The organism is Amycolatopsis rubida (assembly GCF_900115345.1).
GTDB classification, from domain to species: Bacteria; Actinomycetota; Actinomycetes; order Mycobacteriales; family Pseudonocardiaceae; genus Amycolatopsis; species Amycolatopsis rubida.
The window spans coordinates 57,672-113,127 of record NZ_FOWC01000005.1; the positions used below are offsets into that span (position 1 = coordinate 57,672).

Genomic DNA, 55,456 nt, shown 5'->3' on the forward strand with positions numbered 1-55,456 from the left:
GGTGTCCAGGAACGTCGCGCGGCCCGCGTCGGTGAGCACGTGGTCGTAAAGACCCATCACCACGCGGACTTCGATCTCCTTCGACAAAGCCGGGCGCAAGGATTCCGGCAGAAAACGCCCTGGCACACCAGCGCCGGCGCCCACCGCAATGACGTCTCCGGCGACGAGCGGCGCACCGCTGATCCCGCCGAGTTTACCCAGCCCGTAGGTGGATCGGCTGCCCAGCACCAACGGGACGTCGACGCCGCCGCTCACCGCGAGGTATGCGCGAGCCCCGCGTTTGCAGAACCCGAAGGTGAGGACATCGCCCGCTTGCACCGCGAACGCCTCCCACAGCGGCCGGTCCTCGCCGTTGAGTTTCGGCGGAAGCTCGGCACCGGCGATCGCCACGACGGTGTCCTCGGTGAAGCGCAGTTCCGGTCCCAGGTAGACACATTCGAGCGCGGCCGCACCGGGATCGTTGCCCACCAGTCGATTGGCGACCGAGTACGAGTACTGGTCGAGCGCGCCGGAGGGCGGGATGCCGACGTCGTAATAGCCGGTGCGGCCGGCGTCCTGGATCGTCGTGGCCAGTCCGGGCTGGCGGACCTCAATCGGCACGGAGCACCTCCATCAGTCCCGCGGTGAAGCCGTCCGGGTCGTCGAGGTACTCGCGCAGCCCGAATTCGACCGGGCGCGAACGGATCCGGAACGTCCCGGCCTCGACCTCCTTGACGTGGTCGTCGTAGGCATCCCGGTCGATCGGCTTGAACCGCACGATGTCGCCGGGCCGGAAGAACACCAGGAAATCCCCGAAGTCCGGGAGTTCCTGCGCCGGATCGTAAATCGGCGCCGGAGTGATGCCGAACATCTGGTACCCGCCCGCGCCGCGCACCGAGTAAACACAGCTGAAGCAGCCGCCGTAGCCGACTGTCTGCTTGGGAGTGTCCGTGCGCGGCCGCAGGTATTTCGGCACGACGATCTGCCGTTCCCGGGGCACCATCTGGTACATGAACGGCAGCCCCGCGACGAACCCCACCATCGAGACGAACCACGGGGAGCCGCTGTGCGCCGCGATGAATTCCCCGGCCCCGGCGTATCCGTTGATCCGGGCGGCGTACTCGATGTCGGTGGCGTCCGGGTCCTGATGCCGGTCGCGGAACCGCATCAGCGTTTCGGTGGTCCACGGATCCTGGTACAGCACCGGGATCTCGACCACCCGGGTCGAAAGGCTGAAGTCCGCGGCGTCGCCGACCTTGTCCTCGATGTCGCGCAGCCGCGCCATCAGGGTGCGCGGTTCGATGACGTCCGGGTCGTACCGGACCTGGTAGGAAGCGTTCGCCGGACAGATCTCCACGACGCCGTCCGGCCGGTTCTCGCGCAGCGAGGTGGTGATCGCCATCGCGCGGAAGTTGGCTTGCAGGCTCATTTCCTCGGCCAGTTCGACGAAAATGTGCTCGTCGCCGCCCCAGCTGTACCGCGCCGGAGTCGCGCCGCTCATGCGCCCGCCTCCGCTCGCCGCGCAAGCCACTCTTCGAGCGTCCCGGTGGTGAACACGCCGTCGGCGAACCATTGCCGCCCGAGAAGTTCGATGAGCAGCGTCGTGGTGGTGGGAACGCCTTCGACGACCAGTTCGGACAGTGCCCGCTTCGCCCGGCGCAACGCGGTCGGCCGGTCGTCACCCCACACGATCACCTTGGCCACCAAGGAATCGTAGAACGGCGGGACCTGGCTGCCCGGCGCGAGCCAGGTGTCGGTACGGACCCACGGACCGCCCGGCAACCGGACTTCGCCGATTTTTCCGGGACCGGGAAGGAAATCGCGCTCCGGGTCTTCCGCGCAGACCCGGAATTCGACGGCGTGCCCGCGCCTGGTCACCTCCGATTGCCGGAACCGCAACGGTTCCCCGGCCGCGATCCGCAGCTGCTCGGCGACCAGGTCGATCCCGGTGATCAGCTCGGTGACCGGATGCTCGACCTGGATCCGGGTGTTCATCTCGATGAAGAAGAACTCGCCGGTCTCGTCGTCCACGAGGAACTCGCAGGTGCCCGCGCTGCGGTAGCCGACCTCCTTGCACAGCCGCACGGCCGCCGCCGTCATCGCGGTCCGGATCCGTTCGTCGATTCCCGGCGACGGAGCCTCCTCGACCACCTTCTGCCGCCGCCGTTGCAGCGAACACTCGCGCTCGAAGACGTGCACCGTCTCGGAACCGTCGCCGAGCACCTGCACCTCGACGTGCCGCGCGGCCCGCACGAACCGCTCCAGGTACATCTGCCCGTCGCCGAAGGCACTCGCGGCCTCGCCGGAAGCCTGCGGAAACGCGACCTTCAGTTCGGCCTCGTTCCCGGCCACCCGGATCCCCCGGCCGCCTCCGCCCGCCGCGGCCTTGAGCATGATCGGATACCCGATCTCGCCCGCGGCGGCGACCGCTTCGGCCACATCGGACACTCCGCCGGGCGTCCCGGGCACCGTCGGCACCCCGGCCGCCTGCGCGACCTGCCGCGCCCGGACCTTGTCCCCCATCTGCTCGATGACCGAAGCCTCCGGACCGACGAACGTCAGCCCCGCGTTCGCCGCCGCGGCGGCGAACGACGCGCGCTCGGACAGGAATCCGTAGCCCGGGTGCACCGCGTCCGCGCCGGTTTCCTTCGCCGCGGCGAGGATCGCGTCCGCCACCAGATAGCTCTTCGCCGCCGGAGCCGGGCCGATCGGGACGACCTGGTCGGCGAGCAGCGCGTGCGCGGCGCTGCGATCGGCCTCGCTGACGACCGCGACCGTCTCGATCCCGAGGTCGTTCGCCGCGCGGATGATCCGGACCGCGATCTCGCCGCGATTGGCGATCAGCAACCGTTTCACGCGTCCACCTCCAGCACTACCAGCGGCTGGCCCGCATCGACGACCGCCTCCGCGCCGGCGGCGAACTCCACGACGGTCCCCGCCGCGCCGGCGGGCACCGGATAGAAGGACTTCATCACCTCGACCAGCCCGACCGTGTCGTCCGCGCCGACCTGCTGGCCGGGCTTCACGAAATCCGGGCTCTCCGGATCGGGCCTGCGGTAAAAGACCCCGGGAATGGGCGAAACCACTTCGAGACGGGACATCAGCGTCACCTCGCACTCGGTAGGGACAGGTACGGAGTTCAGGCCAGGTAGGGCGTCAGCGCATCATGCACGCTTTTCGCCAGGTCCACCGCGCCAGGAGTGTCGGAGTGCACGCAGACGCAGTCCGCGCGCATCGGGATGTCCTGACCGTCCACAGAGGTCGCGAGCCGCTCAGTCACCGCCCGCACGGACCGCTCGGCGGCGATCGCCGGGTCGTAGGCGACGTGCTCGCGGGTGATGATGAGCGAACCGTCGGCGCGGTAGTCCAGGTCGGTGTAGTACTCGGCGATGAAGCCTCGGCCGCGCTTCCCCCACACCTTTTCGTGCATGGTGTTCGCCATGCCCATCAGCGGCACGTCGAAGACGTCGGCCGCCTCCGCGATGGCCCGCGCGACCGTCTCGTCCTGCGACGCCAGACCGTACAGCGCGCCGTGCGGTTTGATGTGGTTGAGCGGCATGCCGTGCTCGGCCAGGAATCCGGTCAGCGCGCCGACCTGGTACACCACCGCTGCGGTGAGTTCCCCGGGCTCCATCTTCAGCTCCCGCCTGCCGAACCCGTCGCGGTCCGGGAACGACGGGTGGGCGCCCACCTTCACCGAATGCTCGTGGGCCAGCGCGACTGTCCGCCGCATGACGACCGGATCGGCGGCGTGGAAACCGCAGGCGACATTCGCGACCGTGATGTAGGGCATGATGCCCTCGTCGTCGCCGCAACGGTAGATGCTGTAGGCCTCGCCCATGTCGCAGTTGATGGCAACCATGAGTGCTGTTCCTTGTCTTTTTCCGGAATTCTTCTCAGGAATGCGCGATCTTCGGGGTGTCCCCGTCGGGGTCGACGAAGACGTCGTCGCCCTCCAGCCGCACCGGGTACCGGGCGAGCTGCGCGTGGCCGGGGTTGATGCCCTGGCACGTGGTGAGGTCGAACGTCCACAGGTGGCTTGTGCACATGAGGGTCTTCTTGTCCAGTTCGCCCTCGACCAGTTCGACCTGCTGGTGCGGGCAGATCGCCTGGGTCGCGACGACCTCGCCGCCGTCGAGGTGGGCGATCAGCACTTCCTTGTCCCCCACCTCGAACGACTCCATGTCGCCTTCCCAGACGTCGTCGAGGCTGCACACCCGCACGAAACCCATGCGGAAGCTCCTTTCTCAGCTGAACCGGTCGAAATGGAGCCGGTCGGCGGCGAGCCCGCCCTCCAGCACCAGCGCCCTGGCGAGCGCGTCGGTCATCGCGGGCGGCCCGGCGGCGTAGTAGGTGAAGTCCGTCAGCGCTTCGCCCAGTTTCGCGACCACAGCCTCGTGCACGAACCCTTGGTGCGATCCGGAATCCGCCGAGCCGGGTTCGGAAACCGCGGTGTGCACGTGGAGTGCGCGCAATCGGCGCCCCGCCATCGCCATCGCTTCCGGAATGTGCAAATCGCGCGGAGCACGGCCGCCGCAGAACAAATGGACCGTGCGCTCGGCGGCGTCGGCCTGCGCGGCCGCGCCGAGCACGACGCTCGCCATCGCGCCGAGCCCGGAACCGCCTGCGACGCAAACGATGTCGCGGTCGTCGCCGGCACGGTAGTACGCCTGGCCGTACGGGCCGTCCAGTTCGATCGTCTCGCCGAGGTCGAGCCCGTCGAACAGGATCGACGTCGCTTTCCCGCCCGGGGACCGCTTGACGACGAATTTCCATTCCCGCCGGCAGTTCCCGAGATTGCTCATCGAGTACGCGCGTTCGATGCCGCTGGGGAACCCGAGCATCGCGTACTGCCCGGCGCTGAACGCGGCGTGCTTTTCCGCGACGAACACGAATTCGGCCATGTCGTGGGTGAGCCGGTGCACCTCGCGCAGCCGGGCGCGCTGCCGGATCGGCCGGTGCGGCGCGGGTTCCGGCACCGAACTCAGGTCGACCACGCAGTCGCTGGCGGGTTCGCTCTGGCAGGCCAGCCTGCGGCCTTTGCGCCGGTCGCGGGCGCTGAGCCCGGGCGCGTCCGCCCAGCGTGTGCGGACGTCGCCTTCCAGCAGCTCGTACCGGCAGCTTCCGCAGGCTCCGCTGTTGCACTCGTAGCTGAGGCCGACCCCCGCGCGGAGGGCGGCACGCAGCAGCGTGTCGCCCTCCGCGCAAGGAAAGCGAACGCCGGTCCCCCGCAGGAGGACGTGGTGTTCGGTCGTCATCGCCGGTTCAGCCTCCGATGCCGAGCTGCCGCTGGAACGCCCGGAGCGCGCCGATCGCGTTCTGGCCCGCTTCGGCGTTTTCCGCCACTTCGGCGCCGTACGCCTCGATCGCGGCGACCGCGAGCGGCTGCCACTTCGCGACCCACTCGCGCAGCTGCGGCACGTTCGAGTCCACTTCGGACATCTGCTTGACCAGCGCCTCGGTCCAGCGCCGCGACCGCTCGCTGTCCCGCAACGCCGATTCGGCCAGCAGCGCGTGCAGCACGTCGCCGTGCCGCCGGGCGCTGACGCCGAGCTGGCGCAGCACGATCTCGTCGAGCGCCGGCTTGGCCACCACGTTCAGCGCGACGAACGCCTCCGCCCAGTCGAACGTGGTCAGCTGGCGTTCCATCAGCTCGCGGAATCCCTGCCAGGCGGGAAGTTCCTCCCACAGCTCGCGCTCGCGCTCGCCGAACCCGGCGGCCGGATGCGCCTGGCGCAGCTGTGCGGTGCGATAGGCCACATTGGACAGCCAGCGCAGCGAATCGGCCGCCTGGAACGCCGCGCAGTTGGCGATCGTGCTGGCCGGGGCCATGTGCACGAGGTACGCGCTGGCCATCTGCACGGTGTGCAGCAGGTACCGGCTCGGCGTGTACAGCTGGGCCAGCACCGCGACCCACTCCGGCGACAGACCGCGGTCGTGGCCCTCGGCGTCGTGCTGGTCGAGCAGGCCGTCCACATAGGACTCTTGGCCGTCCTGCAGGATGTTGTACGTGCGGTACACCAGCTCGTCCGGATCGCGGAAGGCGTTCCAGTCCGGGTGCGTGATCGGGCTCTGGTTGCGGTAGCGGCGGTAGAAATCCGCCATGAACCCGGTGTGCCCGACGTCCCACGGCTGCTCGGGATCGCGGGTGTGCCACAGCAGGTTGGTGGAGACGATCTCGTACTCGCTCGGCTTGCGCCGGCGGGCGGCGAGGTGCCCCCAGGTCTTGAGCGGCTTGAGCGGGGTGCTCACGAGCTGGCCTCCTTGCGGACGGAAGTGCCCAGGTAGAAGCGGAAGACGTCGCCGCCGGTCTCGATCCGGCCCACGAACGAGGGCATGATCAGCTCCAGCTCGGACATCTTGAACGGGCGGCCGAGCTCCTCGGCGATGGTCTCGCGGCGCAGAACGCATTCGCCGCCCTCGACCTCGACCCGCACGTACGAACCGCGGTCGCGGATGTCGACCCGGCAGCCGGGGTTGTCGGTCACCGCGGCGTCGGCGACGGCGCGCGCCACCTCGCCGACCTGGAGGACCGGGCCGACCGGGTCGGCGATGGGTTCAGCGGTGCTCATCCGGTCCTCCTCACTCGAAATAGACTTCGACGCATTCGGTCGGCCCGAGACCGGCCGCCGCGACGGTGCTGGCGCGCTCGAACGGCCGCGCGTCGCCCTGGCGGCGCACCCGCAGCGTCCGGCCGGGCTGGTCGGGCACGTGGACGCCGACCGAGTTCTGGGCCGCCGCGGCGGCGAGTTCGTCCATCGTGTGCTCGCTGTCCGCGGGGAGCAGCTTGAGCACGAAGTCGCCGTCGAAGTGCACGGCGAGCGGAATGGTGGCCATCAGCGTTCCTTTCAGCCTGCCTTGACGAGCTGCTTGCGGTAGGTGTCGACCCAGGAGAAGCCGTGCGCGTCGTCGCCGCCGGGGCCGACCGAGCCGAGGCCCATGTACTCCAGGACGCCGCCGAGGTCCGCGGGCTGGATCTCGCCGCCGAGGAACCGGTCGACCAGGTTCTTGTGGTGCCGGTAGCGCTCCGGGTCGTCCTCGAAGATCCACTTGTCCACTTCGGACGCGAAGTGGTAGCGCCGTCCTTCGTGGACCAGCGAAATGTCGCGCAGTGTCCGGGAAGGCGTGCCGACGATCGGCAGCTGCGAGACGTTGCAGATGATCGGCAGCGTGCCCGGCACCGTCTTTTCCGGACGGTCGTGGGCGAAGTTGTCGATCAGGACGTCCCACACCTTGCCGAAGGTGCCGTTCCAGCCCGGGTACTTCTCCTCCAGCCAGTCGCGCTCCTCCGGGCTGACGCCCGCCGCCGGGTCCCACCACAGCGTCGGCCGCCACGAGTAGGTGCCGAGGTGCTGGCCGTGGTGGTGCTCGGAGATGTCGCGCAGGAAGATGTCCCAGTACCACGGCTTGGACAGGCCGAGGTCCTCCAGCGAGCGCATGAACTGGGTGACGATCCATTCCTCCATGAATTCCTTGAAGGACGCCTCGCGCACGTCCAGCGGGACGTAGTAGTCCATCGGAATCCCGGAGAGGATGGTGAACAGCCGGTACGAGCGCCAGAACGCGATGTCGATCTTTTTCTGCGCCTCGCCGGACTGGCCGTTCTCGATCAGCATCTGCAGCAGCGGCGTGCCGAGCTGCGCGTGCCGGGCCTCGTCGGACTGGATGCTCTGGATGAGTTTGGAGAACGTGAAGTCGCCTGCCTTCGCGGCGTCGCCGGAAAGCCCGATGAACTGCAGGTTCGTGAAGCCGGTTTCGAAGGAGAAGTTCGCGAAAATCGAGGTGGAGACGGCGTCGCGGGTCATCATCACGTCGTCGAAGAAGTGCCGTGCGCCGAGCGTGACCCAGTTGTCGGTGAACATCGCCGCGTGCGACCACTCGAACTGGCGGTCCTTGTTCACGTACTCGTGCGGGAAGTACAGCTGGATCTGCCCGTGCCGGATCTCGTCCAGCATCCCGAAGGTCGCCATGTTGCGCATGCCAGGAGCCTTCGACCAGCGCACGAACCGGGATTCCTGGAACGACGCGCCGTACTCGACGAGCGCGACGGCCGCGTAGTGCTCCTTGAGAATGGAAATCCAGCCCGGGTCGGCTTTGTTGTACAAATCCGCACGCTCCAGCGCGGCCTTCACCGAATACGCCCCGGCGTCCTTCTGCCGCTGAATGTCGACGTATTCGCGATAGCTCACCTTGTACGGCTCGTCATAGGTCGCCCACACCTCGTCGGGCAACCCCTCGCCGCCGGACAATTCCGGCGGGAACAACTCCGCTTCGGTGACGTAGCGCGGAGTCCATTGCGTGTCGCGGGCGATGTCGTACCACTGTGCTCGGTCCAGCAGAGCCATGCGGGTCGCTCCTTGTGGTTTCTTTAGCTGCCGTGCTCGGAACCCAGCGGCCCCTCGCCGCCGGGGTAGACGAAGGACATGGACGGGGCGTAGAACCCGAACGTCACCTGCAAGGGGTGGGCAGGCCGCAACCGGTAGGCGGGATGCTCTTTGTCGAGGAATTCGAAGGCTTCCACCGCGAATTCCTCGGCAATGTCAGCGACATAGGCATACCGCCCGCTGACGAATTCACCGCCGCGGCTCGTGATGTACCGCAACTGCCCGGCAACCCGCCGCGGCGTGCCGATCGCGAGACGCGCGACAGTGCGAATAACCGGCCGCCGCTCGACCGACGTCGTGGCGACCAGCCGGTCCCCGTCGAGATCGAGCGTCGTCTCCCCCGCAGCCCCCGCCGGGACGCCGTGCTCCCGGGCGTAACGAATCATCGGCTCGGAACTGTTGTGGTAATCGGTCCACCACCGTCCCGGAACCCCCGCCTCGGTGTCCAAGCCGGACAGATTCACGCCGAGATAGGTCAGCGAATAAGCACCGAACGCGTCGTCCCCTTCGCTGGCCGACGTCTGAGCGTCCCCCTCGACCACGTACTGGTTGAGGTAGCACGACCGATCAGCGGCCGGCGTGAGTCCCGCCGGAACGAGCTGCGCGACGCCGTCGGGATCCTCAGGTACCCAAACCAGGTAGAGAGTCCGCGACCCGGTCACCAGCTGCGGCGGATGCAGCGACGTGCCCATAGGGGTTGCCTCCAGGTTCACCGTTGAACTTCCCGCCCCATCAGCTCGAAGCGGTGCCCCAAAGACTGCGCGACCCACCCGTGCCCGGGTAGTGCGCACGTTGGACAACAACCGGGCCAGGGATGCCAAACCGGAGCACCCGCCCGCATCAACGCAGGTCAGCCACCCGCACAATGATCACCACCAACGGAATCTGAATCCGTCAAGCCCCGCCAGTACATGAGGGCCACCCTCATTGACTCTGATTCCCTCACGACCCTCCACCGGCCCGCGAGGGGCCCCTTCACGGACGCGGGTCCCCTCAAGGAGCCCTTCACGGCCCCGCCCGCAAACCGCAGCCGCCGCACCCGGCGATCGAGGCACCCAGCCCCTCCCCGCAGCCGCTGCACCCACCATCGAGGCGCCCAGCCCCTCCCCCGCACCCCGATACGAAGCCTCCCTGCGGTCTGGGGTTGCTTGTCAAGGCATCTTTCCCGCCTTGACAAGCAACCCCAGACCGTCAGCACACTCGGGCTTCGGGGTGCCCCACGCCAGCGACCCCAAGCGATGTCGCCCCCCGGCGACGAGCCGCCTCACAACTGATCATCCAACTGCAACGCGATCCACAACTCCGCCCGGACCGCCGGATCGTCCACCTCCCTCCCCAGCGCCTCCGCCACCTTCCCCATCCGGTACCGCAACGTATGCCGGTGAATCCCCAACGCGTTGGCCGACGCGTCCGACTGCCCGTTGTGCGCCAGAAACGTCCGCAACGTATGCCGCAAATCGATCTTCGCCGCCCCGGTCTTGTCCGTGACCGGTTCCAGCAACGCCCGAGCCCACCCCCGCACCTCGTCGTTGTCGAGAAACCGCATCAGCCCGCTGGTAGCCACATCCCCGGCACAGGTCAGCACCCCAGCACCCCCGCGAGAACTGGTGAACACCGACCGGACCTGCTCCCAGGCAGCAGCCAGCTCCCCAGGCGGAGTCGGATCGCTGACCGCCCCCCGGGCCAGCGGAATCCTCCGCAACAAGGCTTCCAACGTCCGCGTATCCCCTTCGGCGGGCGGCATCAACACCACCACCCGCCCCCGCTCCCACTCGGCAACCAGCGCACGCAAACTCCGCAACCCGTGATCCCCCTCGGCATGTTCGAGCAATTCCCGCTCGTGCCCAGACGGAACCCCCAGTATCGCGACCCGAAGATCCCCCTCCGGGAAGTCCGTGTCCAGCGCCTCCCCAATCGCCGTAGCCAGCCCGACGTCCCCGGCCACCGCGGCCTTGAACACCGCCAGCCGATGCTGCCGCTCGCTGTCGAGGACCCCGCGCGCACTGTGCAGCTCAGCGCACAACAACGACACCGCGGTGGTGACAATCGCCTGCTCGGCGGCAGTAAGCGGGGTAGACCGCCCCACCACGAGAAACCCCTGCACCCGCCCCCGTACGGCGAGCGGGAGCACCACCACGGACTCCCCCGCGATCGTCATGCTCAGGCTCGCCGAGTTGGCCCTGTCCCGCAGCCGAGGCAACTCGATCCGCACCCGCGCCACGTGCATCCGCGCCGCAGGCATCCCCGCCCGGAACCCGCCGGCGGCGTCCAGCAGCAACGTCCACCCCCGCACCGCCTTCGCCAGCCGCTCCGCGATCGCCCGAGCCGAGTACGGCGACAACGAAGCCCGGGTCAAATCCCGCTGCGCCGAAACCGCGTAATTCAGCTCCCGCTGCCGCTCATCGGAAAGATGCCCGGCGACAAGCCGGCTCAACGCGGCGAACCGGGTCGTCGCAGGCACCGCCAGCAGCGGCAACCCAGCCTCGCCGGCAGCCTCGACCAGCGGCCGCGGCACATTCTGATAGAACGAACTGGCCCCGAACCCGAGCGCCACCGCACCACCGGCCACGAGCCGGTCGACGTACTCCCGGCTGGCCGCTTCGCCCAGCGCGAGCCGAGACCCAGTGGTAAGCACGAGTTCGCCGCCCTCCAGGTACGGCGACGGGTCGGGCAGTTCGCTGATCAACGCCCAAGTGACCGCCCGGTCCACCGCTCCGGGCGAGCCTTCGGCGGCGAGTTCGAGACCGTGTTCGCCGCGTTCGAGCAGCATCTGGACCGTAAGCGGCATGGTGTCTCCCGGGGACGGATCCGGCGGCCGGAAGTGTAACCGGCGCTCCGCCCGGCCGCCGGGCGATCGCCACCCGGACGAACCAACGTTCTGGACAAAACCCGGTTCTGGTGGGTAGAAACCGTCCCAATCGGACTTGCCCGCCCGCGGATGTCCGGCGGCACAACGGAAAGAGTTCTCGATGCCCGCAGCTGCCCCGTCCCGCCCGGACGTCACGTACCGGACCGCGGGCGATCGCGCGCTGCTCGTCGAGTACGGACCACCGCTGCCGGTCGACCTCGGGCTCAACTTCTTCGCCCACGCCTCGGCCCGGCGGCTGGAGGAAAACCCGGTGCGCGGCGTGCTGGAACTCGCGCCGGGACTGCGTTCGCTGCTCGTGCACTACGACCCGGAAACGATCCAGCACGACGCCGTGATCGCCGCGATGGACCGGCTGCACCGAGAAATCCCCGAGCCCGGCTCGCTCGTGCTGCCGAGCCGCCGGGTGAAACTCCCGATCGCGTTCGACGATTCGACGTCGCGGGAAGCCGTGGAGCGCTACCAGATCACCACGCGCCCGGACGCGCCGAACGTCGTCGAGGGCACCAACGTCGACTACCTGGTGCGCTCGAACGGCCTGCCGAACCGCGAGGCGCTGTACTCGCGGATCCTGGAATCCGAGTGGTGGAACGCGTTCACCGGCTTCTACCCGGGCCTGCCGTCGCTGCTCCCCCTCGACCCGCGCTCCGAACTCGTCGCCCCGAAATACAACCCGGCGCGCTCCTGGACCCCCGAAGGCGCCGTCGCCTTCGGCGGCCCGTGCCTGGTGATCCACCCGATCGAATCGCCGGGTTCGTACCAGCTTTTCGGCCGGACGCTGCCGATCTGCGACCTCGTCCGCCGCCCGCGCGCGCACCGCGCGGACCCGATCCTGATCCATCCCGGCGACCGGATCTCCTTCTACCGCGTCGAAGAGGCGGAGCTGATCGAATTGCGCAGGCAGGTTTTCGAGGGCCGCTACGACTACGACATCGAACCCGGCCGGTACGCGGTCGCCGACCACCTCGCCGTCCAAGCCGACCCGGCGGTCGCGGCGGAGGCGGCCAAACGGCGCGCGGACCGGGTCGCCGCACAGGAACTGGTGAGAATCCCGTGACTCAGACCGCGGCGCTCGAAGTACTGGAACCCGGCCTGCAGACGACCGTGCAGGACTATCCGGGCCGACGCGGCAGGCAGTCACTGGGCTTCTTCCCTTCCGGCCCGGTCGATTCGCTCGCCTTCCGCCTGGCGAACCTCCTGGCCGGCAACCGTCCCGGCGCGGCCGCCCTGGAAATCCCGCTGGGCCGGTTCCAGGCAGGCGTCCTGGCCCCCGGCCGGATCGCCGTCACCGGCCCGGAAACCACGGTCACCCTCAACGGATCCCGTGTCCCGCAATGGGAATCGGTACCCGTGGACACCGGCGACGTCCTGGCGTGCGAGGTTCTGCGCGGCCCTGGCCACCGCCTCTACCTGGCGCTGTCCGGCGGCATCGCGGTACCGGAGGTTTTCGGTTCCCGCTCGACGTTCCTGCTCGCCGGCATCGGCGGCCTCGACGGCCGGGCCCTGGAACGCGCGGACGTCCTGGACACCTTCCCCGCCGCTCCTTCCCGGCCGCGCCGTCTCCCGGCGTCCTTGCGCCCGACCTACCCGACCGCCTGGGAAATCGAGATCCTCCGGGGCCCGCACGCCGACCCGGATTTCCTGACCGCCGAGGATTTCGCCGGCTTCCTCGCCGCGTCCTGGCGCTGCGACCTGAGCTCGGACCGCGTCGGCATCCGGTTCAACCCGCACCGTTTCCGCTGGGCCCGCCCGTCCGGCGACGTGGCGGGCGGGCACCCGTCGAACCTCCTGGACTCCAGCTACCCGCCCGGCGGCATCCTGGCCTACGGCGACGTGCTCACCGTGCTGGGCCCGGACAGCAACACCTCCGGCGGGTTCGCGGTGATCGCCACCGTCGCCTCGGCCTCGCTGTGGAAAGTCGGCCAGCTCCGGCCCGGCCGGGATACCGTGACGTTCCGGGAGATCGACCTGGAGCAGGCGGCGGCGCTCACCGCACACGTCAATCAGCTGCTGGACGTGAAGGCGCTGTCCTGAGTTCCGCTTCGGCTTCCTCCTCAGCCTTTCCCGCCACCGAACCAAGATCGACCGACTTCGTCTCCTTCGCGATCAGCGAGGCCACCAAAGAAATCAAGCCCATCACCGCCAGATAGACCCCGATCGCATACCCGGTGCCGAACTTCGCGTACAACCCGATCGCGATGATCGGCGCGAGCGAACCAGCCAGCACCGAGGCCAGGTTGTACGCCAGCGAAACCCCGGAATACCGCACCTCGGTCGGGAACAGCTCCGCGAAAAACGCCCCGATCACCGAGCTGTACGCGGCGAAAATGAGCAATCCGCCGGCCACCGCGACCATGATCAATCCAGGACTGCGCGTGTCGACCAGTGCGAAGAACACGAAGGCCCACACGATCGTCGCCACCGAAGCGGCCACGTAGATCGGCCGCCGTCCGATCCGGTCGGCCAGCAGGGCGAACAGCGGAATCGTCACCACCGCACAAGCCTGCCCGGCCAGCACCGCCGTCAACCCGACCGAACTGTCCATTTTGAGCACAGTTGTGACATAAGTGATCACGAACAACGAGAACAGGTAAAACCCGGCATTCTCGCCGAAACGCGTTGCCGCGGCGAGCAACACGCTCCGCCAGTGCTTGCGAACCACCACGCCGGCAGGCAGTCCTTCGGGCTTCGGCGCGTCCTTGAACAACGGAGTTTCCGCGACATAAAGCCGCAGCCACAACCCGATCAAAACCAGCACCGCGGACAACCCGAACGCGAGCCGCCAGCCCCAAGACAGGAACTGCGCCGACGGCATCACCGCGCCGAGCACCGCCAGCACACCAGCGGCGAGCAGATTGCCCAGCGGCGGCCCGACATTCGGCCACGAAGACCAGAACGCCCGACGCGCACTGCCGCCGTGCTCGGACACCAGCAGCACCGCCCCGCCCCATTCGCCGCCGAGCGCGAACCCTTGCACCAGACGGCAGACGACGAGCAGCAACGGCGCGAGCACGCCGACCGCCTCGTAAGTGGGCAGCAGAGCGATCAAGAACGTCGAAGCACCCATCAAGAGCAAACTGGCGATGAGTGTCGACCGTCGTCCTTTGCGGTCGCCGAGATGGCCGAGCACGACCGCGCCCAGCGGCCGGGCGAGGAATCCGACGGCGTAGGTGGCGAAAGCGAGCACCGTGCCGACCAACGGATCGTGCGACGGGAAATACAGTTTGTTGAAGACCAAAGTGGACGCGGTGCCGTACAGAAAGAAGTCGTACCATTCGACGGCGGTGCCGGCGAGGCTCGACGCCGCCACCACCCCCAGCCGCGTGTGCGGGCGTTTTCTGTTACGTTCGCGAGAGGTATCGGCCATTTCGGCTCCTGTGGTCGGAGGGTCCGTGACGCGGATGAAGTGCTGATGCCGGAAGCCTCGGTGGCTGTTGGCGCAGCCACCGAGGCGTGCTCCCCCCTGGGAACTGCCTCAGAAGAACCAGTGCACCGGCTCGTTGGCCCGGTCGGCGAGGTCCGCGAACCGTCCCCCGTGGAATGCCAGCGGGTCGCCGTCGCGCTCGCACACGCTGCGCACGTGCCCGAACACGACCACGTGGTCGCCGGCGACCAGATGCCGTTCGACGTCGCATTCGAGGTGCGCGAAGGCGTCCGGGATCACCGGAACGCGGTGGCGGCCCTCGGTCACCTCCAGCCCCGCGAAATGGTCCTCGCCGCGGCGAGCGAAGCGGAGCGCGAGCTGTTCCTGCCGCGCGGACAGGATGTTGACCGCGAACCGGCCCGCCTCGACGACCGCGTCGGTGCTGCGCGCGCCGGTCGTCAGGCACACCAGCAGCAGCGGCGGGTCGAGCGAAACCGACGTCAGCGAGTTGACGGTCATCCCGTGCGGCACCCCCGCCGCCCGGGTGGTGACCACCGCGACGCCGGTGGCGAAACGCCCCATCGTGCGGCGCATCGTCATCGGGCCGACCTCGGCCGAGGAAGTGAGCATGGCGTTCTCCTTGCGCAGGGGCTCGTGAGTGCTGATCACGGTGAGAACCGGGATCAGCGCTCACGAGCGGATTCAGGCGGGGTAGCGGACCTCGAACGTGACGACCCCCTCGCCGGTCCGCCACGGGCCGTGCGGCATGCCCGGCGGACGGCAGGCGTACATCCCCGCGGTGAACGTCCGGCCGAGCGTGAGGTCGGTGAACGAGCCCTCGAGAATGTAGACCTCCTCCCAGAAATCGTGTTTCTGCACGCCCATCGGCGTCGAATCGGCACCCGGCTCGTAGCGCAGGATCCGCGTCGCCACCCCGGTTTCCGGGTCCTTGGCGAGAATCCGTTCGGTGATCTTCGGGTCGTCGCCGGGGCAGACCGTGAAGGCGACGTCGGCCACCGGGAAGAACTCGTGTTCCGGTTTGCTCATCGGGTGATCGCTCCGTCGAGGTCGTAGCTGGAAAGGAAGGCGTCGATGTCGCCGAGCGCGCCGTCGAAGCCGTAATTGCGGAAGGCGTAGCCCTTCACCACGAACGGCGCTCCGGCGTAGAACATCTCGTATTGGTGGTGGCGTCCGGCGAATTCGCTGCCGACGACGTCCCAGGCGAGCTTGAACAGCTTCACCCGCTCCTCGGCGGGCGCGGACGGGCTGTGGATGTATTTGTCGATATCGGCGCGGGTCTGCGGGTTCGTCAGGTCCGCGACGCTGGAGGGCACCTGCAGCACGCCGCCGCCGACCAGGTCGCGCAGGATCGCCAGCAGCCGCGGGTACAACTCGGCCTGCAGTCCCATCGCGCCGTACACCGCGCGGGAGCCGGGCCGCCACATTCCGTTCTCATCCGGTTCCGCGGTGTATTCCGCCGCCAGCACCGCCGATTCCACAATGGACGCGAGACTCGCCAGCTCGCCGAGCTTCTCGATCACGCCGGGGAACTTGTCGACCCCGTTGACCGCCGCGACCTTGCGCGCGAGCCCGGCGATGAACTGCGTCTTCACCATGAACCGGATCTGGGCCTGCCAGTTCCCGAACACATGCGCCCCGGTGTCGAAGAACTGCCGCCGCAGTCCCGCGATGTCGCGGTAGACGAAGACTCGGTCCCACGGAATGAAGACGTCGTCGAAGACCACCAGCGCGTCGGTTTCGTCGTAGCGCGAGGTGAGCGGGTAGTCGTATTCGCTCGTGGCGGCCGGTGCGTACGGACGGCGGCAGTAGAGCTTAAGTCCTTCCGCGTCGACGGGAACCGCGAAGCCGAGCGCGAAGTCGGCATCCTCCGGCCCGAGCGGCTTGATGCAGGACACAAAGATCTCGTCTGCCACCGCGCCACCGGTCGCGAGCATCTGCGCACCACGGATCACGATGCCGTCCTCGCGCTCTTCCGCGACTCCCGCCTGGATCAGGTCGCCTTCCCAGGCGTGCGCGGTGGTCGCCCGCGAGACCTGCGGCGGAATGATCGCGTAGGAGACGTACAGATTCTCCTCCAGCACGCGCTTGTGGTACGCGGCGATGTTGGCCGAAAAGTCCCGCTCCCCCTGCGAAAACGCCTCCGGATGCGCGGAGAACGCCGCGACGAACGCGCCGACGTGGTCCGGGCTGCGGCCGACCCAGCCGTGCGTGTGCCGCGCCCACGTGGTCGCCGCTTCGCGGTACGCCTTCAGCTCTTCCCGGCTGCGCGGCGGCGTGAACAGACGGTTCACTGTGGACCCGGTCTCCGGGTCGGTGACCGAGATGCCGGAGTCGGGGTCGGCCGCGAGGTCGAACAGTTCCGCGATGGTCTTCGCGATCGGCGCGAACGCCGGGTGGTGGGCGACGTCCTCGACCGGCGCGCCGTCGAGGTAGATCCGCCGGGGGCCTTTCAGTGCGGCCAGATAGTCGGCTCCGCTGCGCATCACTCGCTCCTCTGTTTCGTTTCGTACGCGTGGGTCAGGGTCGGGCCGCCGGGCAGCTCCAGGTGGATGCGCCAGTACGCGCCATAGGCGAATTCGCCGCCGAGCAACGGCAAAGTGCCGCAGTACAGCGCGAAATCGCCGTCGACCGGACCGAGCCGGTCCAGCAGATCCGCCGGATGCCGCAGCGCGGCCAGTTCCCCCTTCTGGTACGGGCATCCGTCCACACTGGAGTCCGCGACGACGTGGTCCCAGTCCGGAATGGACACTTCGGTCCCGAGCGCGGCGACCACTTCCCCGAGCGGCTTCGGACAGGCCGCTTTGGACCGTGCCACCCCGTCCCGCTCCAGGTCACGGTCAGTGTGATCGGATCCGACGCCCAGGAAATACCGCCCCTGGTGCCGGATCAGCACCGGTTCGACCTCCCCGGACGTCCCCGGCGCGCTCACCCCGACCACCGGCTCCGTCGTCAGCAATCCCGTATCCAGGTGATAGAACGCGGGCACCGTTTCCGGCCGCGGCACCCCGATCGCCGCCAATTCGGCGATGTGCTCCTCGACCGCGGCCTCGTCGCTTCCGGTGTACCCGGCCACCACCAGCCGCGCCGGGGCGAACACCAGTTCCTCCCCGGTTCCCGCGACGTGCAGGGCAATCGTGCTCATACTCCCGCTCCCGTGAAGTCTGCTGTGGACACCGGCCACCGCCGATCGGCCAGCACCGGGAACTCCGCCCGCACCGTGTCCACAATGGATTGGTCTATTTCGCAGCGCAGCACTTCCTCGCCGGCGCCCGCCTCGGCCAGCACGGTGCCCCACGGATCGACGATCCGGCTGGCACCGGCCAGCTCGACGCCGCCGTGCTGGGTGCCTGCCGCGTTGACCGCGAGCACCAGCACCTGCTCTTCCACCGCACGGCACGAGGTGAACATCCGCCAGTGCTCGCGCCGCGCCGCCGGCCACGCGGCCGGAACCACGACCGTCTTCGCACCGCGATCCACCAGCCCGCGCCACAATTCGGGAAACCTCAGGTCGTAACAGGTCGTGGCCCCGATCGGCCCGAGTTCCGTTTCCGCGACGCTGAGCGTTTCGCCCGGCGTGAGCAATTCCGCCTCACGCGAGGCATATCCGAACACGTGCACCTTGCGATAGGTATGCGCGATCGTGCCGTCGGGCGCGAGCAACACCGCGGTATTGAACAACCGCCCGGCCGCGTCCTTCTCGACCAAACTGCCCAAATGCACATACGCACCAAGGCTTCGCGCCCATTCGCGCCCCGCCGCGACCGTCGGCCCGTCCAGCGATTCCGCTTCGTCCGGATACGCCTCGAACGAGAAATACCCGGCCGCCCACAGCTCCGGCAGCACCACCAGCTCGGCCCCGCGCGCGGACTCCACCAACTGCCCGGCCCGCACCCGGCGATCCGCGGCCGGCTCGTCCGGCGGGCTGGCCAGCTGCACCAGCGCGACCTTCACAGCCGCTCCTCGACCCGCAACGCCGTCATCGTGCTGGACAGGTGCTTCGCCAGCGCCTCCCCAGCCGCCTCCGGCTCGCCGCCGCGCAACGCTTCGACAATCGCCGCGTGCTCGGACAGCACCGTTCCCGCCCGGGTCTCGCTGCCCGCGACCGCGCGCAACCCCATCCGGACCTGCCGCTCCCGCAACGATTCGTAGAACTCGGCCAGCACCGGATTCCCCGCGCGCCGCACGATCGCGCGATGGAAAGCGCGGTCGAACTCGATGAACCGCACCGGCTCGTCCACCACTTCGCGCTGCTTCGCGAGAAGGTCGTCCAACTCGCCGAGGAACGCCTCGTCGACGCGCTCGGCGAGCTTGCGGACGCACCAGTCCTCGACCAGCTCGCGCGCCTCCATCACCGCCCGGACCTCCGCGTCGGAGATCGGCGGCACGAACGCGCCCTTCTTCGGCACGATCTCGAGGAACCCCTCGGCTTCGAGCCGCAGCAGAGCCTCCCGCACCGGCGTACGAGACGTCCCCGCCGCCTCGGCGACCTCCGATTCGGTGAGGAACGTCCCGCCGTCGCGGGGCAGCTCGGCGATGCGCTGCTTGAGGAACCGATAGGTGACGTCCTGCGCGGACCCGGGCCGCCCAGCCTGTCGTACACTGCTCATGGACAAGATGTATACATCACGCATGGCAGGTCGGCAAGAGGTGTTTGCCGAGGTTGAGCGGTTGCGACGAGCGAAGGGACGCCTCGTGGCCGCTGCGGAAGAACACCTGCGCCGCCCGGAACGCCCCGTGGCCCGGTCGCCGTGTGACGTCGCTTCCCGGGCAGGCCCCGGCCTTGCCGGGCAGGCCCCGGCCTTGCCGGGGCCTGGCGCGCGATGCAGAGGAAGCGAAGCCGCCGCGCGCTGCGCTACCGAGAAAACCTCAGTGCGCCGCCCGCGTCCTCCCGGACCCCGTGCCCGGACGAGACAGAAAGCCGGTCAAGCGGCCGCGGCCCGGTTGACGAATCACCCGCCGTCTTCACGCTGGCAATCACGGCGGGCAGCGGAATGGTCTCCACTATCGCGCTTCCTCCGCGGCCATCCGGCATTCCACAGTGGATTTTTCGAGGAAAGAACGCGCGCAACATCCCCACGAGAGTGCGATGTCCCCGCCAGCACGCAACGCCCAGGCGATACGCAGCATTCCCGTGACCGCACGGCACCAGGCGACACCCCACATCCCCGCGATCACGCAACGCCCAGACGACACGCCACATCCCCGCAACCGCACAGCACCAGGCGACACCCCACATCCCCGCAACGCCCAGACGACACGCCATCCCCGCGACCGCACAGCACCAGCAACCACGCAGCATTCCCATGACCGCGCGCCATCCCGGCCACCGCGGAGCTACTGCGCGGCGGCGGCGATCAACGCCTCCAGCCCCGAAGCCTGTGTCCGCCAATCCACCGCGTTCGGGGTGCCGCCAGCCCGCCGTCCGCCGATCCGGTTCAGCGAGTCCCGGTCTCGCAGCCACACCGAATCCGCTTGCCGCCGCACGAAGTCTCGGTATCTCTGTTCGCCGGCCGCCGTCGCGAGATCGCCGAAGTAGCGCAGGAAGATGCCCGTGAATTGCTTCTGATTGTCATCGCACGAGCCGCTCTCACACGATTCTGCCAGCACACCCCCCGCGGTAAGTGTCCTGGGACCACGCCAAAGCGTCGACGTCGGCGGCGACCCGGGACCGCGCGGGACGCGCCCACCCCGGTGCAGGCGTCCTCTTGGTGTGCAGATTCCCGGCCGCATGCTCGAACGGTGCCTCCGTTCAGCCGTCCGCGTGGATCTTGAGCGGCGAACGTCGCGGTCTGTGCCGCGGTCGCACCGGCGGGGACGCTGGTGCGACCGAGCGACGAGCCGTCGGGCCAGGTCGTGCCTGCGTCCCACGAACGGTCCAGCCAGGTTTCGTCGCCGGGACCGCCGGAATCGATGCTGGCCCAGGCCATTCCGCGGTCGTCGAAGTGGAGCCGGACGGTGCGGCCGAAGATCGTCGCGGACGATACTGGCTGGGTGTCGCCGGCACCGGGTGCGGAACCGTCGCAGGCAGCGGCGCAGACGGTCGGGTAGATCCAGGCTGTGCAGGCGACCGCTTGCGCGTCTCCGCAGGCCCGGAGCAGGCCGCGGCGGTGGCCGACGGGGTCGGTGAGGTTGTAGATGAGCGTGCGGGTGCCGGTCCACGTGTCCGGGACGCTCGCTTTGCCCAGCAGGCCGTCCCAGGTGCTGCCGCCGTCCCAGGACCGGTCGAGCCACACCGTGTCGCCGGTGCGGCCGTTGTCGATGCTGGCCCAGGCATCCCGTCCTGGCCGGACACGTGCAGGCGCAGCAGCCGGCCGCTGATGTCCTTGTCGGGCAGGGGAAAACTCTCTTCCCCGGCCCGCGACGGGTCGAGCGTGTCGCACGAGAGCGCGCAGACGGCGGCGGCCGCGCGCGGGGACGGTCAACGAGGCGCGCACGAGCACGGTCCGCATGGACTCGTCCTCTCGCCTGGGTGAATTCCCGCCCAGAATAGAAACTCGCGCGAGCGCCGGTGAAGGCCCGCGCGAGGTTCTGTCCCGTACCGGACAGGCGGGTTAACCCGATCAGCCGCCGCTGCCCTGGCGGCGTCCGACCGAACGGCCGATGAAGTACCCGAGGATGAGCCCGACGATCAGGCCGATGGCGATGAAGAAGATGACGGTGGCGGCGGCGATCTTGCCGACCGTGCCGAGGAACCCCTTGGCCTCGAGGTCGGTCGCGATCGCCACGGACTGGGTCAATGCGTAGTGGGTCATGCCTCCCAGGATGGCATCGGCGGCGGGCGGGCGCTCGGGGGACGCACCGGGGAGGCGGGTGCCGCGCGGTGTACGGGTCTTGACCGGGTTGAGGCACGAACCCTTCGTCGACCGGGGCGCCCCGCAGCGGGACCGGGGCAAGCCCACGGGCGGGCACTCGGAGACACACCCGGGGAGAGGCGGGTGCCGCAATGTTCCAGTCTTGACCGGGTTGAGGCACGAACCCTTCGTCGACCAAGGCACCCCGCAGCGGGACCGGGGCAGGCCCACGGGCGGGCACTCGGAGATACACCGAGCGCCCGGTGTTCGGGTCTTGGCCGGCTTCAGCGCTTCGCAGACACCGTCGAGCGTTGCGGAGAGCAGCAGGCGCTGGCCTCCTTCGGAGGTCGCTGCCATGATGCGACGGGCCCCGGGCAGGAAGCCTGGGTGCCCCTTCGCCGTCTCGATCATCGACCAGCACCGCGAGACCGGAGCCGGGTCAAGACCCTCAGGTGAGGCCCGCGCGCCGCTCAGTCCTTGACCGGCTTGAGCACAAACCCTCCGTCGTCCTGCTCCTCGACTGGAGCCCGGCGCCGCGCGACCGGAGCCGGTTCAGGCTCGTGCGGGGCTTCCTGGTCGGGCGTTGGAGCTGGCTCCGGAACGTCGTCCAGCGCCAGCGCGTCTTCGACCGCCGTCGCGACCGCCGGGACGCACCCCGCGCGGACGGCACGCAGGCCCTGGTGCAACGCCTGCGTGCCTGCCTCGGTGCTGAGTCGCGAGATCTCCGCGGCCAGTGCGTCCGGGCCCAGTTCGAGGGCGGCTTCGCCGATGTCCAGGTGGACGAGCATGCCGTGCATGTTCACCGTGACGCTCAGTCCCTCGCGGCCGGCCGTCGCGCGGAGGGCGGCGAGGCCTTCGGACAGACCTAGCTGGTCCGGGATTTCCTCGGCGATCTCGATGAGTTCGTCGATCCCTCGTTCGTCCCCGGCGGGATCGCCGGGATGCTCGTGCGACTCCCCCGCGGGGTCTCCGCGCCCGAACCGCTCGGCCGGATCCGCGTCCGGGTGCCGGCCGTCGGCCGCGTTCTCCTGTTCCGCCTCCGCCATCACACCCTCCAGGTGTCCGGTGTGGTGTCTTCGGCGCGGTCCGCCAGGTCCTTCTCCGAGCCGAGGCCGAGGCTGCTCAGCTCGGCGCCGCCGAGATCGCCCAGTTCGGCTTCCACGGCGCGGCGGGCGCGTTCATTCGCCTCCGCGGCCGCTTCCCGCACCGCGTGCAGGATCGCGGCCGCCAGCCGGGGGCCGCCGGCGCGGAGGGCGTCCGCGGTCAGTTCCAGGGTGCGCACAGCTCCGCCGGGGGCGACCTCGACGGTCACCCCCGCGTGCCGCGCGGTGCCGGTGATGCTCACTTCGGGTGCACTCCGCCGTAGAACTTGTGCAGGTCGCGCGGCAGCGTGTACGTGAGGCGCTCGACCTGGTCGTTCGCGTTGCCCTCGATCGTGGTGATCTTGTTGCCCTCGACCTTTTCGATGATCCCGATGTGCTGGCTGTGCCCCCACGACGGACCGTCGCCGAAAAGGATGGTGTCGCCGGGGCGGGCGTTGTGCGCGAGCGCGCCGCGGTCGTAGGCGAGGTGGTGGCGCTGGCCCCATTTGTAGACGTCGCCGGTGAAACCGTACTTCGGGATGTCCACCCCGGCCGAACGCCACATCGACGTCGCGAAGTACGCGCACCACGGCTGTCCGGTCGGGCCCCATTTGTTCCGGTTGTTCGGGCCCTCGTGGTAGCCGAGGTTGTGCCGCGCGTGATCGAGGATCTTGTCGACCTTCTTGCTGTGGCTCGCGTGCGTCTTGCCGTGCTGCTGCTTGTGCTTTTTGTGCGCTTCGTGCTTCTTGTGCTGCTCGTGCTTACGGTGGTCGCCAGGCTTGGCGCGGTGCGTTCCGCCCGGGTCGGCGACGCCGTCGTGGTTCAGGTCCTTCTGCAGCGCACGCAGCTTGCGCGCCGCCTCTTCCATCTCCGCGCGGGCGTTCTTCAGGTGCCCGCCGGATTCCTTGAGGTACTTGCCCGCGAGGTCGGCTACGTCGCCGATCGCCATCAGCAGCGCGGCCGGGCTTCCGTTGCGCGCCAGGACGTATCCGGCGTCGATGATCTTGCGCGCCTTCGCGACGAACTCGTCGATCAGTTTGCCGGTGGCCTGGTGCCGCCCGGCGAGCGCGTCGGTGACCTCGCTGACCACTTTGGCCCCGTGCGTGCTCGCCTGCGCGGTGACCTTGAGATCGCGGCCGAACTTGCCGGTGTCGTGCTCGAAGGCCGGATTCGCCTTGCTGTGCCAGGTGTTCAACAGGGCGTGCGCGGCTTTGCGCTGCGCCTCGTACTGTTCGGTGATCTCGTGCGCCGCCTGCCGCAGCGCGTGCTGCGCGGCCTGCGAGTCCGCGGCCTTGCCCCGGAGCTTGCCGTGGTGCGTTTTCATCTCGTCCGCGAACAGCGTCGCGACCCCTGCGGTGTCCAGCACGGATTCCCCCTCAGCCCAGAATGCCCTTGATGTCGTGTTCGCTGATCGCCGCGCTCGCGTCGGAATCCGCGCCCGCGTACGCCTGCCGGGCCCGGAAAACCGACGCGCTCAGCGTGCGCGCGTGCGCTCCGGTGGCCCGCACCTGCGATTCCAGCGAACGGCTGAAATCACCCAGCGCGTCGGAGAATCCTGTTTCCTGGCCGACCTTCCCGAAGCTGTCCTTCGCGATCCCGGTGACCCGGTGCACCGTCTTCCTGCCGACCGAGGCCAGTTCGCCCGCGACGTGCTCGGTGGTGCGCTCGTAGGCGAGGAACTGTTCGAGATCGGCCTTGAACCCGCCGTCCTTGCCGCCCTTGCCGTGGTGCGGTTTGTGCGGGTGACGGTCGGGTTTGTGCGGGTGGTGCCCGCCCTTGCCGTGGTGGCGGGCGACATCCTCGGCGGCCTTGCGCGCGGCGGCGAGATGGCTCTTGTACGCGCCGTTGGTGTAGGTGGACCACGGCTGGAAGCTCTTGCCGTGCCCCGAAATCGCCCAGGCCGCCTTGGCGTTCTCGTCCGCGTTGAACAGTTCGTCGTTGGAGCGCAGATGGAACTCGTGGCGGCGGGCGGGCCCGAGCGAGCCGAGCATGTTGACCTGCCACAGCCCGTACGAGTTGTCCGGCGGGGTCCCGTTGTGCGCGCGGGTGTTCCCGCCCGATTCCGCCAGCGCCACCGCGACCGCGGTGGTCAGCGCGTGCCCGCGGAACCCGGCCCGGTACGCGTGCTGGGCGATTTCCTCGGCCGACAACTTGCTCATTTCCTGCCCCCTTCAGCAGGGCGCCTCGCCGCTGCCCTAAGTGAGACGGAACTCTTCGTCTTCAGGTTCCCTTGTCCCCCGAACGGACGACACCCCGCGTCCGAGTTCCTGCATCCGGTCGGCGAGCCACGCGTGGTCCGCGGGCGCGACAGTGACCCACTTCGTGCCCGCGGACTCCCGCACGACCGCGCCGTACCGCCCGGCCTCCGTGTCGTACCAAGCGACTACCGGCGAACGACCGCCCGGACCGTTCACCGCGAACTGTCCGTACGCGACCCGCGGCGTGGTGACGAGCGTCGAAATCGCCCGCAGGTCCCGACCGGTGAGACCGGCCCGGCCGAGCACCCGCTCGAACGCGGCGTGCCCGCTGTCCGCAAACGCTTGCATCGCCTCGGAAAACACCGAGCGCGGCAACCGTACCGCGTTGCCCGGCCCGGGTTCGGCGGGGCCGACGACGCTCGCGGCGAGCTGCGGGACGTCGTCGGGCAGGCACGGCCGCAGCGCGAGCTCGTCCGCGTCGAGAACGGCCAGCACGCCCAGTTTGCGCCCGGCCGCGGCCAGCGCGCGCAGCGGCGGATCGCGGAACACCAGCAGGTCGACCGAAAACACCGGTTCGGCCAGCACCGCGAACACCTGGCCGAGCCGCGGATGCGGTTCGTCGTCCTCGTCGAGCAGCCCGGCCGCCGCCAGGCTTTCCGCGACCTGGGCGCCGAGCTGGTCGCGTTCGTCCATCGTGGCGCCGTGCGAGGGCACGTCGAGCGGATACGGCGCGGGACCGAGGTCGAAATCGGACCACAGCAGGTCGAATTCCCGGTGCGAGAGCGCTACGCCGTCGACCGCCGGGAGATGTCTGGCCATCCCCGCCTCACTCGCCCAGCACGGGCGGGTACGCGTCCGGCAGGTCCTCGAGGAAGTCGAAGGAACTGCCCTTGGTGTAGCGGTTCTGGTGGTCGTCGGAGCCGTCGCCGCGCTGACCCGCCATCGGCGGGAAGAACCCGCCGGACATCGGACTGCCGCCGCGCATGCCTGCCGCGGCGCCAGCCGCACCGGCCGCCGCGCCGCCGGCACCGGCTCCGGCCGAGCCGCCCAGCAGCCCGCCCGGCATCGCGCTCCCGCTTCCGGCGCCCGCTCCGGAACCGAGCGCGCCGCCCGGCCCGCCGCCCAGCGATCCCGGCATCCCGGCGGTTCCGCCCGGACCGCTCGCCCCCGGCAGCAGCCCGGCGCCTCCCGCCGGAGCGGACGAAGCCGTGGTGAGGCCCGCGTCCGGGGAACCGGAAGCATCCCTGGAGCCGCGCGATTCGCTCCGCGAGCGGCCCTCCGGGTCGACGTTCGTGACCGCCGGCGCGTCGGTGAAATGCGGCAGCTTGTCGTGCACGCCCTTGCTGGAGGTCTCGTAGCCTTCCATCACGCGGACCGCCTCGGCCTTGGCGTGCGAGGCCGCGCGTTTGGCGGGCAGGTGGTCGTCGAGGAGCTGATCGACCATCACCGCGCCGCTGGGACCGCTGGCCGCGTTGAGGTCGTAGCCGTCGCGGAACTGGTTTTCCGCCGCGTAGAACACCGGTTCGGGCATCTTGTGCTTCGCCGTTTCGACCGCGCTCGTGTAGTGGTCGAGCTTGTCGCCGACCGTGCGCATCGTCTCGCTCGCGCCCGTGCCCCAGGACGTCAGCTTCGACGCCGACTGCGCCGCGTTCCCGGCCGCGCCGCCGCGCCAGGACAGCAGCAGCTTCTGCACCGTCTTGTGCACCGCGGAGGTCGCCGAGTCGACGTCGTACGCCAGCTTCCCCCATTGGTGCGCCGACGCGCCCATTTCGACCGGGTCCGCGGTCATGATCATGTCGTAGAGCGTGGTGTGCGCCCAGGCGTTCCAGTTGATCTTGCCGAAGGACGCGTCCTTCAGGTTGGCCCGCTGGGCGAGCTTGGTGCGCCGCAGGACCCTGCGCTGCCTGGCGGTGGGCGGGTGGTCCTCGCTCCACAACCGGCGTTTGCGGTGCTTCTCGTACGGCAGCCGTTCGTAACCCGGTGTCCGGCTCATGCCGGCGTCCCTCCCCCGTCGTCCGCCCGGCGGCCCAGCGCGTCGAGCGAATCCTTCGCGTCGCTTTCCTGCTGGACGTGCCCCGCGCCGGCCCGGCGGATGGCCTCCCGCAGGGACGACAGCTCGTCGAGGTACTGCTGCAGGATCGCCTGCGCGCCGCCGTCGGCGGATCCGCGCACGCCGAACGCCTGCCGCAGGTGCGCGGCGACCGGACTGGTGCCGTCCTTGAGCGGATGCGCGAGCTGCTTGGCCTGTTCGAGGCAGGCGGTCAGCTCCTGCTGGCGCTTCTCCAGCTCCGCGTCGGCCGCCGCGATCTCGGCCGGGTCCAGCTCGATGACGCCGGTGTCGGCGACGATCTCGGCGGTGCCCGCCCCGGACGGGTCCCGCACGGAATCCGACGTCTCCGGCCGCCCGGACCGGTGCGTCTCCTTGGCCTGTTTCTTGTGCAGCGCACGGACGTCCGACCAGTCCGTAACCCGGTGCGAACTCACCCCAGTCCACCTCCCAGCAGGCGTCCTCGGCGGACGCGCGCACCAGTATGTCAGCCGTCCGGACCGCGGGCATCCGGTCCGGGAAAGTCGGCGATGAGACGACCGCGGCGCGACCGCGGTTCCGCCGATCACCCGGACGGGGGCGCGCGGGTCAGCCAGCAGGCGGGTTCGCACCCCGGACAAGCAGTTCCGCCACCGCGCGGGCGGCCGCCCGAACGTCGTCGCCGAGGTCCGCGGGCAGCGCCCGCTGCAGCCAGAGCGTCGCGAACCCGTGCACGAGCGACCAGGCCGCCGCGCCGGCGACCACCGGATCGACGCTTCCGTCCCGGAACCCGGCGATGGCCCAGTCCAGCGCCTGGCCGCTGCGCTGCCGCGCGGCCCGCAGGTCCGGATCGTCGCCGCGGAGCAGGTCCGCACGGAACATCACCTCGAAATGCGCCCGGTGCGCGACCGCGAACGAGACGTAGGCGACGCCGGCCTCGAGCAGGTCCGACGAGGGCGACATTTCCGCGAGGGTATCCGCGAGGAGGTCGAATCCCTGCGCGGCCACAGCGGTGAGCAAGCCGGTGCGATCGCCGAAATGGTGTGCCGGGGCGGCGTGCGAGACCCCGACCCGGCGGGCCAGATCGCGCAGGTTGACCGCGGCCGGACCGGATTCGCCGAGCACCTCGACGGCCGCGGTCAGCACCGCCTGCCGCAGGTCGCCGTGGTGATAACGCCGTGCCATGCCCCGAGTATGCCATGAACTTGTCAGTGACTAGACGAAGCGGCTAACCTGCGTCTAGTCACTGACAAGATTAACGGGGGGCCCTGCCATGGAACCGCTCGTCACGCTCGTCGCGGTCAGCGTCGCCGCGTTCGTCGTCTGCCTGGTCCGGGGCACGCCCGCCGCTCCGCTGCAGGCCGCGGTGCGCACCGGCCTCGCGGCGATGTTCCTGCTCACCGGATTCGTCCACTTCGCGTTCCTGCGCGCGGACCTGGTGGCGATGGTGCCGCCGTGGCTGCCCGCGCCCGAACTGCTCGTCACGCTCACCGGACTGGCCGAATGGGCGGGCGCGATCGGGCTGCTGATCCCTCGTCTGAGACTGCTCGCCGCGGGCGGGCTCGCCATGCTCCTCGCGGTGATGTTCCCGGCCAACGTCCACTTGGCGCTGACCGGCGAGAACCTTCCGTGGTGGGACGAGCTGCCGTGGCGCACAGCCATGCAGGCGGTCTTCTTCGCGGCGGCCGTGACGGTGCTGGTCGGCGAAGTCCGCCGCAGGTCGGTGCAGCGGGAGAGCGGCGGTGTGAAGTGAAGCGGGAGAGCGGCGGTGTGCCGGGGGCTGGGGTCTCGTGAGTGGCAATGCCGGTTCTCACCGGCATTGCCACTCGCGACCCCGGGTCACACCGGCGCGTGCCAGGCGTCGTATCCGTAGATGGCGTCCGCCGCGGCCGAGTTCGTCCCGCTCTGCTTGAGCCAGCTGTTGCCCCGCGAGGCAAGCTGCACTTCGCGGGTCCGGTCCAGCCGGGCCGCCTGGTATGCCTTCAGCGCGACCTCGATGTTCGGGTACGCCGCCAGCGCTCGCGCCAGCACGACACTGTCCTCGACGGCCATTCCCGCGCCCTGCGCCATGAACGGCATCATCGGGTGGCACGCGTCGCCCAGCAGCGTCGCCAGGCCGGAAGACCAGTTCGGCAGCGGATCGCGGACGTACAGCGCGGATTGCAGCACCGAATCGCACGCCTCCAGCAACGCGCGGGCCTCGGGGTGGAAGCCCCGGTACGCCTCGCGCAGCTCGTCGACATCCCCCGGGGCGGTCCAGGATTCGTGCCGCCATTGGCTTTGCCTCGTCGTGGCGAAGACGAACACGTCCTCGCCGCGGTTGAGCGGGAAAGTCACCAGCTGCGTGTCCGGATCCGGACCCCACCATTTGGTGAAACAGTCCAGGTTCGGCACGTCCACCGAGCCCGCGGGCAGCACCGCGCGGTACGCGACCACACCGGTGAACTCCGGGTGTTCCGCCCCGAACAACGCGGTGCGGACGGCGGAGTGGATGCCGTCGGCGCCGATCACGACATCGGCGGAAACGCTGGTGCCGCTGAAGTCCAGCTCGACTCGGTCCGTTGTGGACAGTCCGGTCAGCTTGTGTCCCAAGCGGACGACGCCGTCCGGCAGCGCGCGTTCCAAGGCGGCCAGCAGATCCGCGCGGTGCATGGTGAGCTGCGGCGAGCCGTAGCGGCGTTCGGCCTCGTCGCCCATCGGCAGCCGCGAGGTTTCTTCGCCGGTGTCCCAGGTGCGGCTGATCCGGAACTTCGGCCGCGCGGCGGTTTCGCGCAGTTCGCCGCCGACGCCGAGGCCGTCGAGGGCGCGGACGGCGTTGGGCGTCAGGTTGATGTCCGCGCCGACCCGGCCGAATCCGGCCGCCTGTTCGTGCACGACCGGCGAGAATCCGGCCTTCCGCAGGGCGGCAGCGGCGGCCAGGCCGCCGATCCCGCCGCCGACGATCGCGATTTCCGGCACAGCGCAAGCTCCTTTCAGACAGTGAGGTCGAGCAGATCGTGGCCCACGACGACCGGGCCGGAGTAGTGCGGGCGGACCCGCGTGAGCCAGCCCTCGTCGTCGAGGCGGGCGGGATCGGCCGGGCCGAGGTGCGACAGCGCGACCCGCCGGGCCCCGGCCGCCGCGGCGACCCGGCCGACGTCCGCCGGCGAGGTGTGCGAGGCGGCGAGGAAGTCCAGCAGCTTCGGCGAATAGCCGATGCTGCGGTAGAAATCGGGCTCCATCGCTTCGTGCACCAGCAAGCCGGCGCCCGCGGCCAGCTCGCCGACCGCGTCGCTGCGGGCGGTGTCGCCGGAGAAGGCGACCACGCCGTGTTCGGTCTCGAACCGGTAGCCCAGCGCCAGCCGCAACGGCGGATGCGGGACAGCCCGAGCCGTCACGCGCACCCGATCGTCCTCGTGCACCACGATTTCCGCACCCGCCGCCACCGAGAGGTCGGCGGGGCGGATGAGCCCGGCCAGCCGCGGCCGGTCGCTGGTCCGCTGCCGCACCGCGACGTCCTGTCCGAACGCGGCGAGACTGCCTGCGACCAGACCCTCGGTGCCCGCGGCGGGCGGACCGGGATCGCTCGGGTCCGGCCCGGGGCCGTAGACCGGCACCGGATCGATGACGCCCTGGTTGGCCGGGCCCCAGCCGAGCAGGAAAAGCGTGAACAGTTCGGCGACGTGGTCGGAGTGCAGGTGCGTCACGAACACCGCGGCCAGATCGCGCAGGGACAGCCCGGCGGCGACGCACTTGCCGAGCGTCCCGTAGCCCGCGTCGACCAGGTAGACGCGTCCGCCGACCACCACCGCGTTCGCGCAGCCCTGCCGGCCCGGCGCCGGGTACGGCCCGGCCGCCGTGCCGAGCAGGACCACGCGCAGCGCGTCCGTCACGGCGAAACCTCTTCCAGCGTGCGGCCCTTGGTCTCCTCGGCGAAGAACCCGGCGACCAGCGCACCGGCCAGGCAGATCCCGCCGAGCACCAGGAACACCGAGGCGAGCCCGCCGCCGCCCGCGTACAGCGCGCCGACCAGGATCGGACCGAGGATCAGGCCGAACCGGTTCAGCACGCCGCCGAGGCTGACGCCCAGCGCGCGGCTGCGGGTCGGGTACAGCTCCGGCGTGTACAGGTACAGGCAGACGTTCACCGCGAAGTTGAACATCGCCGCGAGCGACGACCACACCAGCAGCTGCAACGGGGTCCCGGCGCCGAGCGCGCCCAGCACGACCAGCATCGCGGTCGTCCCGCCCAAGCCCGCCGCCAGCACGATCCGGCGGCCGAGCTTGTCCACGACCAGCGCGGCGATCAGGCAGCCGACGAGACCGGCGACCGACGTGGCGGTGCTGTACCAGAGCGCCTGGCCGATCGAGAGGTGGAACGAGCCCTTGTACAGCGTCGGCAGCCACGAGGTGATGCCGTAGTTGGCGAGGTAGCCGACGAACCAGATCGTCCACACCATCAGCGTGCGCCGCCGGTAGCGACCGGCGAACAGGTCGCGGAACGAACTGCGCTTCGCGGCCGCCGCCGCCGGCACCGCGGTGGTCACGGCGGGTGGAGGCAGCGGTCGGCCGAGCGACTCCTCGACCCGGCGCTCGATCAGCGACATCGTCGCCTCGGCCTTCTCGGTGTGCCCGTGCGCGGCGAGCCAGCGCGGCGATTCCGGGATCCGCAGCTGCAGCAGCACGGCGGCGAGACCGGGAACGGCGGCCAGCGCGAACAGCGGACGCCAGCCCCAGTGCGGGATGACCCAGGCCGCGACCAGCGCGCCGACCGCGAGCCCGGCCGGGAAGACGATCTCGTACATCAACACGAAACGGCCGCGACGGCGAGCCCGGCTGATCTCCGCGATGTACGCGGCCGCGGTCGGCACTTCACCGCCGATCGCCAGGCCTTGGACGAACCGCAGGATCAGGAACGGCAGCAGCGCGGTGCACAACGTCATCGCCAGGCTGCACAACGCCGTGACGGCGACGCACAGGGTGATCACCTTGACGCGGCCGATCCGGTCGGCGGCCCAGCCGGAGGCGAGCGCGCCGAGCAGCATGCCGATCGAGCCGATGGTCAGCGTCGCGGTGCTGGCGGCGGTCGTCATGTGCCATTCGCGGCCGATGACCGGCAGGGTGTAGGCGATCAGCAGCTGGTCGAACGCCTCGAAGAACGTGACGATGCCGATGATCAGGCGAATCGAGACCTGCCATCGCGACATCGGGAGCCGTTCCAGCCGGGCGGCGATGTCCCGCTGGGTCACCTCGGGGGTGGCGGCGATACTCATGGGCCCTCCTCGGAGCCGGAGCGTGCAGTCGATCGTCGGGGGTTCGGGAGCGATGCCACGAACTCAAGGCCTCGCGGCGGGTGCGTGTCGGTGCGGGGAACCCTGCGGGAATCGGAGTCCGTCCGGGTTCCCCTCACGGACTTGACGCGGGGCCGCAGGAAAGTCCGGCGTCCAGGAACCGGACCAGGTCGTCCGCGGCGGAAGGTCCGGCGGGCAGCACGAGCCGATCGGGTGCGTGCGGGTCGAATCCGGGCGTGCCGGGCCACGGTGGCGGCGCGGGCCCGAGAGCGGCGGCGAGGTCCACCGAGGCCAGTTCGGCGAGGTGGGCGGCGGAGCCGAAACCGGCGGCGGCCACGCGGTGGCGCGGCATTCCCAGCCGGGTCCCGAGGTAGTCGAGCGCGCCGGCGAGGTCGGCTTCGAGGTCGGAAAGCGCGAGCGCGGCGAACGCGGCCTCCGCTTTGTCCTGGCCGAAGGTGTGGCCGCCGGTCTCGTAGTAGAACAGCGGCGCGACAGTGACGTATCCGCAGCTTGCGAGCGTGCGGCAGCAGTTCTCGACGGGTTCGTCGAGCCCGGCGGCGCCGTGCAGCACGAGCACCGCGCCGCGCACGCGGCCGGGCGGATGCCGTACCAGCAGCGGCGCGGACGTCCGCACCACCCGGCGGCGGCGATTCGCGGGTCCGTGCCCGTGATGGCGGACTTCGGCAGCTTCGATGGTGCCTCCCACGGCTGGTCTCCCTCAGCTCTCCGGAACCGGCACCGGCGGCACGAACGGCCGCGGCGTCGCGGGCAAAGCGGTCACGTCCACCTCGATCACCGACGGACCGTGCTGGGCCACCGCTTTCGCCAGCGCGTCGGCGAACTGGCCCGGCTTCGACACCAGCGTGTGCGGCAGGTCCAGCGACTGCGCCAGGCGCGCGAAATCGGGGGTGAACAGGTCGACGCCGGCGCGCTGTCCGCGGTGGTGGTCCTGCATGTTGCGCAGCACGCCGTATCCGCCGTCGTTGAACACGACCAGCGCGAGCCACGGCCGTTCCTGCGCCAGCGTGCACAGCTCGCCGAGATGCACCGCGAGGCCGCCGTCGCCGACCATCACCACGGTCGGCGCGTCCGGCGTCGCGAGCGCGGCCCCGATGCCGGTCGCCAGGCCCTGTCCGATGCCGCCGCCGGCCGGGAACACGTTGGTGCGCGGGTCGTGGATGTCCAGCAGCCGGTTGCCCCACTGGCTGGACGGGATGGTCACGTCGCGGGCGATCACGGACTCGGCCGGGAGGCCCTCGCGCAGTGCGGCGCAGATCTCCGCGTACGGGCCGATCGCCTCGTTCAGGCTGTCCCGCACGGCTTTCCGGGTCTCGATGACGCGGTCGCGCCAGCCCGGTTCGGTGTTGGCTTCCACAGTGGACAGACCGGCGAGCACGGTCGCGGCATCGCCTCGCACTCCGACGGTGGCCGGGTAGACGCGGCCCAGCGCTTCGGCGTCGACGTCGATCTGCAGGTGCCGCTCGGGCAACGCGAGGTGGTAGTGCTTGGTTTCGTTCGAGCGGAAGTGCGTGCCGATCGAGACGAGCAGGTCGGCGTCGGCGAGGAGCCGGGCCGACTGCTCGTGCGCGGCGAAGTTCCCGACGACCAGTTCGTGGTTCTCCGGCACCGTGCCGCGGCCGGAGTTGCTGGTGAACACTGCCGCACCGAACCGTTCCGCGAGCGCGCGCACCTCGTCGCGCGCGCCGGTCGCTCCCCCGCCGAGCCAGAACACCGGACGGCGTGCGGCAGCGAGCAATTCGGCGGCTTCCGCGAGCACAGCGGCGTCGGGCGGCGGGATCGGCGCCGGCTCAAGCGAGCCAGGACGGAACTCGTGTCGCGAATACTGCAGATCGATAGGCCATTCGACGCTCGCCGGGCCGCTCGGCACCGACAGCGCGTGCCGGATCGCCGCGCGCAGCGTCTCCTCGGCGGTCTCCACCGACGTCACCGTGACCGCGTGCTTGGAAATCGCGGTCAGCATGCCGATCTGGTCACGCGTCTCGTGGATCACGCCGCGGCCGCTGCCGAGGAATTCGGAGTCGATCTGGCCGGTCACGTGCAGCACGCGACTGCCCGCCGTGAGCGCCTCGACCAGCGCGCCCGCCGCGTTGCCCGCGCCGGTGCCGGTGCTGGTGATCGCGACGCCGAGGCCGCCGCTGGCGCGTGCGTATCCGTCGGCGGCGTTCACCGCGGCTGCTTCGTGCCGCACGGGCACGAACCGCGAATGCCGCGCGACCGCTTCCACCAGCGGCAGGTTGTGCACACTCACCACGCCGAAGGCGGTGTCCGCGCCGGCTTCGGACAGCAGGCGAACGAGAAGCTCGCCTCCGTGACCGTGATTCATGGGTCCGTCCCTTCTAGACGTAACGGGCGATGCCGCCGCCGACGTCGATCGTCGCGCCGGTCACGTAGGAGGCACGCGGCGAAAGCAGCGTGACGATGGGGAAAGCGACCTCTTCCGCGGTGCCGAGCCTGCCAAGCGGAATCCCCCGGCCGGCAGCCAGCTCCGCTGACCAGTCCACAAAGGACAGCCCGCTGCCGGAAGCCTCGTACCTGCGTCGCCACTGTCCGGTGTCGACCAGGCCGAGGCAGACCGAGTTGACCCGCACGCCGTCCCCGGCCAATTCGGCCGCCAGAGTCGTGGAGAGATTGAGCAGCGCCGCCCTCGCCGCCGAAGTGGCCGCCAACCGGGGTTCGGGCTGCCGCGCGAGGATCGCGTTCACGTTCACCACAGCCGGATTCGCCGCCGTCCGCAGCCACGGCAACGCGGCCCGGACGACGTGCAGCACTGAGAAGATCTTGAGGTGCAGCTCGGCGCGCCACTGGCCGTCGGTGGTCTCGGCGAGCCGCGCCATCAGCGACCGGCCCGCGTTGTTCACGACCCCGGCCAGGCCGCCCAGCTCACGGGCGGCCTCGGCGACGAACGTTTCCACCTGCGCCTGGTCGAGCACGTCGCAGGACGCGGTGTACAGCCGGGCTCCCTCGGCGCGGGGCAGATCGGCGAGGGCCTTTTCCAGCCGGACGCCGTCGCGGGCGCAGGCGGCGACGTGCGCGCCCTCGGCCAGCAGCGCGGCCGCGGTCGCGAGCCCGACGCCGGAGCTGGCCCCGGTCACGAGCACCGCCGCGCCCTTCAATCCCAAATCCACGGGTTTTCCCTTCAGCTGCAGACGAATCCGCCGTCGACCACGAGGGTCTGGCCGGTGATGTAGGAGGCCGCGTCGGACAGCAGGAACGCCACCGAACCGACGACGTCCTCCGGCTGCTGCGGCCGGGTCAGCGCGCGGTTCATCGCGTACAGCTCGTGCCGCTCCCGCGGAATGCCCGCAGTGGCTTCGACTTCGGTCAGCCCGGGCGCGACCGCGTTGACCGTCACGCCGTCCGGGCCGCCATCCCGCGCCATCGTGCGAGTCATCGCGATCACCGCGCCCTTGGAGGCCACGTACTGGACCAGTCGCGGCGAGCCGTACAGGGCGGCGTCGGAGGCGAGGTTCACGATGCGTCCGCCGGTCCGCGCGAGCTGCGGATACAGCGCCCGGGAGACGAGCCACGGACCGCGAGCGTTGACGGTCATCAACGTGTCCCACGCTTCGACGTCCAACTCGGCGAAGTGCTTGCCGCCCACGCCGTCCGCCATCGCCGCGTTGTTCACCAGGCCGTGCAACGGGCCGAGCTTCGCGACCGCGTCCGCCAGAGCCTCGACCGACTCCGGATCCGCGACATCCGTGTCGATCCGGTGTGCCTCGACGCCCTCCGCGTGCAACCGGGCGACCCCGTCCGCGGCCCGGTCCGGAGAACGTTCGGCAATCACGACGCGACCGCCTTGACGGCCGATCTCGCGGGCGATCGCCCAGCCTAGCCCGCGGCCCGCGCCGGTGACCACATACAGCCGGTCCTTCATCGCGCCACCACCGAGTCCACTTGGGACAGAAAGTCCACGACCTCGGCGGAAAACCGGTGCGGCGCTTCCTGATTCGCCGCGTGCCCGCCGGGGAGCATTTCGAGCCGTGCGCCCGGAATCGACGCGGCGAGCCGTCGCGACTCGGACACCCCGGTCACCTGGTCGTGCTCGCCGACGAGCACCAGCGTCGGCACCGAGATCCGGGACAGCCGAGGACCGTGGTCCGTCTCGGCCATCGATTCCGCGGCGGAGGTGTACCCGGGCAGCCGAATCCCCGCCATGATGTCCTCGACCCGTTGCGCCACCGCGGGATCCGCGCCAGGCGCGAGCAGCCGAGGCGCGCGCCGGCGCGCGAATTCCGCCGCACCCACCCGGTTCAGTTCGCCCGGCCGGGCCCGCATCACCGCGGCCCGCTCGGAGTCGATGCCGGAGCCGCGGGTCGAATCGGCCAGCACCAGCGACCGCACGACCTCCGGATAGTCCAGCGCGACCCGGGTCGCGATCACGCCGCCCCACGAGACGCCCACGAGATGTGCGGGGGCCGCGTCCAGCGAGGTCAGCAGACGGCCGACGAGCGCCGCGTATCCGGCCATGCCCAGCGGCTTTTCCGGATCGGCCGAACTGCCGTAACCCGGTGCGTCCCAAGCCAGCACGCGGTGTTTCGGCGCCAGGCCGGCCAGCTGCGCGTCGAACGAAGCGCTCGAACCGCCGATGCCGTGCAGCAACAGCACGGGACTGCCGTCCCCGGCGATCCGCACCTGCACACCGTCCACTGTGGAGGTCACCGGAACACCGCCCTCGGCGTCGCCAGCGCTTCCAGCGCGGACAGCACCGCGTACGGCACGACCCGGCTCGACGTCGGCGTCTGCGGCGACGGCCGGTTCCGGATCTCGAACCGGTACTCCCCCGCCGGCCCGGCCGCGGTGATCACGTGCGAGGTCAACGGCGCGGCCGGATCGGCGATCACCGCCGCCTCCACGACGTCCCAATCCCGCACCGCCAACGCCACCGACGCAGCCACATTCGCCGATTTCGGGAACGCCGCGGTGATCTCCCGCGCAGGCCCGCGCCGCAGCTCGACCGGAGCGGTCGCCTCCCGCAGCGCGTCAGCCTCTTCCGCGGACATCCACGGCTGGACCAGCGAAGACGCCTTCTTCGTCGTCTCGATGACCACCCGCTCGAACCGCCCGAGCAGCGCCGCCGAACGCAACAGGTCAAGCCCGCCGATCGCGCCAGTCGACAACTGGACCGCACCCGGCCCGGCCGCGAGCAGCTTCTCCAACAACCCGTCCGCCGCCAGCGCGCCGACCGAAACCACCAGCAGGTCGCACCCCGCCGACAGCACCTGCGGTCCGGCGTCCGCCAGCGCCCGCTGCCCGGCGGCCTCGACCACCAAGTCCGAAACGGACAGCAGCTCCGGCAGCGCGCACATCGGCAGTCCCGCCGGGGAAAGCGCCGGATCGACCACCCCGCCCAGCTCCGCGCCCGGGACCAGCCCGTCGCGCAGCGCCTCCGCGACGACCGAACCGATCGACCCCGCGCCCAGCACTCCTACCTTCACGACTGCCACCACGCCGAGTAGCCGGGATCCGGCACGCCGCGCATGTGCGCGCGGACGTCCTTCGACGGCGGACCCGCGGTGCCCCACAGGTCGGACAGCTCCGGCGTGCGCCGCCACACCCGGCACAGCCACGCGTCTTCCTCGACCTGCGCGACCTCGGAGGTGTACTCGCAGACGAGCCCGGCCGGGTCGGCGAAGTAGCCGAACGTGTTGCTGCCCGGACCGTGCCGGCCGGGACCCCACAGCGGCGTGACGCCGTTGTGCTTGAGCCGCCCGATGCCGCGCATGAAATGGTCGATCGAGTTCATCTCGTACGCGATGTGGTTCACCGACGCGAATTCCGCCTGGTTGAAGGCGATCACGTGGTGGTCGGCGTTGCAGCGCAGGAACGCCATCTGGTGCTCGGACCAGTCGGAGATCCGCATGCCCAGCACCCGCGTGTAGAACTCGCAGGCCGCGTCGATGTCGGCCGTGTTGAGCACGACGTGCGCCAGTTTCCGCGGCACCGCGGCGCGCCCGTACGGATCGCCCGGGACCACAGCGTCGACCTCGGCGGACAGCTCCACCAGCCGGCCTTCCGGATCGGCGAAGCGCAGGCCGTACCCGCCGCCGACCTGGTCGAGCTTGCCGGGTTCGGTGACCAGCGGAACGCCGTGCGCGGCCAGGCGGGCGGCGGCCGCGTCGACCTCGCGCGCAGTGGCGACGGCGAAGGCGATCTTGCCCAGCGCGTTCTGGTCGGCCTGTTCGAGCTGGAGCACGTGGTGCTCGTCGCCGGAACCGCGCAGCCACACAGCGCCGCGGTCGGCTTCGACCTGCTGCAGCCCCCAGACTTCGCGGTAGAACTCGCCGGAATCGGCGCACTGCGTCGAACGCAGCGTCACCGCGCGCAGGGCGCGGAGCCGCGCGATGGGTTCGGCGGACATGAGGCCTCCTGAAAGGTCAGCGGGTCGGGGCGGGCACGGGCGCGGCAGTCGCGGGGGCTGCGGCGGGAGCGGCGAGCACGGCGGCCTGGCGGCGGGCTTCCGACCGCAGCAACCGGCGCATCCGGACGAGCGCGATGTCGTGCTGGTACAGGTTTTCCCGGTCCCACGCGTCGAGCGGCATCGCCTCGGCCATCTCGCGGTCCTGCTCCAGCACCGCCCAGTGCCGGGCTTCGAGCCGGTTGCGGTAGAGGACGCGCCAGCTGTCGCGTTCCCAGCCGGAAACCTTGCGGCAGCGCCAGAAGAAGGCCGCGTGCTGGGTTTCGTTGATCGCGCACAGCGCCGCGACGATAGTGAACGCACCGCCCGGACCGGCGGTTTCCGGGTACGGGATGTCGAGCGTGACCCACTGGGCGCCGGCTTCGGTCAGCTGCACCCAGTCGAAGTTCACGCCGCGCTGGTCGGTCTTCTCGAAGACGAACCCGTCGTCGATCGCGCGGATCTGGAAGACGGCCTCGCGCTTGCCGCCGAACATGGTGTGGCTGTTGCGGTGCAGGAACGCGCCGTGCATCGGGTCGAGCAGGTTGTCCAGGGAGTAGCCATACGGCGCGTCCCATTCGACGTAGCAGGGGAAGGCGTCCCACTCGCCGCCCGCGATCGGGTCCGGCAGCTGCAACGGCGTCGGCTCGGCGGCCTCGTCCAAGCCGAACCAGGCGAACACCGCACCGGCGTGTTCCTCCGCCGGGAACGTCCGCAGCGCGCGACGGCCCTCCAGCGCACATCCGGGGCTGCCCGGGACCGACACGACGACACCGTCGCCGTCCACCTGCACGCCGTGGTAGTTGCAAGCGACCCGGTCGCCCATGTGCACCCCGAGCGAAAGCCGCGCGCCACGGTGCGGACAGCGGTCTTCCTGAACGTGCACGACCCCTGCGGAGTCGCGCCAGAGCAGCAGTTTCTCCCCGGCCCGCTCGATGCGGGTCAGCTCGCCGCGGTTGACGGTGCCGGACGGGCACAGCGGGTACCAGCGGTCGCGCAGGCCCAGCGCCAGCAGCTCCTCAGCGGTTCTGGTCGCCATCACGCCTCCCCCGCCAGCCGCGCCAGTTCGGCGGTGAACGTCTCTTCGGTCCAGTCGGAGCCGTCGGCCGGGCGCAGGCCGCCCGCGTTGAGCGCGGAGACCACGCCGGGCAGGTCGTGCACACCCCGGCCGTAGACCGCTTCCAGCTCGTCGGACAGCGCGTTCTCGTAGCTCGTCGGCGGGGCGGTGCGGCTCTGCACCGGCCGCAGCTGCAGCGGCATCGGGCGTTCCCTTCGGTTCGTGGTGGTCAGGCCTCGTGAGTGGCGATGCCGGTTCTCACCGGGATTGCCGCTCACGACGCTCAAGCGGCGGCGGACGGGGCGAGCGCGGCCTGCCCGGCGGCGGTGAGCACCGCGGGCACCCGCAGCCCCGGTCCGCGCGGAGCGGCCGGTTCGGGGGCGAGCAGCCCGGCCAGCTGGTGCCCGAGTGTCGGGTCGCAGCAGGCGAGGCCGTCGACGTAAAGGTGCGGTTCGCGGCTGCACGTCATTTCCACGTGCCCCGCGGCGGCGGCGCGCAGCACGGCGAGCTGCCGGTGGGTGTGTCCGGCCATGGCCGGCTCCTAGAGGTCAAGAACGAGTTCGGCGGAGCGGCACCGCGACACGCACAGCATCATGGTCCCGGCGGTCGCCTTCTCGTCGTCGTCGAGCACGAAATCGCGGTGGTCCGGCTCGCCGGAGAGCACCTTCGTTTCACAGGTCCCGCACACGCCCTCGCGGCACGAGGTCGGCACGGAGATCCCGGCGCGGCCGAGAGCGTCCACAATGGACTCGTCGGCGGCGACCGCGACCCGGGTCCCGGAACCGGCGCACACGACGTCGAATCCCGTTCCCGGCGCGGCTGCCGGAGCCTCGGGGGCCCGGAAGCGTTCGACCCGCAGGGCGGCCGTTTCCGGCAGGGCCGCCTCGACCGCGCGGAGCAGCGGTTCGGGGCCGCAGCAGTGCACGACCGTGCCCGGCGCGAGCCCGGCCAGCCTCGCGGCCAGATCGGGCGGACCGCCGTGCTCGTCGTCGGCGTGTACTTCCAGCCGGTCCCCGGCGAGGCCGGAAAGCTCGTCCAGGAAAGCCATTCCGCCGCGCGACCGTCCACAGTAGAGCATGGACCACGGCGCGCGGCCGCCGGCGAGTTTCCCGGCCATCGCGAGGATCGGGGTCACGCCGATGCCGCCGGCGATGAGCAGGTGCTCCGGAGCGTCGTGCAGCTCGAAGGTGTTGCGCGGGCCCTCGACGGGCAGGACGCTGCCCGCGGTGAGCCGCTCGTGCACCCACGCGCTGCCGCCGCGCGAGGATTCCTCCCGCAGCACCGCGACCGTCCAGCTGTGCCGATCGGCCGGGTCGCCGCAAAGAGAGTACTCGCGCACCAGCCCGTTCGGCAGGTGCAGGGAAAGATGCGCTCCCGGCTCCCAGCCGGGCAGCGGCTTTCCTTCCGGATCGCGCAGTTCCACCTGCGTGACCCGGTCGGCCAGCCACGTCGTCCGGTGCACCCGCAGCATCGTCGGCATCGCGGTCGTCCTCAGCGAGTGACGCCGTGCATCGGCGAGGTGGGCGGGTAGGTCGGCAGCTGCGGCTTCTGCGCGCCGATGATGACGCAGAACAGCGCGTCGGTGTCGCCGGCGTTGCGCAGGCTGCGCGGCACCCCGGCGGGCACGCGGATCAGGTCGCGGTAGCCGAGCACGCGGGTCGCGGTCTTGGTGCCGTCCTCGACGTCGTGCACGGTCACCTCCAGCGTGCCTTCGAGGACGAAGAACGCCTCTTCCACGTCGTGGTGGGTGTGCTCCGGGCCGATCGCGCCGACCGGCAGCCGCATGTTGGAGAAGGTGAAGTGCTCCGAGGGCAGCTGGCGGGCGTCGCCCTCGTGGTTGCCGGTCGCGCCGGAGCCGATGTAGCGGATCTGCGCGCGGCGGAACTCGTCGCCCTTCGCGGCGGCCTGGAAGCCGAGGGTGTCCCAGTCCTCGTACCGCGTCTCGCGAGCGGCGATGCACGAGTCGATGAGCTCCTCAAGGTGCTGATTCGTGCTTTCGGTGGTGGTCATCGCGGGGCAACTCCTCCGGTGGTCCTCGGCGGGCTCGCCGCCGAATGCCTTAGGTCTAAGAGACTTACTGATAAGGGTTGTACCCCGAGGGCTGTGATCCGCACAACCCCTCAGGCCTAAAATTCTTTCCGGCGGTTCCCGGCGGCTCGCGCGCCGTGCGGGGCTTCGCGGACCTTGGCGCCCGGGTGGCCGCGGCCGCAGGTCCGCGAGGGGATCACCGGCGGCAACCCCGCCCTCCGCTCCGGCTGCGACAAGAGCCGCCCGGCCCCGCAACCGCGCCCATGGCGCCGCCTGGAAGCCAGGTACCGGTCCTTGATCCGGCCAGAGGGTTGACGAAATCTTAGTCCTAAGGTTTCCTCGGTCGCATCCCCGTCACCCGTGCCGAAAGGACGTCGCCCATGCAGCCCTTCCCCGTCCCGCCCGACGAAATCCCGGTCGGCGGCGGCTGGCAGCGCGGCGGCGGTCCCGCGTCCGCGTGCGTGGATCCCGCCGACGGGTCAACGGTCGCCTCGATCCACGCCGCCGACTCCGCCCAGGTCGACGCCGCCGCCCGCGCCGGTGCCGCGGCCGCCGCGGACCCGGCGTGGCGAGACCTGCTGCCGCACCGGCGCGCCCGGCTGCTGGCCCGCGTCGCCGACGCGATCGAGGACCACGCCGAGCCGCTCGCCCTGCTGCAAACCCGCAACACCGGCAAGGCGCTCGGCGAAACCCGCGCGCTGGTCGCGAGCGCGGCCGGCACTTTCCGGTACTACGCGGCCGCGCTCGAAACCCTCGAAGGCGAACTCCCGCCGAGCCGCGGCGCGCACCTGACGATGAGCGTGCACGAACCGATCGGAGTCGTCGGCGCGATCACGCCGTGGAACTCGCCGATCGCCAGCGACGCCCAGAAAATCGCCCCCGCGCTGGCCGCCGGGAACGCTGTCCTGCTCAAACCCGCGGAGGCCACTCCCCTGGTTTCGCTGGCACTGGCCCGCCTCGTCCAGGACGCGGGCGTGCCGCCCGCGCTGCTGTCGGTCCTGCCCGGCCCCGGCACGGTCGTCGGCGACGCGATCTCCCGGCACCCGCTGGTCGGCAAGCTCGCCTTCACCGGCGGCACGACCACCGGGCGCGTGCTGGGCCGCGTCGCCGCGGACCGGATCATCCCGGTCACCATGGAACTGGGCGGCAAATCCCCGACGATCGTCTGCGAGGACGCCGACGTCGAGGAGACCGTCGCCGGAATCCTGTATGGAATCTTCTCCTCGACCGGCCAGAGCTGCGTCGCCGGATCGCGAATCTTCCTGCCGCGCAGGCAGTACGACGAATGGGCTTCCCGGCTGATCGCCGCTGCCACCGCCTTGCGACTGGGCCCGGGCACCGACCCCGCCACTCAAGTCGCTCCGCTGGCGACGTTCGCGCACCGCGACAAGGTGGCCGCGATGGTCGACCGCGCCCGCGAAGAAGGTGCGGTCGTCCGCTGCGGTGGCCGAATCCCCGATGACGAACGCTTGTCGCGCGGCGCGTACTACCTGCCCACCCTGCTGGACGGCCTCGCCCCGGACGCGAAGACGTGCCAGGAGGAAATCTTCGGACCGGTCGGCGTCCTGCTGCCCTACGAGGACGAGGAAGATCTGGTCGCCCAGGCCAACTCGACCGTCTACGGCCTGGCGTGCGGTATCTGGACCGCCGACTACCGCCGCGCGCTTCGGCTGGCACGCCGCGTCGAGGCCGGGACGGTGTGGATCAACACCTACAAGCAGTTCAGCATCTCGACACCGTTCAGCGGCACCAAGGAAAGCGGCCTCGGCACGGACAAGGGCCGCACCGCGATCCGCAGTTACCAGCGGCAGAAGAGCCTGTACCTGAGCCTCGCGGACGAGCCGATCCCGTGGGCGCGGGGCTGAATCAGCAGGTTCGGACCTTGCCGTGCCGCACTGCCAGGACTCGGCGACGTGGTTGAAGACGTTTCGGATCTCGGACAAGAGATACGGTGGCGATCGGCGAGGAGGCAGCCGGAGGCCGTTGCATACCGCCCGCGGCAGCGCCATGGTGACTGCCCCAACGGCGAGCGCCGCGATGAAGACGGGTTCCGGACACCGCGACGGCGACCGGCTGTCGAGCACTCGCCTTACCCGCGGCGGCGGCCGCAGCTTTCTCTGTGCTGACGGTCGCCAGGTAACCGGGGGCCGCCCCGCCCAGGACGATCGGGGCGATGATCATGCGCAGTCCGCCGTTGATATCCACAAGTTCCGAGGCGAGCGCACGGCAGCTCTCGCATCCGTCCAAGTGGTTCTCGACCCGAAGACGCTCCCGTTGGGGCAGTCCGTCGCCCGGCAGCCTTCCGCTTGGTTCTCCGACAAATGGACCTGCAGACAGGCCTGCCGGAGCCCCTCGCGGGCGCGGTAGGCGAGCGCCGAGACACCGTGGGGGGTCAGTCCGAGCAGCGGCGCGACCTCGGCCGGGCTCTGCTGTTCGATCTCGGTGTGCCACAGCACTGCCTGCCAGCGTTCGGGCAGCCAAGCGAACGCCTTCGCGGCGAGCGCCGACCGCGGTGTCCGCGAACGGCACAGCCAGCGCCGCCGCGTCCTTGCCGATCGGCTCGGACAGGTCTTCGGTCACGTCGTGGGCGACATGCCACAGCGTGGTCAGCAGATACGCGCGGAAGGCCGAGCCGGGTCCTTTGCCCGCGCACAGGGCGTTGAACACCCTCGCGAACGCCTCGGACACCAGGTCGTCGGCCTCCGCATCGGATTTGGCGAGCTGGCAGGTCAGGTTGCGGGCCGCCTCGCAGTGCCGTTCGTAGAGGGTGCCGTAGGCGCTGACCGTTCCCGCACGCACGGCGGCGATCAACTCGGCGTCACTCTGGCCGGCGGGAACGGACACGCGGGCCGCCTGGGGTCGTGATGCCCGGAGGACTGGCGGACACGAGGGGCATGCCGAGGTTGGCTACCGTCCCCGCACTCCATGACAGCTTTTCCGGCCGACCCCGATCCGCGCGCCGGCGAGTCGGGGAATCGTGCTGCCCGCTTACGCCTGGACTCTGCTCGCGATGACCGTCCTGCTCGCCCTCGTACGGCTCGCGGTCTTCCGCCGCGCCCTCCACGCCGTCGCGAGTGGAATATTCCCGCCGACGACCGGGAACGGCTCATGCTCGCCCGCTATCCGCGCGCTCCGAAGAATGCTCCGCCGCGGGACCAGGAGAAGTGACCCCGGGCCGACGGACTCAGCCGCCGAACTCGGCCTGGTCCAGCGACTGCTCCAGTTTCCCCAGCAATTTCGCCAGCTGCGCCCGTTCCGTCGCGGTCAGCCCGGCCAGCATGCGGTTCTCGTTGGGAAAATGCTCGTGCACCACTTTGTCCGTGGCCGCGAGCCCGTCCTCGGTGAGGCCGATGAACACGACCCGCCGGTCGTCCTCGTCGCGTTCGCGGCGGACGAGCCCGGCCTGCACCAGCTTGTCGACCCGCTGCGTGATGCCGCCGGTGGTGAGCAGGTTGGTGTCGGCGAGGTCCCCCGCCGTGCGCCGGTACGGCGCGCCGCCCCGCCGGAGCGCGGCGAGGATCCCGAAGTCCGCCACCGTGATCCCGTGGCGGGAGAACACGCCCGTCAGCTGCCGCTGGTACCGGTCGAACGCACGATGCAGCCGCCCGAACACCGCGAGCGGCGACGTGTCGACCTCCGGCGCCTCGGCGCGCCACTGCGCGAGCATCTCGTCGACCTCGTCCGGCTCGGTCCGCTTCGGCATCCGGCACCCCCGTAAATAGCTTTGGGCTAAGAATAGCACCACTAAGATTTTCGGGAGGCCCCGCACGGGGCTACGGTGACCGCATGACGGTCAAGCGGATGGACAACGTCCTCATCGTCGTCGAGGATCTCGACGCGGTCATCGCGTTCTTCGTCGAACTGGGGCTGGAACTGGAAAACAAGGGCCCGCTGGACTGGCGCGGCGCGGAAAAGGTGGTCGGACTGGCCGACATCCGGCAGGACGTGGCCATGCTGCGCGTCCCCGACGGTCCCGGCCGGGTGGAACTGGCGAAATTCCACCAGCCGAAGGCGATCGCCCCGGAGCCGTGGAAGGCCCCCGCGAACACGCTCGGCATCCGCCGGATGATGTTCGCGGTCGACGACTTGGAGGACACTTTGGCCCGCCTGCGCGCCCACGGAGCCGAGCTGGTCGACGAAGTGGTGCAGTACGAGAACATCTTCCTGCTGTGTTACGTACGGGGGCCGGAGAACATCGTCGTCGGGCTCGCCCAAGAACTCGGCTGAACGCGCCGGAAGCGGTGCCGCTCCCAGCGGACAGCACCGCTTCCGGCAGAGGACACACCACCCGGATCCCCCGTCGCGTTCCTCCCGCACCCGGCGCGATCGACGGTCCGCTCCCGCCCGGTTCGAGCTTCTTCGGCCCGGCCGTTGCGCGCGAAATCCGACCCAGCCGCGGTGTCCTGCCGCGGCGCGGGGCTCGCACCGACGAAGCGGTACCGCGTGTCGCCCGGCAAGAAGTGCATGGCGCTGCGCAGCTGCCCGTAGACGGCAGGCACCTGGTCGCACGCGGCGAAATGCGCGCGAACATAAGGTGCCGGGTCGGCGATGTCCGGCTGCCCCGATACGAAGAACACCGGACCGTGTGTCGGCACCGGCCGCGATGACGCCTCCGCCCTGGGAGGGACCGGCGGCGGCTCTCTGCCCGGTGTCGACGCGGTCGTGGAAAACGCTGCCCTGCCAGGCGTTCTCGGCGATCAGGTACTGCGCCCCGTCGAGCATCTCCGTGCCGGAGCCGGACTGTCCGGTGTTCGCCGCGGCGACGAGGCAACCCCAGCCGGCGAGATGGGTGAACAGGAGTTCGTACTGGCCGACGGTGGCACCGGTGCCATTGCCCCAGATCAGCGCCAGCGGCTTTCGCGGGCTGGTCCGGCCGGCTGAACGAACGCGTGCCGGGCTCCGGGATCAGTTGTAGAAGTGGATGTAGCGGAACGACGACGCGCTCACGTCGTGCACGAGGTAGTGCCCGTCGCCGGCCCAGTTGTAGTCCTCGACGGTGACCGTGCCGCCGTGCACGCTGTCGACGATGGCGACGTGGCCGTAGGTGCCGTTGTCGGTCTGGGCGATCGAGCCCTCGGTCGGGTTGTTGTCGACGCGGTAGCCGTTGTTGCGGGCGTTGTCGTCCCAGTACTTCGCGTCGCCGTAGTTGTTCGCGCTTTCGCCGTGGCGCGCGATGTTGAACGCGGCCCACGAGACGCACTCGCGGTTGTACATGTTCCAGTCGTCGACGACGGAGTCCTGCGGCACGTTGCGCCACTTCGCGGGGTAGATGTCGCCGATGGCGCTCGCCGTCGACGAGGCCGGGACGGTTCCGAAATGAGCGGCCATCGACGTCGCCTGGGCAGCCGTCTCAGTGGTCGCGGTGGCGGTGGCCGTACCGCTGACGGCGAAGGCTGCGACGGCGGCGAAGGTCAGAATGGCGCGGGAGGGACGGCGCATGGGGAAGACCTTTCGGTGTTCGGGGAGTGAATGCGCCGTGACGGTAAGTCGCCGATCACCTCCGAACCAGGCCTTTGTGGACAACTGGTCCGCCGGGGGAAGTCTTGCCTGGTCGGCGGCGGTTGTTCACAGAATTGGCGGTGCCGGCCGGGTTCACCATTGCCAGCCGGTGCCGTAGATGCCGGGCCGGACGTCCCGCAGCGCCAGCGTCGTGGTGTGCGTGGCCCCGGCGGACAATGGACTGCCGGGATGTTCGGGACCGCCGAGCCCGCGCTGTTCGAAGGACCGGACACGGCGCGGAACTCGCGAACCGAAGCTGACCTGGCAGACGTACTCCGCGACCGGGCGGGTGAACCGGCGGTGGTAGTGGCCGGTCGGCGATCCCGGCGGGAACCGGATCTCGTACTCGACAATCGTCACCTCGCCCAGCGCCAGCGCGCGCTCCAGCCGCAGTTCGGCCGCGACCATGCCGGTCTCGCGGTCGACGCAGACCCGGCCGACCCGCGCCGAGCGCACGCAGCGGTAAACCGGGTCCGCGGTCAGGAACGAATCGGCCTGGTAGTAGGCCATCATGCGGTCCACGCCGTCGACGGCGGCCTCGGCGACCATCCGGACCTGCAGCGCGCGTTCGCCGCCGTGCTCGTCGAGCAGCATGCGGTCGTGGATCGACCAGAACGACAGCTGCCCGTCCGGCGGGGGTTTCAGCTCGGCGGAGAACGCCCGCAGCTGCGGCCACAGCCGGCGGCGTTCGATCCGGCAGGCGGGTTCGCCGAGCCAGCGCCCGCGCGGCGCTTTGGGGCCGAGCCTCGACGTCAGCGTCCCGGGTTCGAGGCTCAGCACGGATTCCAGCTGCGCGACGGCGGCGATCGAGGTCTCGCGTTCCGGTTGCGACCGGCCGCGCCGCCAGTAGGACAGCGCCGAGCGCGAAAGCCGCACCCCGCGCGCGGCGAGGTGGTGCTGGAGCCGGTCGAGCGACAGCCCGGATTCCTCGATCGCGGTGTCCAGCGTGACCGCGAACGAGCCCGCGGAAGGCCGAGTCACGGTTCCAGGATGATCTCCCGCACGGGCGTTCCGGAACCCACGAAAGTCCGCATTTCCCCCACGATATCCGACGAACGACGCTGGTCCGGCGGGCCGCTGCGGGCCACAGTGGACGCCGTGCCCTCGTTCGCCGACGCACTGGACGCCGCCATCAGCGGCGCCGGACTGACCTTGGACCGGCTGCGCGAACACTTGGCCGCCCGCGGGGTGACGGTGTCGCGCAGCGCCCTGGCCTACTGGCGGACCGGGCGATCGCTGCCGGGCCGCGAGGCGTCGCTGCACGCGGTCGTCGAACTCGAACAGGTGCTCGGCCTTGGCGCGGGCGGCCTCACGTCGTTGCTCGGGCCGCAAGACCGGCAGTGTTCCCGCCCGCAGCGGACTCCCCTGCTCGAACGGCGCCGGCTGTGGCCGTCGGTGCGGCCCTCGTCGCTCGAATTCGACCTGCCGCCGGAGGACCAGGTGCGGCTGCGGTCGGTGCACGACGAACTTCTCGTGGCCGAGGATCGCCAGGAACGCCTGCTCAGAGTGCGCTTGGTGGCCGAGGCCGCGGTGGACGGGGTCGTCCGGATGGCCGCCTACTACCAGACCGAGGACCGCGCGCGGCAGCCTCCGCGCTTCGCCGCCGGACACTGCTGCCACGCGGGCCGGACCCGGGTCGACGCGGTCAGCGGGCTCCTGATCGCGGAGCTGTTTTTCGACCGGGAACTGCGAGCCGGGGACGTCGCGGCGGTGGAGTACGAATTCGTGTTTCCGCCCGGCCGTCCGGTGCAGGGATACCACCGCAGGTTCACCCGGCCCGCTCCCCTCTACACCTGCCGCGTGCAATTCGGCTCGAACGTTCCCGAAAGCATTCGCCGTTTCGAACAACGCGACCTTGCTGCACCCCGCCGCAAAGTGGAAGAACTGCGCGCTACCGGGAGCGGCGCGGCGACGCTGGCGGCGCGGGACGTCCGCGCCGGGATCATCGGCGTCGAGTGGACCTGGTAGCAATTCTGTGAACGCGGCCCGCTGAACTGGGGAAATCCGGGCTCCACGGCGTGGTTTCCACTTTTCGCGGCCGAGGCGGGAACGCGGTTCTTACCGTGCGCAGTGCTGTATTCCTCCTCACCAATCCGGAGCAGCACATGCGAAGTCCGACTCTCCTCGTGGCCGCTTTCCTGACGACAGCGACACTTTCCCCGCCGGCACCGCCGGTGATCCCGCTGCCCGCAGCCCCTGCCGTCCCCGCGGGCGCCACCGCGGACAGTTCCGCTCTGCCCGGCCAAGTCACCGTGTCCGTCGCGCTCAAGCCCCGCGACGAAGCGGGAGCCGAACGGTACGTCGCCGACACGGCCGACCCGAACTCGCCGCTGTACCGCCATTACCTCAGCGCCGCCGAATACACCGAGCGGTTCGGCCCCACCGCCAGTGCGGTCGACCAGGTGCGGAAGTACTTGACCGGCAAGGGGATGCGCATCGACGACGTCACCGGCAACCGCCAGGTCGTCACCGCGTCCGGCATCCCCGGCGCAGTGGAAACCGCGTTCAGCACCTCGCTTTCCGGCTTCCGGTCAGCCAAGGGCGAGCGGTTTTTCAACGCTACCGAGGCAACCGCGGTCCCCTCGGACATCGCCGCGGTCGTCCGCGGGGTCACCGGCCTGACGAACCGGCCCGCCGCGCACCGGGCGAGCGCACCGGCGGGCCCGTCCGGTCCCGGCGGCGGCTACACCCCGGCACAACTGCGCACCGCCTACAGCATGACCGGCGTCTCCGGCGGCTACGACGGTTCCGGCGAGACGGTCGGGCTGATCGAGTTCGACACGTTCAAGCAGTCCGACATCGACGCCTGGACGCAGTACTTCAAGCAACCCGCTGTCAGGCCGGAAGTCGTCAAGGTGGACGGCGGGGCGCCGAATCCGGGCAGCGACCAGGCGGAGGCCACGCTCGACGTGCTGGCCGTCGCGGCGACCGCGCCGAAGGCCAAGCAGGTCGTCTACTCCGCGCCGAACTCCGACCAGGCGTGGGTGCACGAAATGGCGCGGATCGCCTCGGACGGCAAGATCACCGTCCTTTCCGGATCGTGGCTCAACGGCGAGATCTGCGAGTCGAGCCCGATCGCGGCCTCGCACGATTCCTACACCCAGCTCGCCGCGCAGGGCGTCACGATGTTCTCCGCGTCCGGCAACGGGGGCGGCACCGGCTGCGGCTACCAGGGCGACAACGAAACGGTCCAGGCCAGCTACCCGGCGAGCGATCCGCTGTTCACCGGCGTCGGCGGCACCCAGCTGCGGACGACCGGCAGCGCGGGCACGTGGCGGTCGGAGTCGTGCTGGAACCAGGGCAGCAGCGGCAGCGGGTATTCGAAGATCTACTCGCGCCCGGACTGGCAGCCCGGCACGAACCGGTACCGCTCGGTCCCGGACGTTTCGATGGTCGCTGACTACGGTGCCGGCGCGTTGTCGGTGTACCTGAACGGCGGCTGGCTCGACGTCGGCGGCACCAGCCTGTCGTCCCCGCTGTGGGCGGGCTACGCGGCGATGCTGAACCAGAAATCCCTCAGCGGCGGGAAATCCCGGCTCGGCCAGCTCAACCCGAGCCTCTACCGGATCGCCGGTTCGGCGGACTACGCCTCGACCTTCCACGACGTCACCTCGGGCGGCAACGGCAGCTACAACGCGGGCATCGGCTACGACCTGTGCACCGGCTGGGGTTCCCCGAAGGCCGACGCACTGGCCGCCAAGCTGACCGGTGGCGACACCCCGCCTCCGGCGCAGGACTTCACGCTGTCGGCCGCACCGGCTTCGGGCAGCGTCGCCGCGGGCAGTTCGGCGAGCACGACCGTCACCGCTAACGAGTCCTCCGCTGCTTCGCCGAGCGTCGTAGGCGGCACTCCGACCACGACCGCCGAGCACCCGTTCATCATCTCGATGCGCCGCGAAGGTTCGGCCTTCCCCGGACAGCAGTCCTGCACCGGCACGCTGTTCGGACCGCACACGGTACTGCTGGCCGCCCATTGCCTCCTGGAGAAACCCGGCCGCAAGTGGTTCGTCTACGGCGACGACGACCTCGCGCAAAACACCGGCACCACAGCCGAAATCGCCGCGCAGTGGGTGCATCCGGACTACTCGGACTGGAGCGTCGGCGCGGACGTCGCGGTCGTGACTCTCGACAAGGACCTGCCGGTCCCCGCCGGGACGACGTACCCGAAGCTCAACACCGACCCAGGCCTCGGCGCGCCCGGCACGAAAGGAATTTCGATCGGCTGGGGCGAAACCGGCGCGAACACCCACAGCAACGTGCTGCGTCAGGCCGACGTCCCGATCGCCGAGGACAGCGCCTGCAAGGGCCGCTTCACTGGCCCCCACGGGCAGGAGCAGTACAAGACCCCGGCGATGCTCTGCACCGGGTACACCGACCACCACGCCGGCGCGTGCGTCGGCGACAGCGGCGGACCGTACCTGGTCGGCAACACGGTCGTCGGAGTGTTCTCGTGGATGTCGACCTCGTGCGGCTGGTCCGCCGTCTACGCCAGAGTCTCCGCTTACGCCGCGGACCTCGCCCCGCACCTGCCGGACGGCGGCAACCCGCCGACGGCCGGGGCGATCAGCCTGACCGCCGCCGGCCTGCCCTCGGGCGCGACGGCGGCGTTCAGCCCGGCGAGCGTCGGCCTCGGCGGCCACCCGACGCTCACGATCGCCACGAGCGCGAGCACTCCGGCCGGAACGTACGACGTCACGATCTCCGGCAAGAGCGCGAAATCGGCGCAGACGGCCCACTACCAGCTGACCGTCACCGGCGGGCAGCCCTCGGCGCTGGCACTGGCCGACCCGGGCGACCAGAACAGCTGGACCGGCAAAGCGGTGAACCTGCCGCTGAAGTCCTCGGGCGGCACCGATGGTCGTCGACCGCGCTCGCCCCGGGCTTGACGCTCGACCCCGCGACCGGAGTCGTGTCCGGGACACCGGCCCGTGCCGACAGCAGGCAGGTGACGGTCACAGTCGCCGACGCATCCGGGAAGAAGGCCGCGACGACGCTCTTCTGGTTCGTTTTCGGCTGAGTTCCCCTCAGCCGCTGGAAGACGCCGTCCCCTGCGCGGGGGCGGCACCTTCCAGTGCGAACCGGCCTCGATCTCGTCCACGACGTCCGGGCTCAGCCGGACGAGCGGCTGAGCCGGACCACCGCGCCGGAGGTGACCCCCAGTTCCGCGTGCACCGCGCTGCCCGCTGACCGTTGCGGCAGCCACACCACGCGGTCCGGGAGGTCGGCGGTCGTCGTGGGGAGGGTGATGGCGCCTCGGTCCGTGCTGACCGTGACCGGGTCTCCCGGCTGGATGCCGAACTCGTCGGCCGTGGCGGCGGAGAGATGGAGAAGCGGGGTCCGCGCCGTGCCCGCCAGGTGTTCCTCCCCGTCCTGGAGGCGGCCTCCGTCCAGCAGCGGGCGCCATGTGGCGAGCACGGCCTCCCCCGCCCGCGGCCGGGGGAGAGCGTGGACTGCGGGCGGAGCGGCAGGGGGCGGAGCGGCCCGGCCCGGCCAGGCGCCCAGCGCGGCGAGTTCGGCGCGGACGGCCGATCCGTCGCGTGGCGCGAGAACGTCCAGTTCCTCCGCGATACCCGCCAGCACGCGCAGATCCGGCTGGGCGCCCGCGCTCCGCAGCGCGGCCTCGAACGTCCGGGGGCGGTTCTCCCAGTTGTGGAACGTGCCCGCCTTCTCGGCGACCGTGGCCACGGGGAACACCACGGTCGCCAGTTCGCTGAGCGCGCTCGGGCGCTGCTCCAGGCTCACCACCACCGGCATCCGGGCCACTGCTTCCCTCGCCGCCCGCGGGTCCGGCAGGTCGTCCAGTTCCACCCCGCCGGCCAGCAGCCCGCGCAGGTCGCCCGCCAGCATCGCCGCGACGTCGCGGCCCGGCTCCGCGGGCAGCTCGGCGACCTGCCACAGGCGGGCCGCATCGGCGCGCGCGGCCGCGTCGGCGACCGGGCGGGCCCCGGGCAGCAGCGTGGGGAACGCACCCGCCGCCAGCGCGCCTCGCTCACCGGCTCGGCGGGGCACCCAGCCCAGCAACGCGCCGGTGCGTTCGGCCAGCCGGACCACCGCCGACAACCCTCCGGGCACGGTGGCCAGCCGCTCTCCGGCCAGCACGACGGCACCGGGGCCGGCCACCAGCTCGTCGAGCGCCGCCGGCTCCTCCCCCGGCGCGGCACGGAGCAACGTGCCGGACAGCTTGACCAGCCCCCGGGTCGTGAACGGTGCCACCGAGTACACCTTCGTGCCCGCCGTGCGCACGGCTTTCCGCAACCGCAGGAAGAGGATCGGCGATTCCTCCTCCGGTTCGAGGCCGGCCAGGACCACCGTCGAGGCCGACCCGACATCGGCGTACGTCGCGCTCGGGCGGCCAGCCAGCCAGGTGAGGAACTCCGTCTCCTCGGCGGAGACCGGCCGCGCCCGGAAGTCCACGTCGTTGGTGCCGAGCACGACCCGCGCGAACCGGCCGTAGGCGTAGGCGTCCTCGACCGTGAGCCGCCCGCCGGTCAGCACGCCCGCGTGGCCGCGGACAGCGGCTAATGCCCGCGCGGCGACCCGGAACGCCAGCGGCCAGGCCACGGCGGTGAGCTTGCCGGTCAGCGCTTCGCGCACGCGCGGGTACGTGAGCCGGTCGGTGACGGTGGCGTACCGGAACGCCCAGCGGCCCTTGTCGCACATCCACTCGTCGTTGACCTCGGGATCCTCGCCCGCGAGCCGGCGCAGCACCTTTCCGCGCCGCGTGTCGGTGCGCGTCGCGCAGCCGGACGCACAGTGCTCGCAGACGGTGCGGGTGGACTCGAGGTCGAACGGACGGGCGCGGAACCGGTACGCGACGCTCGTGAGCGCGCCGACCGGGCAGATCTGCACGGTGTTGCCGGAGAAGTACGAGTCGAAAGCCGCGCCGGTTCCGGTGCCGATCTGTTGCGCCGCACCGCGTTCCAGCAACCCGATGAGCGGGTCGCCCGCGATCTGGTCGGCGAACCGGGTGCAGCGGGCGCACTGCACGCATCGTTCGCGGTCCAGCAGCACCGCCCGCGAGAGCGGGACCGGCTTCGCGAATGTCCTTTTCGGACCGGTGAACCGCGACGTGTCCCGCCCGCCTGCCATCGCCTGGTTCTGCAGCGGGCACTCGCCGCCCTTGTCGCACACCGGGCAGTCGAGCGGATGGTTGATCAGGAGCAGCTCCAGCACCCCTCGCTGCGCCTTCTCGGCAACCGGCGAGGTGGCCTGGGTACGCACGATCATGCCCGGCGCGACCTCCGTGGTGCACGCGGTCACCGGCTTCGGCAGACCCTCGACCTCCACCAGGCACTGCCGGCACGCGCCGACCGGAGTGAGCAGCGGGTGATCGCAGAACCGGGGCACCTCGGCACCCGCGGATTCGGTCGCGCGGATGAGCAGCGTGCCTTCCGGCACGGTCACCTCCGCCCCGTCGATGGACACTGTCACCGAAGTCATCGCATCGCTCCCGCCGCCGCGAATCTCGTGCTGTGTGCCGGGTCGAACGGGCAGCCGCGCAGCCGCACGTGCGCGAGATACTCGTCGCGAAAATGCGTCAGCGACGAGGTGAGCGCGCCGGTCGAACCCGCGCCGAACGCACAGAACGAGGCACTCGTGATCGTTTCGCTCACCGTGAGCAGCGTCCCGAGCGCCGACGCGTCCGCGGCCCCGCGCTCCAGATCGCGCAGCACCCGCACGAGCCATCCGGTGCCCTGGCGGCACGGCGTGCACTTGCCGCACGACTCGGCGGCGTAGAACTCCGCCCACCGCAGCACCGCCCGCACCACGCAGGTGGTCTCGTCGAACACCTGCACCGCGGCCGCGCCGAGCGCCGACCCGGCCGCGGCGACACCGGCGTGGTCCAGCGGCACGTCGAGGTGGCCTGCGGTGAGGACGGGCGCGGACGCGCCGCCCGGCGACCAGAACTTGAGCCGGTGCCCGCGTCGGATCCCGCCGGCGAGCGAGAACAGCTCGCGCGCGGTCACGCCGAACGGCGCTTCGTACTGCCCGGGCCGGGCGAGGTGCCCGGACAGGGAAAACAGCGTGCAGCCCGGCGAGTCCTCCGTGCCCATGGACCGGAACCACGCGGGACCGTTGCGGACGATGGACGGTACGCGGGCGATCGTCTCCACATTGTTGATCACCGCCGGGCGGCCGTACAGCACGGCGGCCCGCTCGCCCGGCGAGCGCAGGCTCGGCTGCGGCCGCCGCCCCTCCAGGGACTGGAGCAGCGCGGTCTCCTCGCCGCACACGTACGCACCCGCCCCGGCATGGACCACCAGCGACACCGTGCCGAGATAGCCGCCGCGGGCGGCCTCGGCGACCGCGTGCTGGAGCCGCCGCAACGCGGGCAGCACCTCGCCTCGCAGGTATACGACGACGTGCCGGGCGCCGATCGCGTGCGCGGCGATGAGCGCGCCCTCGACCACCTCGTGCGGATTGGCGAGCAGCAGCGGGACGTCCTTGCACGCTCCCGGTTCCGCCTCGTTGGC

Annotated in this window: 60 protein-coding genes (2 of these 60 only partly in view); 9 read left to right on the forward strand and 51 right to left on the reverse strand. The window is 70.5% G+C overall.

The window, feature by feature from the left end:
* The 13 genes from BM362_RS20720 to BM362_RS20780 all read right to left on the reverse strand — a co-directional run.
* Positions 1-600, reverse strand: the 5' portion of a protein-coding gene (locus BM362_RS20720) for a 5-oxoprolinase subunit C family protein (RefSeq protein WP_093574266.1). It extends 366 nt beyond the left edge of the window; the window shows 600 of its 966 coding nt (coding positions 1-600); it begins with the start codon at positions 598-600; its stop codon lies beyond the left edge, outside the window.
* On the reverse strand, positions 590-1,480 hold the full coding sequence (locus tag BM362_RS20725) for a 5-oxoprolinase subunit B family protein (RefSeq protein WP_067578942.1): 891 nt from the start codon (positions 1,478-1,480) through the stop codon (positions 590-592). Before BM362_RS20725 ends, BM362_RS20720 begins: the two co-directional genes overlap by 11 nt.
* Complete coding sequence (locus BM362_RS20730; protein ID WP_093574267.1) at positions 1,477-2,835, reverse strand: acetyl-CoA carboxylase biotin carboxylase subunit; 1,359 nt, start codon at positions 2,833-2,835, stop codon at positions 1,477-1,479. The genes BM362_RS20725 and BM362_RS20730 overlap by 4 nt, the downstream gene beginning before the upstream one ends.
* A complete protein-coding gene (locus tag BM362_RS20735) occupies positions 2,832-3,080 on the reverse strand; it encodes an acetyl-CoA carboxylase (protein WP_067580099.1) in 249 nt (82 codons plus the stop codon). Before BM362_RS20735 ends, BM362_RS20730 begins: the two co-directional genes overlap by 4 nt.
* Before the next feature lie 38 nt (positions 3,081-3,118).
* A complete protein-coding gene (gene pxpA, locus BM362_RS20740; RefSeq protein ID WP_067578946.1) occupies positions 3,119-3,841 on the reverse strand; it encodes a 5-oxoprolinase subunit PxpA in 723 nt (240 codons plus the stop codon).
* Between the two features lie 34 nt (positions 3,842-3,875).
* A complete protein-coding gene (locus tag BM362_RS20745) occupies positions 3,876-4,211 on the reverse strand; it encodes a monooxygenase system ferredoxin subunit (protein ID WP_093574268.1) in 336 nt (111 codons plus the stop codon).
* A 15-nt stretch (positions 4,212-4,226) separates the two neighbouring features.
* Positions 4,227-5,237 carry a 2Fe-2S iron-sulfur cluster-binding protein gene (locus tag BM362_RS20750; protein ID WP_067578950.1) on the reverse strand — a complete coding sequence of 337 codons (1,011 nt, stop codon included), beginning with the start codon at positions 5,235-5,237 and terminating at the stop codon, positions 4,227-4,229.
* 7 nt (positions 5,238-5,244) lie between these two features.
* Complete coding sequence (locus tag BM362_RS20755) at positions 5,245-6,231, reverse strand: ferritin family protein (protein ID WP_067578952.1); 987 nt, start codon at positions 6,229-6,231, stop codon at positions 5,245-5,247.
* Entirely contained in the window at positions 6,228-6,551 is a 324-nt protein-coding gene (locus BM362_RS20760) for an MmoB/DmpM family protein (RefSeq protein WP_093574269.1), read from the reverse strand. The genes BM362_RS20755 and BM362_RS20760 overlap by 4 nt, the downstream gene beginning before the upstream one ends.
* A gap of 10 nt (positions 6,552-6,561) precedes the next feature.
* Positions 6,562-6,816, reverse strand: coding sequence for a toluene-4-monooxygenase system B family protein (locus tag BM362_RS20765; protein ID WP_067578954.1), 255 nt, complete (start codon positions 6,814-6,816; stop codon positions 6,562-6,564).
* Positions 6,817-6,827: 11 nt separating this feature from the next.
* Positions 6,828-8,324 (reverse strand): YHS domain-containing protein, encoded by a 1,497-nt coding sequence (locus BM362_RS20770; RefSeq protein ID WP_067578956.1) that lies wholly within the window; start codon positions 8,322-8,324, stop codon positions 6,828-6,830.
* Between the two features lie 23 nt (positions 8,325-8,347).
* Positions 8,348-9,055, reverse strand: a complete 708-nt coding sequence (locus BM362_RS20775; protein ID WP_093574270.1) for a hypothetical protein — start codon at positions 9,053-9,055, stop codon at positions 8,348-8,350.
* 572 nt (positions 9,056-9,627) lie between these two features.
* Complete coding sequence (locus BM362_RS20780; RefSeq protein ID WP_067578957.1) at positions 9,628-11,151, reverse strand: PucR family transcriptional regulator; 1,524 nt, start codon at positions 11,149-11,151, stop codon at positions 9,628-9,630.
* A gap of 181 nt (positions 11,152-11,332) precedes the next feature.
* Here BM362_RS20780 and BM362_RS20785 point away from each other — a divergent pair, with 181 nt between their 5' ends.
* On the forward strand, positions 11,333-12,286 hold the full coding sequence (locus BM362_RS20785) for a 5-oxoprolinase subunit B family protein (protein WP_067578958.1): 954 nt from the start codon (positions 11,333-11,335) through the stop codon (positions 12,284-12,286).
* The gene (locus BM362_RS20790) at positions 12,283-13,263 is read left to right on the forward strand and encodes a 5-oxoprolinase subunit C family protein (protein ID WP_093574271.1); all 981 of its coding nucleotides are present in this window, start codon (positions 12,283-12,285) and stop codon (positions 13,261-13,263) included. The genes BM362_RS20785 and BM362_RS20790 overlap by 4 nt, the downstream gene beginning before the upstream one ends.
* On the opposite strand, the gene BM362_RS20795 is transcribed toward BM362_RS20790, so the two are convergent.
* The 8 genes from BM362_RS20795 to BM362_RS48275 all read right to left on the reverse strand — a co-directional run bounded on the left by BM362_RS20795 (position 13,229) and on the right by BM362_RS48275 (position 20,221).
* Positions 13,229-14,596, reverse strand: a complete 1,368-nt coding sequence (locus BM362_RS20795) for an MFS transporter (protein ID WP_093574272.1) — start codon at positions 14,594-14,596, stop codon at positions 13,229-13,231. The two genes, BM362_RS20790 and BM362_RS20795, sit on opposite strands and share 35 nt — an antisense overlap.
* Positions 14,597-14,704: 108 nt before the next feature.
* A complete protein-coding gene (locus BM362_RS20800; RefSeq protein ID WP_067578964.1) occupies positions 14,705-15,223 on the reverse strand; it encodes a flavin reductase family protein in 519 nt (172 codons plus the stop codon).
* 72 nt (positions 15,224-15,295) lie between these two features.
* Positions 15,296-15,640 carry a cupin domain-containing protein gene (locus BM362_RS20805; RefSeq protein WP_067578967.1) on the reverse strand — a complete coding sequence of 115 codons (345 nt, stop codon included), beginning with the start codon at positions 15,638-15,640 and terminating at the stop codon, positions 15,296-15,298.
* On the reverse strand, positions 15,637-17,097 hold the full coding sequence (locus BM362_RS20810; protein ID WP_093574273.1) for a 4-hydroxyphenylacetate 3-hydroxylase family protein: 1,461 nt from the start codon (positions 17,095-17,097) through the stop codon (positions 15,637-15,639). Before BM362_RS20810 ends, BM362_RS20805 begins: the two co-directional genes overlap by 4 nt.
* The gene (locus BM362_RS20815; RefSeq protein ID WP_067578971.1) at positions 17,097-17,756 is read right to left on the reverse strand and encodes a DUF2848 family protein; all 660 of its coding nucleotides are present in this window, start codon (positions 17,754-17,756) and stop codon (positions 17,097-17,099) included. The genes BM362_RS20810 and BM362_RS20815 overlap by 1 nt, the downstream gene beginning before the upstream one ends.
* Entirely contained in the window at positions 17,753-18,565 is an 813-nt protein-coding gene (locus BM362_RS20820) for a carbon-nitrogen family hydrolase (RefSeq protein WP_093574275.1), read from the reverse strand. The genes BM362_RS20815 and BM362_RS20820 overlap by 4 nt, the downstream gene beginning before the upstream one ends.
* On the reverse strand, positions 18,562-19,221 hold the full coding sequence (locus tag BM362_RS20825) for a GntR family transcriptional regulator (RefSeq protein WP_067578975.1): 660 nt from the start codon (positions 19,219-19,221) through the stop codon (positions 18,562-18,564). Before BM362_RS20825 ends, BM362_RS20820 begins: the two co-directional genes overlap by 4 nt.
* A gap of 727 nt (positions 19,222-19,948) precedes the next feature.
* The gene (locus BM362_RS48275; RefSeq protein WP_208865278.1) at positions 19,949-20,221 is read right to left on the reverse strand and encodes a hypothetical protein; all 273 of its coding nucleotides are present in this window, start codon (positions 20,219-20,221) and stop codon (positions 19,949-19,951) included.
* A 213-nt stretch (positions 20,222-20,434) separates the two neighbouring features.
* On the opposite strand from BM362_RS48275, the gene BM362_RS48280 reads away from it, so the two are divergent.
* Positions 20,435-20,662 (forward strand): hypothetical protein, encoded by a 228-nt coding sequence (locus BM362_RS48280; protein WP_208865279.1) that lies wholly within the window; start codon positions 20,435-20,437, stop codon positions 20,660-20,662.
* 512 nt (positions 20,663-21,174) lie between these two features.
* Here the strand turns inward: BM362_RS48280 and BM362_RS20835 are convergent.
* The 9 genes from BM362_RS20835 to BM362_RS20875 form a co-directional block, all read right to left on the reverse strand.
* Positions 21,175-21,366: a hypothetical protein gene (locus BM362_RS20835; protein WP_037814825.1), complete on the reverse strand. Its 192-nt coding sequence runs from the start codon at positions 21,364-21,366 to the stop codon at positions 21,175-21,177.
* Between the two features lie 509 nt (positions 21,367-21,875).
* Entirely contained in the window at positions 21,876-22,451 is a 576-nt protein-coding gene (locus tag BM362_RS20840) for a hypothetical protein (RefSeq protein WP_198545248.1), read from the reverse strand.
* Complete coding sequence (locus tag BM362_RS20845) at positions 22,451-22,750, reverse strand: YbaB/EbfC family nucleoid-associated protein (RefSeq protein WP_067578984.1); 300 nt, start codon at positions 22,748-22,750, stop codon at positions 22,451-22,453. The genes BM362_RS20840 and BM362_RS20845 overlap by 1 nt, the downstream gene beginning before the upstream one ends.
* Entirely contained in the window at positions 22,747-23,853 is a 1,107-nt protein-coding gene (locus BM362_RS20850) for a CHAP domain-containing protein (protein ID WP_093574276.1), read from the reverse strand. Before BM362_RS20850 ends, BM362_RS20845 begins: the two co-directional genes overlap by 4 nt.
* A gap of 10 nt (positions 23,854-23,863) precedes the next feature.
* Positions 23,864-24,646, reverse strand: coding sequence for a transglycosylase SLT domain-containing protein (locus tag BM362_RS20855; protein ID WP_067578986.1), 783 nt, complete (start codon positions 24,644-24,646; stop codon positions 23,864-23,866).
* A 36-nt stretch (positions 24,647-24,682) separates the two neighbouring features.
* Positions 24,683-25,504 (reverse strand): ESX secretion-associated protein EspG, encoded by an 822-nt coding sequence (locus BM362_RS20860; RefSeq protein WP_067578989.1) that lies wholly within the window; start codon positions 25,502-25,504, stop codon positions 24,683-24,685.
* Between the two features lie 7 nt (positions 25,505-25,511).
* The gene (locus tag BM362_RS20865) at positions 25,512-26,678 is read right to left on the reverse strand and encodes a WXG100 family type VII secretion target (protein ID WP_067578993.1); all 1,167 of its coding nucleotides are present in this window, start codon (positions 26,676-26,678) and stop codon (positions 25,512-25,514) included.
* On the reverse strand, positions 26,675-27,169 hold the full coding sequence (locus BM362_RS20870; protein ID WP_067578995.1) for a hypothetical protein: 495 nt from the start codon (positions 27,167-27,169) through the stop codon (positions 26,675-26,677). The genes BM362_RS20865 and BM362_RS20870 overlap by 4 nt, the downstream gene beginning before the upstream one ends.
* 151 nt (positions 27,170-27,320) lie before the next feature.
* Complete coding sequence (locus BM362_RS20875) at positions 27,321-27,896, reverse strand: TetR/AcrR family transcriptional regulator (RefSeq protein WP_067578997.1); 576 nt, start codon at positions 27,894-27,896, stop codon at positions 27,321-27,323.
* 88 nt (positions 27,897-27,984) lie between these two features.
* On the opposite strand from BM362_RS20875, the gene BM362_RS20880 reads away from it, so the two are divergent.
* Positions 27,985-28,464, forward strand: a complete 480-nt coding sequence (locus BM362_RS20880; RefSeq protein WP_093574277.1) for a DoxX family protein — start codon at positions 27,985-27,987, stop codon at positions 28,462-28,464.
* 86 nt (positions 28,465-28,550) lie between these two features.
* Here the strand turns inward: BM362_RS20880 and BM362_RS20885 are convergent, their stop codons facing one another.
* The 15 genes from BM362_RS20885 to BM362_RS20955 form a co-directional block, all read right to left on the reverse strand.
* Positions 28,551-29,669 (reverse strand): FAD-dependent monooxygenase, encoded by a 1,119-nt coding sequence (locus BM362_RS20885; protein ID WP_093574278.1) that lies wholly within the window; start codon positions 29,667-29,669, stop codon positions 28,551-28,553.
* 14 nt (positions 29,670-29,683) lie between these two features.
* Positions 29,684-30,583: an MBL fold metallo-hydrolase gene (locus tag BM362_RS20890; protein WP_244287226.1), complete on the reverse strand. Its 900-nt coding sequence runs from the start codon at positions 30,581-30,583 to the stop codon at positions 29,684-29,686.
* On the reverse strand, positions 30,580-31,962 hold the full coding sequence (locus BM362_RS20895) for an MFS transporter (protein WP_093574279.1): 1,383 nt from the start codon (positions 31,960-31,962) through the stop codon (positions 30,580-30,582). Before BM362_RS20895 ends, BM362_RS20890 begins: the two co-directional genes overlap by 4 nt.
* A 133-nt stretch (positions 31,963-32,095) precedes the next feature.
* Positions 32,096-32,686: a dienelactone hydrolase family protein gene (locus tag BM362_RS20900; RefSeq protein ID WP_067579005.1), complete on the reverse strand. Its 591-nt coding sequence runs from the start codon at positions 32,684-32,686 to the stop codon at positions 32,096-32,098.
* Positions 32,687-32,698: 12 nt separating this feature from the next.
* Positions 32,699-34,324, reverse strand: a complete 1,626-nt coding sequence (locus BM362_RS20905; RefSeq protein WP_093574280.1) for a thiamine pyrophosphate-binding protein — start codon at positions 34,322-34,324, stop codon at positions 32,699-32,701.
* A gap of 13 nt (positions 34,325-34,337) precedes the next feature.
* On the reverse strand, positions 34,338-35,126 hold the full coding sequence (locus BM362_RS20910; RefSeq protein WP_067579010.1) for an SDR family oxidoreductase: 789 nt from the start codon (positions 35,124-35,126) through the stop codon (positions 34,338-34,340).
* Positions 35,127-35,137: 11 nt separating this feature from the next.
* The gene (locus BM362_RS20915) at positions 35,138-35,878 is read right to left on the reverse strand and encodes a 3-oxoacyl-ACP reductase family protein (protein ID WP_093574281.1); all 741 of its coding nucleotides are present in this window, start codon (positions 35,876-35,878) and stop codon (positions 35,138-35,140) included.
* On the reverse strand, positions 35,875-36,663 hold the full coding sequence (locus BM362_RS20920; RefSeq protein ID WP_067579015.1) for an alpha/beta fold hydrolase: 789 nt from the start codon (positions 36,661-36,663) through the stop codon (positions 35,875-35,877). Before BM362_RS20920 ends, BM362_RS20915 begins: the two co-directional genes overlap by 4 nt.
* A complete protein-coding gene (locus BM362_RS20925) occupies positions 36,660-37,439 on the reverse strand; it encodes an aspartate dehydrogenase domain-containing protein (protein ID WP_244287227.1) in 780 nt (259 codons plus the stop codon). The genes BM362_RS20920 and BM362_RS20925 overlap by 4 nt, the downstream gene beginning before the upstream one ends.
* The gene (locus BM362_RS20930) at positions 37,436-38,362 is read right to left on the reverse strand and encodes a VOC family protein (RefSeq protein ID WP_067579019.1); all 927 of its coding nucleotides are present in this window, start codon (positions 38,360-38,362) and stop codon (positions 37,436-37,438) included. Before BM362_RS20930 ends, BM362_RS20925 begins: the two co-directional genes overlap by 4 nt.
* Positions 38,363-38,378: 16 nt before the next feature.
* Positions 38,379-39,437, reverse strand: a complete 1,059-nt coding sequence (locus BM362_RS20935; RefSeq protein ID WP_093574283.1) for a Rieske 2Fe-2S domain-containing protein — start codon at positions 39,435-39,437, stop codon at positions 38,379-38,381.
* Positions 39,437-39,658, reverse strand: coding sequence for a recombinase-like helix-turn-helix domain-containing protein (locus BM362_RS20940; RefSeq protein WP_093574284.1), 222 nt, complete (start codon positions 39,656-39,658; stop codon positions 39,437-39,439). Before BM362_RS20940 ends, BM362_RS20935 begins: the two co-directional genes overlap by 1 nt.
* Positions 39,659-39,738: 80 nt before the next feature.
* Complete coding sequence (locus tag BM362_RS20945; RefSeq protein WP_067579025.1) at positions 39,739-39,987, reverse strand: hypothetical protein; 249 nt, start codon at positions 39,985-39,987, stop codon at positions 39,739-39,741.
* A gap of 9 nt (positions 39,988-39,996) precedes the next feature.
* The gene (locus BM362_RS20950) at positions 39,997-40,935 is read right to left on the reverse strand and encodes a PDR/VanB family oxidoreductase (protein WP_067579027.1); all 939 of its coding nucleotides are present in this window, start codon (positions 40,933-40,935) and stop codon (positions 39,997-39,999) included.
* A gap of 11 nt (positions 40,936-40,946) precedes the next feature.
* On the reverse strand, positions 40,947-41,465 hold the full coding sequence (locus BM362_RS20955) for a cupin domain-containing protein (protein ID WP_067579029.1): 519 nt from the start codon (positions 41,463-41,465) through the stop codon (positions 40,947-40,949).
* 398 nt (positions 41,466-41,863) lie between these two features.
* Between BM362_RS20955 and BM362_RS20960 the strand changes: the two genes are divergently transcribed.
* Complete coding sequence (locus BM362_RS20960; protein ID WP_093574285.1) at positions 41,864-43,348, forward strand: aldehyde dehydrogenase family protein; 1,485 nt, start codon at positions 41,864-41,866, stop codon at positions 43,346-43,348.
* 1 nt (position 43,349) lies between these two features.
* Here the strand turns inward: BM362_RS20960 and BM362_RS20965 are convergent, their stop codons facing one another.
* Together BM362_RS20965 and BM362_RS20970 are read right to left on the reverse strand one after the other, a co-directional pair.
* On the reverse strand, positions 43,350-44,327 hold the full coding sequence (locus BM362_RS20965; RefSeq protein ID WP_425285717.1) for a sigma factor: 978 nt from the start codon (positions 44,325-44,327) through the stop codon (positions 43,350-43,352).
* A 340-nt stretch (positions 44,328-44,667) separates the two neighbouring features.
* Positions 44,668-45,186, reverse strand: a complete 519-nt coding sequence (locus BM362_RS20970; RefSeq protein WP_067579035.1) for a MarR family winged helix-turn-helix transcriptional regulator — start codon at positions 45,184-45,186, stop codon at positions 44,668-44,670.
* 83 nt (positions 45,187-45,269) lie between these two features.
* Between BM362_RS20970 and BM362_RS20975 the strand changes: the two genes are divergently transcribed.
* Positions 45,270-45,710, forward strand: coding sequence for a VOC family protein (locus tag BM362_RS20975; RefSeq protein ID WP_093574286.1), 441 nt, complete (start codon positions 45,270-45,272; stop codon positions 45,708-45,710).
* Positions 45,711-46,388: 678 nt separating this feature from the next.
* Here the strand turns inward: BM362_RS20975 and BM362_RS20985 are convergent.
* On the reverse strand, positions 46,389-46,922 hold the full coding sequence (locus BM362_RS20985; RefSeq protein ID WP_093574288.1) for a CHAP domain-containing protein: 534 nt from the start codon (positions 46,920-46,922) through the stop codon (positions 46,389-46,391).
* 153 nt (positions 46,923-47,075) lie between these two features.
* On the reverse strand, positions 47,076-47,963 hold the full coding sequence (locus BM362_RS20990; RefSeq protein ID WP_067579043.1) for a hypothetical protein: 888 nt from the start codon (positions 47,961-47,963) through the stop codon (positions 47,076-47,078).
* 9 nt (positions 47,964-47,972) lie between these two features.
* Between BM362_RS20990 and BM362_RS20995 the strand changes: the two genes are divergently transcribed.
* From BM362_RS20995 to BM362_RS47550, 3 genes are all read left to right on the forward strand, one after another.
* On the forward strand, positions 47,973-48,950 hold the full coding sequence (locus BM362_RS20995; RefSeq protein ID WP_143132461.1) for an XRE family transcriptional regulator: 978 nt from the start codon (positions 47,973-47,975) through the stop codon (positions 48,948-48,950).
* 137 nt (positions 48,951-49,087) lie between these two features.
* Entirely contained in the window at positions 49,088-51,868 is a 2,781-nt protein-coding gene (locus BM362_RS21000; RefSeq protein WP_093574290.1) for a trypsin-like serine protease, read from the forward strand.
* Complete coding sequence (locus tag BM362_RS47550; protein ID WP_208865280.1) at positions 51,865-51,999, forward strand: putative Ig domain-containing protein; 135 nt, start codon at positions 51,865-51,867, stop codon at positions 51,997-51,999. The genes BM362_RS21000 and BM362_RS47550 overlap by 4 nt, the downstream gene beginning before the upstream one ends.
* Positions 52,000-52,091: 92 nt before the next feature.
* On the opposite strand, the gene BM362_RS21005 is transcribed toward BM362_RS47550, so the two are convergent.
* Positions 52,092-54,422 carry an NADH-quinone oxidoreductase subunit G gene (locus BM362_RS21005; RefSeq protein ID WP_093574291.1) on the reverse strand — a complete coding sequence of 777 codons (2,331 nt, stop codon included), beginning with the start codon at positions 54,420-54,422 and terminating at the stop codon, positions 52,092-52,094.
* Positions 54,419-55,456: the 3' portion of a complex I 51 kDa subunit family protein gene (locus tag BM362_RS21010; RefSeq protein ID WP_232791566.1), read on the reverse strand. The gene runs 258 nt beyond the window's last position; only the last 1,038 of its 1,296 coding nucleotides appear in the window; its start codon lies beyond the right edge, outside the window — the gene reads right to left on this strand; the stop codon is at positions 54,419-54,421. The genes BM362_RS21005 and BM362_RS21010 overlap by 4 nt, the downstream gene beginning before the upstream one ends.

Bases quoted from the DNA above. Each gene is read 5' to 3' on its own strand.
- BM362_RS20725 (WP_067578942.1), bottom strand. From the start codon at position 1,480: ATGAGCGGCGCGACTCCGGCGCGGTACAGCTGGGGCGGCGACGAGCAC.
- BM362_RS20735 (WP_067580099.1), bottom strand. From the start codon at position 3,080: ATGTCCCGTCTCGAAGTGGTTTCGCCCATTCCCGGGGTCTTTTACCGC.
- pxpA (WP_067578946.1), bottom strand. From the start codon at position 3,841: ATGGTTGCCATCAACTGCGACATGGGCGAGGCCTACAGCATCTACCGT.
- BM362_RS20745 (WP_093574268.1), bottom strand. From the start codon at position 4,211: ATGGGTTTCGTGCGGGTGTGCAGCCTCGACGACGTCTGGGAAGGCGAC.
- BM362_RS20750 (WP_067578950.1), bottom strand. From the start codon at position 5,237: ATGACGACCGAACACCACGTCCTCCTGCGGGGGACCGGCGTTCGCTTT.
- BM362_RS20760 (WP_093574269.1), bottom strand. From the start codon at position 6,551: ATGAGCACCGCTGAACCCATCGCCGACCCGGTCGGCCCGGTCCTCCAG.
- BM362_RS20765 (WP_067578954.1), bottom strand. From the start codon at position 6,816: ATGGCCACCATTCCGCTCGCCGTGCACTTCGACGGCGACTTCGTGCTC.
- BM362_RS20770 (WP_067578956.1), bottom strand. From the start codon at position 8,324: ATGGCTCTGCTGGACCGAGCACAGTGGTACGACATCGCCCGCGACACG.
- BM362_RS20775 (WP_093574270.1), bottom strand. From the start codon at position 9,055: ATGGGCACGTCGCTGCATCCGCCGCAGCTGGTGACCGGGTCGCGGACT.
- BM362_RS20780 (WP_067578957.1), bottom strand. From the start codon at position 11,151: ATGCCGCTTACGGTCCAGATGCTGCTCGAACGCGGCGAACACGGTCTC.
- BM362_RS20785 (WP_067578958.1), top strand. From the start codon at position 11,333: ATGCCCGCAGCTGCCCCGTCCCGCCCGGACGTCACGTACCGGACCGCG.
- BM362_RS20795 (WP_093574272.1), bottom strand. From the start codon at position 14,596: ATGGCCGATACCTCTCGCGAACGTAACAGAAAACGCCCGCACACGCGG.
- BM362_RS20800 (WP_067578964.1), bottom strand. From the start codon at position 15,223: ATGCTCACTTCCTCGGCCGAGGTCGGCCCGATGACGATGCGCCGCACG.
- BM362_RS20805 (WP_067578967.1), bottom strand. From the start codon at position 15,640: ATGAGCAAACCGGAACACGAGTTCTTCCCGGTGGCCGACGTCGCCTTC.
- BM362_RS20810 (WP_093574273.1), bottom strand. From the start codon at position 17,097: ATGCGCAGCGGAGCCGACTATCTGGCCGCACTGAAAGGCCCCCGGCGG.
- BM362_RS20815 (WP_067578971.1), bottom strand. From the start codon at position 17,756: ATGAGCACGATTGCCCTGCACGTCGCGGGAACCGGGGAGGAACTGGTG.
- BM362_RS20825 (WP_067578975.1), bottom strand. From the start codon at position 19,221: ATGAGCAGTGTACGACAGGCTGGGCGGCCCGGGTCCGCGCAGGACGTC.
- BM362_RS20835 (WP_037814825.1), bottom strand. From the start codon at position 21,366: ATGACCCACTACGCATTGACCCAGTCCGTGGCGATCGCGACCGACCTC.
- BM362_RS20840 (WP_198545248.1), bottom strand. From the start codon at position 22,451: ATGGCGGAGGCGGAACAGGAGAACGCGGCCGACGGCCGGCACCCGGAC.
- BM362_RS20855 (WP_067578986.1), bottom strand. From the start codon at position 24,646: ATGAGCAAGTTGTCGGCCGAGGAAATCGCCCAGCACGCGTACCGGGCC.
- BM362_RS20860 (WP_067578989.1), bottom strand. From the start codon at position 25,504: ATGGCCAGACATCTCCCGGCGGTCGACGGCGTAGCGCTCTCGCACCGG.
- BM362_RS20865 (WP_067578993.1), bottom strand. From the start codon at position 26,678: ATGAGCCGGACACCGGGTTACGAACGGCTGCCGTACGAGAAGCACCGC.
- BM362_RS20875 (WP_067578997.1), bottom strand. From the start codon at position 27,896: ATGGCACGGCGTTATCACCACGGCGACCTGCGGCAGGCGGTGCTGACC.
- BM362_RS20880 (WP_093574277.1), top strand. From the start codon at position 27,985: ATGGAACCGCTCGTCACGCTCGTCGCGGTCAGCGTCGCCGCGTTCGTC.
- BM362_RS20895 (WP_093574279.1), bottom strand. From the start codon at position 31,962: ATGAGTATCGCCGCCACCCCCGAGGTGACCCAGCGGGACATCGCCGCC.
- BM362_RS20905 (WP_093574280.1), bottom strand. From the start codon at position 34,324: ATGAATCACGGTCACGGAGGCGAGCTTCTCGTTCGCCTGCTGTCCGAA.
- BM362_RS20915 (WP_093574281.1), bottom strand. From the start codon at position 35,878: ATGAAGGACCGGCTGTATGTGGTCACCGGCGCGGGCCGCGGGCTAGGC.
- BM362_RS20930 (WP_067579019.1), bottom strand. From the start codon at position 38,362: ATGTCCGCCGAACCCATCGCGCGGCTCCGCGCCCTGCGCGCGGTGACG.
- BM362_RS20935 (WP_093574283.1), bottom strand. From the start codon at position 39,437: ATGGCGACCAGAACCGCTGAGGAGCTGCTGGCGCTGGGCCTGCGCGAC.
- BM362_RS20940 (WP_093574284.1), bottom strand. From the start codon at position 39,658: ATGCCGCTGCAGCTGCGGCCGGTGCAGAGCCGCACCGCCCCGCCGACG.
- BM362_RS20945 (WP_067579025.1), bottom strand. From the start codon at position 39,987: ATGGCCGGACACACCCACCGGCAGCTCGCCGTGCTGCGCGCCGCCGCC.
- BM362_RS20950 (WP_067579027.1), bottom strand. From the start codon at position 40,935: ATGCCGACGATGCTGCGGGTGCACCGGACGACGTGGCTGGCCGACCGG.
- BM362_RS20955 (WP_067579029.1), bottom strand. From the start codon at position 41,465: ATGACCACCACCGAAAGCACGAATCAGCACCTTGAGGAGCTCATCGAC.
- BM362_RS20960 (WP_093574285.1), top strand. From the start codon at position 41,864: ATGCAGCCCTTCCCCGTCCCGCCCGACGAAATCCCGGTCGGCGGCGGC.
- BM362_RS20970 (WP_067579035.1), bottom strand. From the start codon at position 45,186: ATGCCGAAGCGGACCGAGCCGGACGAGGTCGACGAGATGCTCGCGCAG.
- BM362_RS20975 (WP_093574286.1), top strand. From the start codon at position 45,270: ATGACGGTCAAGCGGATGGACAACGTCCTCATCGTCGTCGAGGATCTC.
- BM362_RS20985 (WP_093574288.1), bottom strand. From the start codon at position 46,922: ATGCGCCGTCCCTCCCGCGCCATTCTGACCTTCGCCGCCGTCGCAGCC.
- BM362_RS20995 (WP_143132461.1), top strand. From the start codon at position 47,973: ATGATCTCCCGCACGGGCGTTCCGGAACCCACGAAAGTCCGCATTTCC.
- BM362_RS21000 (WP_093574290.1), top strand. From the start codon at position 49,088: ATGCGAAGTCCGACTCTCCTCGTGGCCGCTTTCCTGACGACAGCGACA.
- BM362_RS21005 (WP_093574291.1), bottom strand. From the start codon at position 54,422: ATGACTTCGGTGACAGTGTCCATCGACGGGGCGGAGGTGACCGTGCCG.